The organism is Mycobacterium sp. NGS68, from assembly GCF_059812195.1.
This window is the reverse complement of the sequence record NZ_JCALCE010000032.1, coordinates 1-57671: the sequence shown is the minus strand read 5'-3', so window position 1 is coordinate 57671 and position 57671 is coordinate 1. Positions and strand designations below refer to the sequence as shown.

The following is a 57671-nucleotide window of genomic DNA, read 5'->3' as shown; positions in this document are numbered from 1 at the left end:
CACCCTTGCCGATGATGATGCCCTTCTGGCTGTCCCGCTCGACGAAGAGCACGGCGTGGACGTCGGTCAGGTCGTCGCGGCCCTCGCGCGGGCTGATCTCGTCGATCACCACCGCCAACGAGTGCGGCAGCTCGTCGCGCACGCCCTCCAAGGCGGCCTCCCGGATGAACTCGGCCATCAGCACCTCCTCCGGTTCGTCCGTCAGCTCCCCGTCGGGGTAGTAGGCCGGGCCGACGGGCAACGCCGCGGCCAGCACGTCAACGAGCACGTCGACCTGCGCGCCGGTCGCCGCCGACACCGGCACGATCTCCGCGCCGTCGCCAACCAGTTCGCTGACCGCGACCAGTTGCGCGGCCACCTTGTCCCTGGGCACCTTGTCGATCTTGGTGACGATCGCGACCAGGGTCGTCTTCGGCGCCGTCGACCGGATCTGGTCGACGATCCACCGGTCGCCGGGACCGATCGCTTCATCAGCCGGGATGCACAGCCCGATCACGTCGACCTCGGAGTAGGTGTCGCGGACCAGGTCGTTGAGCCGCTTGCCCAACAGGGTGCGCGGCCGGTGCAGGCCGGGCGTGTCGACGAGAATGATCTGGAAGGCCCCGCCGCGGTGCACGATTCCACGGATGGTGTGACGGGTGGTCTGCGGCCGTTTCGACGTGATCGCCACCTTGGTGCCGACCAGCGCGTTGGTCAGCGTCGACTTGCCGGTGTTCGGCCGGCCGACCAAACACACGAAGCCGGAACGGAATTCGCCCGCGCCCGTCACAACGGATTACCGGCCGGGTCGGTGATGATCACTGCCGCCGTCGGCGACAGCTCACGGACCGCGGCGATGCCGGGATCGTCCGCCGACCCGCCGACCAGCACCACGGCGCGCAGACTTCTGGCTCCGTTGGACGCGGCCGCGGCCACCGCGGCCTGCAGCCCCGTCAACCGCAGCGCCGACAGGTTCACCGGCGCGGCGGCATACGTGTGGCCGTCGCCGTCGCGCACCGCGGCGCCGCCGTCGGCCTCGGCGCGCGCCATCGCCGACCGCGCCAGCGCCACCAGTTCGGCGTCCCGCGCATCCAGCGGCTCAACCATCGTCTTCGCTCCCCTCGGTTTCGACCGGGCTCACCAGGACGGTGCCGACGCGTATCCGCCCCCGGTGGTCGGGGCCGCCCTCGGCGTGCAGTCGCAGGCCGTGGGAGACCACTTCGGCGCCGGGCAGCGGGACGCGGCCCAGTTCCAGGGCGAGCAGGCCACCGACAGTGTCGACGTCGAGGTCCTCGTCGAATTCCATGCCGTACAGGTCGCCGACGTCTTCGATCGATAGCCGCGCCGAAACCCGGAACCGGTTGTCGCCCAATTCCTCCACCGGGGCGGTCTCGGCCTCGTCGTACTCGTCGGCGATCTCGCCGACGATCTCCTCCAGCACGTCCTCGATACTCACCAGACCCGCGATCGCGCCGTATTCGTCGACCAGCAGCGCCATGTGGTTGCGGTCGCGCTGCATCTCCCGCAGCAGCGCGTCCAGCGGCTTGGAGTCCGGCACGAACACCGCCGGGCGCATCACCTGCGCCACCGTGGTGTCCCCGCCACCGTCGTCGGCCGAAAACATCTGCTGAACAAGGTCTTTAAGGTAGACGACGCCGACGATGTCGTCGACGTTCTCACCGATCACCGGGATGCGCGAGTGCCCGCTGCGCACCGCCAGCGAGGTCGCTTCGCCGACCGGCTTGTCGCTTTCAATCCAGATCATCTCGGTGCGCGGCACCATCACCTCGCGGGCGGGGGTGTCGCCGAGTTCGAAGACCGACTCGATCATCCGGCGCTCGTCGGCCGCGACCACGCCGCGCTGCTGGGCCAGGTCGACTACCTCGCGCAGCTCGATCTCCGACGCGAACGGACCGTTGCGCAGCCCAGGACCGGGGGTGAGCGCGTTGCCCACCACTACCAGCAGGCGCGTGATCGGCATCAGCAGCCACGAAAGCGCCTGCAGCGGAAGGGCGGTGGCCAACGAGATGGAGTACGCGTTCTGCCGGCCGAAAGTGCGCGGCCCCACTCCGATGACCACGAAGCTCACTATCACCATGGTGGCCGCGGCGCCGAACAATCCCCAGCCCAGGCCGAAGTTGTCGTAGAGAAACACCACCAGTAGCACGGTCGCGTTGATTTCGCAGGTGATCCGCAGCAGCACCACCAGGTTGATGTAGCGCGGCCGGTCGGCCATCACCTTGGCCAGCGCCACGGCACCGGGCCGCTTGTCGCGCACCAACTCCTGCACCCGGGCCAGCGAAACGGTGCTCATGGCGGCATCGATCGCCGCGAAAAGTCCGCTCACACAGATCAACGCGATCGCGCCGAGCAGCTGGTACAGACCGCTCAACTGTCGAAAAACCTTGACTTGTCCAGCAACCGGCGATCCCGCTCTTCCTGACGGTCCTGCTCGTACGCCTCGACCTGGGCGGCTACCCACTCCTCGAGCAGCCGGTCCTGCAGGGCGAACATCTCCTTCTCCTCGTCCCGCTCGCCGTGGTCGTAGCCGAGCAGGTGCAGCACGCCGTGGATCGTCAGCAGCGCCAACTCGTGGCCGAGGCTGTGCCCCGCCGCGAGCGCCTGTTCCGCGGCGAACTCCGGGCAGAGCACGATGTCGCCGAGCATGGCCGGACCCGGCTCCGGCGCGTCGGGACGCCCACCGGGCTCCAGCTCGTCCATCGGAAAGCTCATCACGTCCGTCGGCCCGGGCAGGTCCATCCAGCGCATGTGCAGGTCGGCCATCGCCGCGGTGTCCAGCAGCAGCATGGACAGCTCGGCGGCGGGGTTGACGTCCATCTTGGTGATGACGAACCGCGCGACGCTGACCAGCTCCGCCTCGGAGACGTCGATGCCCGACTCATTGGACACTTCGATGCTCATAAGATGTCGATGCTCATAAGATTGCCCATTATCGGCGACCGCGACCGCCCGACGCGCGTCGAGCCGCCCGATTCACGCCCGAGCCGGGGTCCTCGAATTTCGCGTAGGCGTCCACGATCTCCGAGACCAGCCGGTGGCGCACCACGTCCGTGCTGGTCAGCTCGGCGACATGGATGTCGTCGACGTTGTCCAGGATCTCGATCGCCGAACGCAGACCGGACCGGGCGCCGCCCGGCAGGTCGACCTGGGTCAGGTCACCGGTGACGACCATCTTCGACCCGAAGCCAAGACGGGTGAGGAACATCTTCATCTGCTCGGCAGTGGTGTTCTGCGCCTCGTCAAGGACGATGAAGGCCGAGTTAAGGCTGCGACCCCGCATATATGCCAGCGGCGCGACCTCAATCACCCCGGCGGACATGAGCTTTGGGATCAGCTCGGGGTCCATCATGTCGTACAGCGCGTCATACAGCGGGCGCAGGTACGGGTCGATCTTCTCGCTCAGTGTGCCCGGCAGAAAGCCAAGGCGCTCACCGGCTTCCACCGCCGGTCGGGTCAGGATGATGCGGGTCACCTGCTTGGTCTGCAGCGCGCTGACGGCCTTGGCCATCGCCAGATACGTCTTGCCGGTGCCGGCCGGGCCGACGCCGAAGACGATGGTGTTGACGTCGATGGCGTCGACGTAACGCTTCTGGTTGAGCGTCTTGGGCCGGATCGTCTTGCCGCGGCGCGACAGGATGTCCAGCGTCAGGACCTCGGCGGGCGACTCGTTGCCGGTGCCGACCAGCATGGCGACGCTGTGGCGCACCACCTCCGGGGTCAGCGGCTGACCGGCGGCGACGATGGCGACCAACTCGGTGACCGCCCGCTCGGCGACTGCGACGTCGGCGGCCTCGCCGGACAGGGTGACGGTGTTGCCGCGCACGTGCAGCTTGGCGGTCAGCGTGCGCTCCAGAGCGCGCAGGTTCTCGTCGGCCGAACCGAGTAGGCCCACGACGAGGTCGGGCGGAACATCGATGCTGCTGCGTACTTGAGCGTCGGCCCGCCGGGGTCCGGCCGCGTCAGGTGCGCTGGTCTCGCGGGGCGTCACGTGGTTACCAAGACGTTCGGGTGCCTGCTTTCTGGAGTTTCTGACCCGGGACTCTATGAGCCGCCAGTCTACCGCCGGTCAGGACGGCGCCCCAACGATTCGATTCCCGCGAGCAGCAGGTGCAGCCCACGCTGAAAGTCGCCCGCGGCGGTGGATCGCTGACTGGTCTGGGCCAGCGCGGCAATGTGCGGATGCTCGGCGCCGGCCAGTCCCCCGATCCGGGCCGCGACGGCGATCTGCCCCCGCTCGTCGCGGGCCAGTTCTACCTGCGCGCTACCCGTCACGAGGGCGAGCACCGCCCGGAACGCGGCCAGCAGATCCAGGTCGGCGAGCCCGGCCCGCTTTAGCGCCGCGATCAGCCGGTCTGCGGCCGGATAGCTCGATGCCGACACGGTACGACGGGTCAGCACCAGCGGCACGGCGTTGGGGTGCCGGCGCATCGTCTCCCACATCGCCGTTGCGATCGCGTGCACCTCGTCGCGCCAATCGTCCGTCGGCTCAGGCACTTTGACGTCGGCGATGACGGCGTCGGCGACGAGTTCCTCCAGTTCGCCACGGTCCTTGACGTAGTTGTACAGCGTCATCGGACCGGTGCCCAGCGCCCCGGCCAGCGAGCGCATGCTCAGCCCGCTCAGACCGTCGCGGTCGACGATCTGCAGCGCGGTCGCGGCGATGTCGGAAATCGTGAAGCGTGCCCGCACGGCGCTCCTCTGGACTCGGTTGACACGTACATCGTACGTAAGATACAACACGTACATCGTACGTATACCCGTTTGGAGGGATTTCATGGCCGACACCATCAGCACCACATTCCGCTCGCGCGGCACCCGTTGCGCCTCATGGCTGACCCGACCGCCGACGCCCGGCCCGCACCCGGTGGTCGTGCTCGCCCACGGGCTGGGCGCCAACCACACCATGTCGCTGGCGCGCTACGAGCAGCACTTCGCGGCGTCGGGCATCGCGACGCTGGCCTTCGACTACCGGCATCTGGGCGGCTCGGACGGCGAGCCGCGACAGCGGCTCAGCCTGCGGCGGCATCGTCAGGACATCGTTGCGGCGCTGGACTTCGTCCGCGAACTGCCGGGCGTCGACCCCGGCCGCGTCGCCCTGTGGGGCACCAGCCTCGGCGCCATGCACGCCCTGCTGGTGGCCGCCCGACGGCCCGATCTCGCCGCGGTGGTGGTGCAGTGCCCGATCGTCGACGGCCCGGCGACGCTGCGCCGGGTGGGCCTGCGGTCGACGCTGCGGGTCGGGCCGGCGATCCTCGAGGACGGCGTGCGAGCCACCCTCGGGCGCTCACGGCGGTACATCCCGATCGTCGGGCCGCCGGGCAGCCTGGCCGCCGTCACCGTGGCCGGCGCCCGGGAGGGCTGGAATTCCACCGTCGACCCGGGCGGGTCGTTCGACAACCGGATCGCCGCGGCGGGTGTCGCCGCCATCGCCTTCACCAGCGCCAAACGCGTTGCACGCCGGATCGCGGCACCCCTGCTGGTGTGCGTGTCACGGCGCGAAACGCTGATGGATCCCCGGCACGCGGAGGAGGTCGCCCGGCGCGCGCCCCGCGGGGTCGCCCGCCACTACGACGGCGACCACTTCGAGATCTACCACCCGCCGCTGGTCGCGGACCTGCTCGCCGACCAGACCGACTTCCTGCGGGAGCACCTTCGCGTCAGGACCACGCAAGATGCGTAACCTGCTGCACGACAACGATATCCGTTTCGTCGCATTCGCACGCGAGCTGTCCGGCGCCGACTGGTCGCGGCAAAGCCTGTGCACCGAGTGGAGCAACCATGAGGTGCTCGCCCACCTGGTCCTGGGCTATCGGGCGTCGCCCGCCGCGCTGGCGATCGGCATAGTCCGTCATCGCGGCTCGTTCGACCGCGCCAACACCGCCCTGGCCGCCGACGTCGCCCGCCGCCATGGCCCGGCGGAGTTGATCGACGAGTTCGCCGCGCTGGCGGCGCGGCCGCGCGGCGTCGGCCGAGTGTTTCCCCGCCGACTGCTGCTGGGCGATCACGTCGTGCATGAACTCGACATTGCCTTCGCGCTGGACCGCCCGCCCGCCGTCGGCGCCGACGCGCTGACCGCGGTGCTGAACACCCAGGTGCGGGTGCCGAATCCGTTCGTAGCGGCGGCCGCAACGGCGCGCGGGCTGAACCTGAACGCCACCGATGTGGAGTGGTCCCACGGCTCCGGCCCGCGGTTGGTGTCCGGCCGGGCCGCGCACCTGGCGTCGGTGCTGGCCGGACGGCCGTGGGCGCTGGATCGGCTCAGCGGCGAGGGCGTGGGTAACCTGCGGGCGCGCATCTCAGCGGCTTAGCGGACTATCGGCTCAGCCGGACTGTCCGGCCGCGCCGTGTCCGCCGGCGGCGCCGGAGATGCCGCTCCTGTTCGGATGATTTGGATCGAATCTGGCGCCCGAGCCATAGCGGCCACCGGCACCGGGCGCACCGCCGTCGCCGCCTTCTCCGCCTGTCGCGGCCGCTGGGCTGCCGCCCGTCGCACCCGCAGAGCCCAGCAACCCCGCTGATCCCCCGGCACCGCCGCCCGCGCCGGCGCCTCCGTCGCCACCCGTTCCACCCAGGCCGCCGTCGCCTCCGTTGCCACCATTGCCGCCGTAGCCGGTCGTGATCTGACCCGACGCGACTCCGCCGCTGCCGCCGATTCCGCCGAACCCGCCGAGTCCGCCGTCACCACCAACGCCTCCGACACCGCCGGCTCCGCCAAGACCGCCGGCGCCGCCATTCCCCACAAGCATCGCGCCCGCGCCGCCGTGACCGCCTAGACCACCGTCTCCGCCCGCGCCGGCGGCGCCGCCCACCCCGCCAAGACCACCGTTGCCCGCATCACCGCCATAACCGCCGAGCCCACCAAGCCCGCCGAAATAGGTGGCCATGCCGCCCACACCGCCGGCACCCGCCACACCGCCCGAACCGCCGGCACCACCGGCGCCACCGATGCCGCCTGCACCCCCAGCGCCGCCGTTTCCGAAGAGCAACCCGGCACTGCCGCCGAAACCACCGACACCACCGCTACCGCCGGCACCACCGGCACCGCCGGCTCCGCCACCGCCCGCGGCACCACCCGTTCCGCCCTGCCCGAAGTTGGCGATCGCCTGCCCGCCAGCACCACCGGCACCACCGGCACCACCGATCACTCCCGCTCCGCCGGCGCCGCCGGCACCGCCGGCACCGCCCGCGCCGCCGTCACCGATGAGGAGACCACCGTGGCCGCCGTTGCCTCCGACTCCCCCCGCGCCGCCCGCGCTGCCATTGGCGCCCGTATTGCCCGTACCGCCATGTCCGCCGGCACCGCCCTGCACGTTCCCGGTGAAGGCGATCGACGTGTTGGTCTGCGATGCAGCGCCGCCTTGGCCTCCGTCACCGCCCGCGCCGCCCAGGGCACCTCCGTCAGATCCCGTCCCGCCCGCACCTCCGACGGCATTTCCGTTGGCGGTGACGACGGCGGACCCGCCACTGCCACCGCCGCCGCCGTTGGCGCCGCTGCCGGCCGCACCTCCGTGGCCGCCCGCGCCACCGGTGGCTGTGCCGCCGGCCGACACCGCCGAGCCGCCGATGCCGCCGACGCCGCCGTTTTGGCCGGCCTTACCGTCCACCCCGATGAGGCCCGTGTTGCCGCTGGCATTGCCCGAGGCCTGATTCGACGTTCCAGGCGGCCCGGTGATCGCCGTCCCCGTCGGGGTCGGGTCGACGCCGTCAGCTCCCCCCAGTCCGTTGCCACCCCGGCCGCCGTCGCCGCCCGAGCCGAACCAGTTTGCGGCGCCGCCATTTCCGCCCTGTCCCGCCGCGCCACCACTGATGCCGGATACCGCGGCACCCCCCTGCCCTCCGTCACCACCGCTGCCGAAAAACGTTCCGCCACTACCGCCGTCGCCGCCGAGGGCACCGAAGCCGCCGGCGCCGCCGGTGCCGCCGGTGCCGAACAAACCTGCGGCTCCGCCGACCCCGCCCGCCGCACCGGTGCCGCCTGCCCCGCCCAGCCCACCGGCACCCAGCAAGCCGCCGCCGGCGCCGCCGGCCCCGCCGACACCGCCGGAACCGAAAAGGCCTGTGAGAGGATCGATTACGCCCGCTCCGCCCAGCCCGCCGGTGCCGCCTACGCCCCAGAGCAGGCCTGCGCGCCCGCCGGCCCCGCCCGCGGCACCGACCCCGCCGGTGCCGCCGAGGCCGCCGTTGCCGATCAGTCCCGCCGCGCCGCCCGCCCCACCCGTCTGCCCAGCGGAGCCGGAGCCCCCGCTTCCACCGTTGCCGTAAAGGATTCCGCCCGCCCCGCCCGCGGCGCCGCTGCCGGCTGATGCGTTGGCACCGTCGCCGATCAACGGACGTCCGAACAGCGCCTCGGTGGGCGCATTGATCACGCCCAGCACTTGCTGCGCTAGCGAGACATTGGCAGTTTCGGCACTCGCGTAGGCGGACGCACCCGCGCTGAGGGTCTGCACGAACTGATCGTGGAATGCCGCCGCCTGGGCGCTCAGCGCTTGATAGGCCTGCCCGTGGTTACCGAACAGGGCCGCTAACGCGACGGAAACCTCGTCCTTGGCCGCGGCGACCACGCCGGTAATGGAAGCGCTGGCGGCGGCATTGGCCTCGGCGAGCGTGGACCCGATGCCGGCCAGGTTCGCGGCTGCGTCCTCGACGAATTCTGGTACTGCGACCACCATCGACATTGGTTACCTCCGCGAAGCAGAACTGTAGGCGTGTCGTTGCCGGACTTTACGGCGGCCGAGACCTAAAGTTGATCCTTTTCTGCATCAAGGCGTTTGCACCGGCCACGAGTTATCCCCAAGGGAGGCGGCCACATTGGTGCAGCCACCGTTACGGGACACGCACGGAGTCGGTTGCGTCTATGACGTAAAACGCTGTGTAGCTGGGCTTTACGCTCGCCAGGTCAGACGGTGAAATTTCCACAGGCTGTGGAGACCGGTAGACCGTTGCGTGCAAACGTGTTTGGCTGACGATACAACTCACCACGACCGACACGCACCGATCTGGTTGCTCTGGCCGGCGGTCGGTGACTACCCGTCCGAACCATCCCAGCGCCGGGTCAGCACACCCAGCGCCCCCAACGCCACCGCGGCCGCCGTCGAGGTGCGCAACACGGTCGGGCCCAGGCGCACCGCGACGGCGCCCGCGTCGGTGAGCGCGGCGACCTCCTCGGGCGCGAGACCGCCTTCGGGGCCGACCAGCAGCATCAGCGAACCGGCTTGGCCCACGGCCACATCCGCCAGCCGGTCGGTCGCCGACTCGTGCAGGGCCAGCACCGCCGCGCCGCCGGCCACCTCGTCGCGAATGCGCCGCGTCAGCTCCGCGGTTGACAGCACGCCGTCGACGGGCGGGATGTGCGCGCGACGGGACTGGCGGGCCGCGGAGCGGGCGACCGCGCGCCAGCGACGCAGCCCCTTGTCGACGCGGGCACCCTCCCAGGTCGCGACACAGCGGGCCGCCTGCCAGGCCAGGAATGCGTCGGCGCCGGCCTCGGTGGCCAATTCGATCGCCAGCTCCGAACGCTCGGACTTGGGCAGGGCCTGCACCACCGTGACCGACGGCCGCACCGGCGGGACGTTCCAGCGCTCCAGCACCCGGGCCGCCAACCCGTCGCGCCCGGCCCGCTCCACCCTGCAGCGCGCCAGGTCGCCGGCACCGTCGCCAAGCACCACTTCCTCGCCGGGCCGGATCCTGCGCACGGTCGCGGCGTGAAACCCTTCGTCACCGGCGACGACGGCGAGCCCCCCGGTCTCGGGCAGCGCGTCGACATAAAAAAGCGTCGCGACCATGTGCGGCCCCGCAAGCCGGCGCTAGCGGCCGGTGAAGGTCTCGCGCAGCCGGCTGAACAATCCGCCGCCGCCGCCGTGGGTGGACCGCACCTCGGCCACGTCGCGGCTGCGGCGGTCCTTCAGCTGGCGCAGCAGGTCCGAGTCGTGGTGATCCAGCCGGGTGGGCACCACTACCTCGACGTGGACGTGCAGGTCGCCCCGGGTGCTGGAACGCAGCAGCGGCATCCCGTGGCCGCGCAGCGTGATGACCGAACCCGGCTGCGTGCCAGGCGGAATGGTGATCTCGCTCATGCCGTCCAGGATCGCGTCGACGGTGACCGTGACGCCCAGCGCCGCATCGACCATCGGTACCGAAACCGTGCAGTGCAGGTCGTCGCCGTCGCGGACAAAGATGTCGTGGGCCTGCTCGTGGACCTCGACGTACAGGTCGCCGGCCGGCCCTCCGCCGGGGCCGACCTCGCCCTGCGCGGCCAGCCGGACCCGCATGCCGTCGCCCACCCCGGCCGGGATCTTGACGCTGATCTCCCGGCGGGCCCGCACCCGGCCGTCGCCGACGCACTGGTGGCACGGGTCGGGGATCACGACGCCGACACCGCGGCAGGTGGGGCACGGTCGCGACGTCATGACCTGGCCGAGCAGCGAGCGCTGCACGGTCTGCACCTCACCGCGGCCACCGCAGGTGTCGCACGGTATCGGTGCGGAGTCGCCGTTGGTGCCCTTGCCCTGACACCGGTCACACAGCACCGCGGTGTCCACGGTGACCTGCTTGGTGACGCCGGTCGCGCATTCCTCGAGATCCAGCCGCATCCGCAGCAGCGAGTCCGAACCCGGCCGGACCCGGCCGATCGGACCCCGCGACGCCGAACCCCCGCCGAACCCGCCGCCGAAGAACGCCTCGAAGACGTCGCCCAGGCCGCCGAACCCGCCGAACCCGCCGGCCGACGCGCCGGCGCTCTCCAGCGGATCCCCGCCCAGGTCGACGACCCGGCGCTTCTCCGGGTCGCTCAGCACCTCGTAGGCGACGCTGATCTCCTTGAACTTGGCCTGGGCGGCCTCGTCCGGGTTGATGTCGGGATGCAGTTCGCGCGCCAGCTTGCGATAGGCGCGCTTGATGTCGGCATCGCTGGCGCTCCTGCTCACGCCGAGCAGCCCGTAGTAATCGCGTGCCACGCCTGTTTCTCCTATGCCTGTGCCGCGCTTACGCGGCCGTCCACAAAATCTGTAGCAGGTGCGCGGTCATCGGGCACCCAGAACTTCGCCAATATAGAGAGCAACCGCGGCGACGCTGGCGATAGTTCCCGGATAGTCCATCCGCGTGGGCCCCAGCACGCCCATGCCGCCGTAAACCGTATCCAGCGTCCCGTACGCCGTGGACACCATCGAGGTGCCCGCCATCTGCTCGACGGCCGTCTCGTGACCGATGCGGACTGTCACCTTGCCGGCCTCCTGTTGAGCCGCCAGCAGCCGCAGCACCACCACCTGTTCCTCGAGCGCCTCAAGGATGGACCGCAGGGAGCCGCCGAAGTCGGCGGCGTTGTGGGTGAGGTTCGCGGTGCCGCCCATCAGCAGGCGCTCCTCGGTGTGCTCGACCAGCGATTCCAGCAACACCGTCGCCGAGCGGCCGACGGCGTCACCCAGCCCGCCCGCGCCCCGGAGCTGCCCCGCGAGGTCCGCGACGGCGACCGACGCCGCCGAGAGCTTCTTGCCTTCCAACGCCTGGCCGAGCATCTCGCGCAGCTGGGAAAGCTGGTGGTCGTCGATGACGTCGCCGAGTTCGACGATGCGCTGATCCACCCGGCCCGACTCGGTGATGACCACCATCAGCAGCCGCGCGGGCGTCAGCGCGATCACTTCCAGGCGGCGCACCGTGGACGTCGACAGCGTCGGGTACTGGACGACGGCCACCTGGCGGGTCAGCTGCGCCAACAGCCGGACCGCGCGGCGCAGCACGTCGTCGAGGTCGACGCCGGACTCTAGAAAGCCCTGGATCGCGCGACGCTCGGCCGACGACAGCGGCTTGACGTCGTCGAGGCGGTCGACGAACTCGCGGTAGCCCTTCTCGGTGGGCACCCGCCCCGAGCTGGTGTGCGGCTGGGTGATGTAGCCCTCGGCCTCGAGTACGGCCATGTCGTTGCGGATGGTGGCGCTGGATACGCCCAGGTTGTGCTTCTCTACCAGCGACTTCGACCCGATCGGTTCCTTGGTGGCGACGAAGTCGGCGACGATGGCGCGCAGCACCTCAAAGCGGCGCTCGTCGGCGCTTCCCATCGACACACCTCCCCGGCACGGGCCCAGACCGGACCATTTTACGGTCTCGCAGGGACACGACCTCACCATCAGAGCGCGAGCAGACGCACAGGCCCCCATTAGACCGGCATTTCAGGGGATTTTGCGTCTGCTCGCGGGGGTGGTGGCTTTGCGGCTAGCCTGTCCAGCATGATTTCGGGCTGCAGCGACGCGCCGGAAACGGGTCGCGAATGATCTTCAAGGGCGTGCGGGACGGAAAGCCTTACCCCGAGCATGGACTGTCCTACCGGGACTGGGCGCGCATTCCGCCGCAGCAGATCCGACTGGACGAGTTGGTCACCACGACGACGGTGCTCGCGCTGGACCGGTTGCTCTCCGAGGACTCCACGTTCTACGGCGACCTGTTCCCGCACGCCGTGCGCTGGCGCGGCATCACCTATCTCGAGGACGGGCTGCATCGTGCGGTGCGCTCCGCGTTGCGGAACCGCACCGTGCTGCATGCGCGGGTGTTCGACATGGACATTCCGCTGGGCGAGCAGACGTAAATTCCCGGGCCGGTCACGTTTGGGTGCCGCGGGGTGTCGACTAGATAAGCATCCCGACATCCCGGAGGACACCATGCCCCGACTAGCCCCGGTCTCGGACCGCGACGCCGGCCTGAGCGCCAAGATCGCGTTCTTCTTCACCAGGCGCAAACTGGCGAAAATGGCCGGACTCAAATCCCTGGACGCTGCCGAAATGCTCGAGCCGCTGCGGATGTACGCCCACATCCCGCAGTTACTCAGCGCCTACGGGCGGCTGGAACAGGCCGAGTCGAAACTGAAGGTGCTGACTCCGCGGCACCGCGCGCTGGCCGAGCTGAAGGCGGCGACGACCGTGCGCTGCGAATACTGCATCGACCTCGGGTCGCAGATCGCCCGCACCTGGGGCATCAACGACGCGGAGCTGCTGGCCCTGTCCGACTATCGCGACGCCCAATGCTTCTCCGCGGTGGACAAACTGATCCTCGACTACGCCACCGCGCTCAGCCGGACACCGGTCGAGGTCGGCGACGAGCTGTTCGACGCGCTGCGCCGGCACTTCGACACCCCCGCGCTCGTCGGGCTCACCCACGTCATCACGCTGGGCAACCTGCGCGGCCGCTTCAACGTGGCGCTGGGCATCGGGTCGTCCGGCTTCTCCGACGGCCGGGTGTGCGCGCTGCCCGACCGCCGGGGCGGCGCATGACTCCCGACGGCACCCTGACGGCGCGTTTCGAGGCGCTGAGGCCGCAGCTGGGCGCCGTCGCCTACCGGATGCTGGGCTCGATCGACGACGCCGAGGACGCGGTGCAGGAGGCATGGCTGCGGCTGACCCGCAGCACCGGCCCGGGCGGCGAGCCCGACGGGATCGACAACCTGGACGCCTGGCTGACCACGGTCGTCGCCCGGATCTGCCTGAACACGCTGCGCGAGCGTCGCACCCGCAGCCCGGAACAGCTCCTCGCGCGCCTGCCGGACCCGATCGTCGACGTCGAGGGCGAGTTCAACCCCGAGCACCGCGCGATGCTCGCGGACGCGGTCGGTATGGCGCTGTTCGTGGTCCTGGACACGCTGTCGCCGACCGAGCGGCTGGCGTTCGTCCTGCACGACGTCTTCGCGGTCCCGTTCGACCGGATCGCGCCCATCGTCGACCGCTCGCCCGAGGCCACCCGCAAGCTGGCCAGCCGCGCCCGCCGCCGGATCCAACAGGCGGATCCGGTTCCCGACGGCGACCTCGCGGCCCAGCGCGAGGCCGTCGACGCGTTCTTCGCGGCCGGTCGCGCCGGCGACTTCGACCGGCTGGTCGCGGTGCTGGACCCCGACGTGGTGTTACGCGGCGACTTCGGGCCCCGGTCCGACGTCTTCCACGCCAGCGGGGCAGCCGAGGTGGCCGGGCTCGCGCGCAGTTACGCCGGACCGGACCGCGAGGTGCGCCCCGTGGTCGTCAACGGCACCGCCGGCGCGGTCATCCTCGTCGCGGGCCGCGCGACCGCCGTCATGGGCTTCGTGGTGCGCGACGGCCGGATCACCGCAGTCGACGTGCTGGCCGACACGGCGCGCCTGGCACGGGTCGGCCTGGACTAGCTGGCGCTAACTGGTTGCCGCCTGCAGCAGGGCAAGCGCCGAGTCGTGCTGCAGCACCCAGTTGCCGTTCACATCGATGAACATCAGGTGCTTGCCGACCGGCCCCGCGAGCTTCGGCCCGGTGATGGCGACGTCGGCCTGGGCCGCATTCGGACCGGCCGGGGCGATGTTCGTCACGGCGTACTGCTGGGGGAACTTCCCGTCCCGGAAGGCCTTCCGCAGGTCGTGGTCGGCCGTGTGGCCCTCGCCGGGGCTGATGCCGTTTTCGACCAGATTCTGCTTGGCCGTGTAGGACACACCGGGATCGGTGGCCTGGGTGCACAGCGCGGACAGCTGCTCAGGGCTTGGCAGTTGGCCCGGCGGCGGCGGGTCCTGCGGCAGCGGCGCGCCAAACCCCGCCAACTGCACCGGACTCGGGCTGGCCGTAACGCACGCGACGGACGTCACGCCGATGGCGGCGGCTCCGATCGCGCCCACGGCCGCTATCCCGGTGGCAACGTATTTCACGGTGGATTTGCTGGATTTCAAGGTCGGGTCCTCCCCTTTGCTAGGCGTGCAACATGGCGGACTATCTCCGCGCTGGTCACGGTTCCCACGTTGTAGCCGGTGTCAGTGTTCCCTGTGCGATCGCCGATTGTGTCTCAACCCGATCACGTTACCGTCAAGGTGGGCCTGGGTGAACCACCTGACCTGTGACTAGCCTGTGGGGCAGCCGCTCTGCATTCGAAAGACGAAAGGGGTCGAGGGTTGTCTGCCGACAGCTCCCCCGAACAAGCGACCTATCCCGACGACACGAGATTTGCATTTCGTCCCGGCGTCACCTGCTTGACCACGCCCGCGGGCGCCATACTGCTCAATCCACCGCGCAGCGAGAAGCTCACCCGGCTGACTCCGGCCCAGCGACAGGCGCTCAAGGCGCTGAATTTGGGCCCGGTGACCCTGTCGAAACTTGCCACGCCGTCCACCACGTCTCCCGGAGCGGAAACCCGAACGCTGATCAACCGGCTGGCCGCCGGTGGCTGGCTCACGGTCACGGTGCGCAGTGATTCGCCGGACGGACGGGATCAGTACACGATCCAGCCTTTCGGCCGCCCCCCGGCTCGTCCGGTATCGGCGGCGGGACCGGTTCATCTGTCGAAATTCGCCGTCCTCCACCGGGATTCGGAAGGCTTTGTGCTCGAAAATCCGCTGGCTTGGTGCGACGTCCGCATCCACGACCCAAGTCTGCTCGTCCTGCTCGACGGTTCCGGGCCGGACGGCGCCGCAGTGTCGCCGGCCGTCGCGGCACAGTTTCTTGGGGACCTGCGCTGGTGCGGAATGCTGGTTTGGCCCGACGAGTTCGACGGCTTCGAGAGCCGCAGCTGGAGCGCACCGGACCTGTGGTTTCACCGCCGCAGCACGCTCGGTGAGCGCACGGTCACATGGGAGCGTTTCGGTCCCACCAAGTGGGCCAAGCATCGATTTGCGCAACCACCCGCGCGGCGGCCGGACTATCCGGGTCAACCGATCGGCCTGCCCGTTCCCGACTTGGCGGCCAAACGCGCCGAAGACCCGACGCTGACGGCCGTGCTGGAGGACCGAGTTTCCACCAGGACGTTCGACGAAGCCCACCCGATCACCGTCGAACAGCTCGCCGAGTTGCTGTACCGCACGGCGCGGACCCGTCGGACCCAGCCGGTCGGCGAGGGTGAGGAACTGTTGTCGCGCCCCTACCCGTCCGGCGGCGGTGTCTACGAGCTCGAGCTCTACCCGGTGGTGCGCAACGTCGCGGGCCTGGAACCCGGCATGTACCACTATGACTCGTTCGACCACGCGTTGAGGCCAGTTGCAGCCGGGGATTCCCGGCCGGTGTCGCAGCTGATCAAGCCTGCCGCTGCGACGCTCACCGGAGGCGCGGAGCCGCAGGCGCTCGTCGTCATGGCCGCCCGCTGCGGCCGCATCATGTGGACGTACGAACAGATCGGCTACGCAACGATTCTCAAGGACGTCGGCGTGTTAATGCAGACCATCTACCTGGCCGCCACCGCGATGGGCCTGGGCGCCTGCGCACAGGGATTCAGCGACACCGCCGCGTTCGCGGCCGCCGCCGGAGTCGACGAACGGCAGGAATGCAGCGTCGGCAGCATCATCGTCGGCTCCCCCGCTCACTGATCATCCTTCGGCGAGCACCTCTTCGTCGGTCAGGGCGGCGATGTCGAGGTAGTGGCGCGCGATGACGGCCAGTCGTTCGGGCGTGCCGCGCCGGGCCTCCCGGCCTTGCAGGCGCTCCGCGAAGCCGGCCACGGTTCGGGTGGCGAACATATCGGAGACCAGCGCGTGGTCGACGTCCAGCCAGTCGCGCACCCGGGCGATGACTGTCGTGGCCAGCACGGAGTCGCCACCCAGCGCGAAGAAATCGTCGTGCACGCCGAGCGCGTCGACACCCAAGACCTCCGTGACGATGTCCACCAGGGCGGCCTCCACGTCGTTGCGCGGGGCGCCATCCCGGTGCGCCTCCGCGTCCGGCTCCAGCAGCGCGGACACCGCGCGCCGGTCCAGTTTGCCGTTGGCGGTCAACGGAATTTGCGGAAAAAACACGGTGCGGGTGGGGACCATGTAGGCGGGCAGCAGGTCCGCGACCGCCGCGGTGACGTCGCCGACCTCGGTCGGGTCGCCGGCGATGGCGGCCACCAGCTTGGGCGCGCTATCGCCGACGACGGCCGCGACGGCGTGGCGCACTCCGGGCACTGTGCGCAGCGCGCTCTCCACCTCACCCAGTTCGACCCGGTAGCCGCGGATCTGCACCTGGTGGTCGGTGCGGCCGAGGAATTCGATGGTCCCGTCGGGCCAGTACCGGGCCATGTCGCCGGTCCGGTACCAACGGATCCCGTCGTGCTCGACGAAGCGCTGCGCGGTGCGTTCGGGGTCGTTGCGGTAGCCCGCGGCGACATTCGCGCCGCCGACCCAGAATTCGCCGGGCACCCAGTCCAGGCAGTCGCGGCCCGACGGGGAAACTACCCGGCACCGCACGTTGCGCAACGGGACGCCGAACGGCACGGTCGCCCAGTGCGCCGGCGGCTCGCCGATCACCTCGCAGATGGTGTTGTGGATCGCCGTCTCGGTCGCGCCACCCAGACCGGAGAATCGGCAGCCCGGCACCTGCCTGGCCAGCCTGCGGGCCAGGTCGGCCCCCACCCAGTCGCCGCCCAGGGTGACCGCCCGCAGCGAGTTGCCCAGCCGATCACCGCCGAGTTCCAGCACCATATCGAGCATGCTCGGGACGCAGTTGAGAATCGAAACCCGATGGCGCCGAAGCAGTTCCACCCAGGTGGTGGGATTGGCCTTCTGCGCGGCGTCGACGGCGACCAGGCAGCCGCCGACGGAGAACATGCCGAAGATGTCGTACACCGAGGCGTCGAACTCCAGGGCGGACAGGGCCAGCACCCGATCGGCGCTGCCGACGTCGAACCAGTCATTGACGGCGTCGATCGTGTTCATCGCCGCACGGTGCGGCACGTCGACACCCTTGGGCAGGCCGGTCGAACCGGAGGTGAAGATCACGTAGGCGATCTCGTCGGTCTCGGAAAATTCCGGCTGCCGCAACGGCTCCGAGAACTCGCGGGCCGCGTCGATCGAAACGCACGTGATGCCGGGTCCCATGCCCGCGCCCTCAACGGTCAGAGCCGCCACGATGTCGGCGGTCTGCAGGATCTTGGCGCGCCGCCCGTCGGGCTGGTCGAACCCGATCGGCACGTAGGTGGCGCCGACGGCGAGCACCCCGAGCACTGCCAGGATCTGGTCGGGCCCCTTGGGCAGCTGAACGGCGACCGCGTCGCCGGCGCGAACGCCGTTGGCGTGCAACGCTCCCGCCACGGCCAGCGCGCGCTGCGCGAGGTCCCGGTAGCTCCACACCTCGGCGTCGCCGTTGTCGTATATCACGGCCGGCGCGTCCGGGTTGACTGCCGCGTGCTCGAAGAAGCCCTGATGCAGGCATCGTCCGCTGACCGGGCCGTCGGTGGCGTTGGTCGCGGCGCGGACCGTCGCCTGCGCGGCGGGCAGCCGCACCACCGCCTCGGCCGCCCAGCCCGCATCGCCCTGGGCGAGCCGATCGACGGCCCCGGTGAACCTGTCGAACATGGCCGCGATCACGCCCTGCGGGAACGCGGATTCGCGGACGTCCCAATTGACCAGCAAGCCGCCTCGCAACTCGGTGACCTGCGCGTCCAGCAACACCTGCGGGCCTTGCGAGATGATCCACACCGGGTCGCCGAAGGTCTCGACGACGTTGTCGGCGAACAGCTCCCCGAGATCCAGGGCGCTGGTGAACACCACCGGCGCCAGCACCGGCTCGCCCCGGTGTCTGCCCAGGTCGCGCAGCACCTCAAGTCCGGAATAGGCGGCGTGCGCGCCGCTTTCGTACATGTTGCGCTGTATCGCACGCGCTCGGTCGGTGACCGAGACGTTCTCGGTGACGTCGACCTCGAGCATGATCGAGGAGGTGAAGTCGCCGACGACACGATCGATGTCCGGATGCACCGGCTCGCGGTGAAACAACGGGACATTGAGCAGGAAGCTGCTTTGCGCGGACCAGCCGCCGATGGTGTCGGCGAAGACCGCCGCCAGCGCCATGGCCGGTGTGACCCCGCGCCGATGCGCCCCGGCGACCAACCGCTGCTTGGCTGCCGGTGGAAGCCAACGGTCGTAGCGGACCGTGCGGTGTGGCGTCCCGCGATCGCCCACCGGCACCGTCGGAAGCTCCGGTGCGCCCGGCATATCCGCCAACCTCTGCCGCCACCAGTCCCGGTCGCGCTCCCGTGCGTCGCTATCGACGTGACGCTCGGTCCGATAGCGCCGGTAGCTGTACCCGGGTGCCGGCAGCGCCGCCCCGCAATACAGCTCCACCAGGTCTGAGACCAGGACCCGGTAGCTCATCGCGTCGCCGGCGAGCATGTCGATGTCCAGGTGCAGCCGGCTGCGGGCGTCACCCGGTGGGTCGTCACGCAGGGTCAGCGTGACGTCGATGACCTGACCGTCTTCGATTGCCAAGCACTGGTGCGTTTTCCGGTCGCGCAGCTCGGTCAGCGCCGATTCGGTCGCCGCGGGATCCTGCCCGCGCAGGTCGACGAGGCTGAACACCGGCCTGCCCGGCGCCGGCATGGTCTGCTGCGTCCCGTCCGGCAGAAACCGGGTCCGCAGCATCGGATGCGCCGCGACCAGGCCCGACACCGCACCCTCCAGGCGACCGGGATCTATTTCGCCGCCGTCGAATTCGACATAGAGATGGGCCGCGACGCCACCCAGCTCCTGTTCGGCGGAGCGGCCTATCCAGTAGGCGTGCTGCATCGTGGCCAACGGGAAGGGGACCTCGTCGGCCTCCGGCTCCACGGCGACGGGCTCCGCCGCGCCCGGCATCCCGCCGACCTCACCGGCGCTGAGTAGGCCGTGCCAGGATTCGACGGTCGGACTTGCCGCGAGTTCGCCGAACGTGATGCTGGCCCCGCGCTTGCGCCAGCCCCCCGCCAGCGACATCATGCGGATCGAGTTCAGGCCTAACTGGATAAGGTCGTCGTCGTCGGCGAAATCGGTGGCCGGGCAGCCAAGTTGGGCAGCAACCGTTGCCCTGATCTCGTCCCTGCTGATCGCCAGATCGCCGTCGCCGGGCAACGGGCCCATTGTCGTTCCTTCCACACTCATCTACGTCAAAGCCGTTGCGAGCACGCTGATGCCACGCCGCCAGAAATCGGTCAGCCGCTCAATATCGGAGCCCTCGAACACGGCGTCGCTCCACAGCCAATTCGCGGTCAGTTGCGCACCTTCCGGCGTGCCCCGCACCGCCACGGCGATACACAGGGCAAACCGCAGCGGCAGGTCCGGCTCGGGATCCACGGGCAGCGCGTCGAGTTGGGCCCCACCGACCAACGACCAAGGCTGATCCGTCGCACCCGCGAGGTCCAGACGACCCAGATAGCTGAACGTGATCTGCGGGTCCGCGGCCTGTTGCAGTTCTGCCACCCCATCCACGTAACGCAGCAGTCCGTAATCCAGACCGTCATTCGGAATCGCCCGCAAGTGGCCGGCCACCGAATCGAAGAGGGCCCGGGCCGCCTCCGGGCCACGTTCGGCCCGCGCCAGGTCGACGGCCGACGCACCCGCCCCAAGCCGCACCGGGTATGCGGCGTTGAACCAGCCGACGGTGTTGGTGGTGTCGGTGTCCAATACGGCGTCGGCGCGACCGTGGCCTTCCATCGTGATGAGCGTGCCCGCCGCCGGGTCCTGCTCCCGGCTTCGCCGCCAACTCGCGACGGCCATGGTCAGCACAGTCAGCGCGAATTCGTTCATGCCGTCGGCTTTAGAGAGCCGCGCGAGGACGCGCTCGGTGACGTCTACGGGTGTGAGCACCTGGGTCACTTGCAACGTGGACCACCTGTCACAAGCGGGATCGGGGTATCGCCCACCAAGCGCGGGGTCGGGCCCGGCGACCTGCGCGGTCCAGTACTCGCGCTGGGCCTGCACTTCGGCGGTGGCGGCCCGCTGCCACATCAGCTCCGACCAGCGACGGTAGGAGGTGAACTCCGGCAACGTCTTTGGCGTCGCACCGGATTGCACCGCGCGCCACCCCTCGGTGATGTCACCCAGCATGATGTGCCAGGACACTACATCCACCGTCAAATGGTGTGCGGCGACAAGCAATTGGTCGCCACCCTGTCCGCCGGAGAGCCAGACGGCGCGTACCATCGCACCCGCGCGCGGGTCGATGTGATCATTCGCGGCCCGCGCGGCATCCGTTGTGGCCGAGTTCAAATCCGCGTCAGCCGTCAGCTGCACGCGGGACAGCACGTCGGCGGCGCGTACGGCGCCGGGTTCCCGGGTGACCAGCCGCGGGCCGCCCGGGGCGTCCACCAGAACAGATCGCAACATGTCGTGCCCGTCGAGCAGCAGCTGCAGCATCGACTCGATTGACGGACGGTCGATTTCGGCGGGCAGCCGAACCAGCATCATGTGGGTGAAGCGACGATAGCTGCCGTATTCGTAGAGCCACGAGGCGATCGGCAGGGGCAGGATTTCGCCGTAGTCCGAGACGTCCATGTCGGTGCCGGCCTCGGCCCTCGCGTCGATGGCGGCGGCCAGTTCGCGAATCGTCGGGGTCGTGATGACCATGCGCGGACTTACGGACAAACCGCGCCGACGCGCCTTGTGCACCAACGCGATCGCCACGATGCTGTCCAGGCCGAGGGCGAAGAAGTCGTCGTCGACGTGCGGCGTCACGCCATTGAACTGCTCGGCGAAGACCTCGCACAGCACCCGCTCGGTGTCGGTGGACGCCGACGCCGCCCCGTCCTTGGCGACCTGCGACAGCGCCTCACCGGCCAGCAAGTCCAGGGCGTGGCCATCCAGCTTGCCGTTGGCGTTGACGGGCAAACGCGGCAACACCACGATCCGGGCCGGAACCATATAGAGCGGCAGACGCGCGGACAGCGCGGTACGCAGCCGCACGGGGTCGCCATCCGAATCCGGTTGCCACACCACAAAACCCACCAGGCTGGTGCCACTCTCCCGGCGCAGCACCGACACCGCGGCGTCGTGCACCTCGGGCTGCCCGCGCAGGGCCGCCTCGATCTCACCGACCTCGACGCGGTAGCCCCGAATCTTGACCTGGGTGTCGTCGCGACCCAGGTAGGCATAACCTCCGTGCGGGAGACGACGCACCAGGTCACCCGTGCGGTACATGCGCTCCCCCGGCCGCAGCGGATCGGCGACGAACCGGCTCGCGGTCAACGCCGGTCGCGCGGCATAGCCACGCGTTAGTTGCGCACCGGACAGGTAAAGCTCACCCACGACGCCATGGGGTACCGGGCGCAGCGCGGAGTCCAGGACGTAGCCGAAGGTTCCCGCGTTCGCGGTGCCGATCGTCGGCGTCGCGTAGTCCTTGACCGGCGCTACCACCGCCTCGACGGTCATCTCGGTGGGTCCGTAGCAGTTGTAGACCGCGGTATCGGGCAGCGCCCGCAGGCGCTGCCACAGTGCGGTGTCGATCGCCTCGCCACCGAGCGCCAGCACAGGCAGCGGCCAGTCCAGCAGCCCCGCCCCGCCGAGCTGAACCAACATCGACGGCGTCGTGTCGATCATGTCGACGCGATGATCGGCAATGCCTTTCACCAACCGATCCGCGTCCCGCATCTCCTCCGCATCGAACAAGTGCAGAGCGTGACCGTCGAGCAAGCCCACCATCGGCTGCCAGGACGCGTCGAAGCTCAGGGACCAGGCGTGCGCGATCCGCAACGGGCGGCCGACCCGCGCGCGGGCGGACCGGTAGACGCGTTCGCGGTGATCGGCGAAATAACCGAGCACCGCGGCATTGGTGCCGACGACACCCTTAGGCTCACCGGTGGAGCCGGAGGTGAAGATGACATACGCCGCCTGCGCGGGATGACGGCAAACCTCCGGCGCGACGGCGGGACGCCGCGAAATCCGCTCGGCCACCGCGGAATCGTCGAGGAGCAGCGTGGGAACCCGGGCCGCGACCAGGTCCGCGCAGCCGGCCTCGGTGAGGGCGAGGGCCGGATTGGCCTGGCGGAAAATGGATTCGATGCGGGCGCCGGGCAGCGTGATATCGACCGGCACATATGCACCACCGGCGGCGAGCACGGCCAGGATCGCGACGATGGACCGTGTCGACCGCGGCAGGACCAGCGCGACGACGCTTTCCGGCCCGACACCGTGGGCGACAAGTTCTGCCGCCAATCGGCAGGCCTCGGCGTGCAATTCGGCGTAGCTGTAGCGCCGGCCGTCACCCGCGCTCAGCGCGTCGACGTCGGGCGTGGCCCGAACCTGCCGCTCGAACACTTCCCATACCGTCACGTCGTCCGCAGTCAGCGGACGCGCCGCGAGATCGTCCACCTCGGCACGTTCGGCTGTGGTGAGAACATCCAGCGCGTCGGGCGTCGCGTTGCCGATATCGGGCAGCTGGCGCAGCACGGCGACCAATCGCTCACCGATCGTCGCCGCCGGAAGGTGCGGCAGCGCTTCGCGAATCGCTTCGACGAGCACCACCAGCGCGTCGTCCTGCAGGTGCGCGACCACCGTCAGGGGATAGTGCGTCAGGCTCTCCATCTCCACCGGACGGAAGTGTGCGCCGTCCGGTGTGCTGATCGGACGGATGGCGTCACCGATCGGCGCGTTCTCGAAGACGAACATGGAGTCGAACATGGAGCCGCGGCCGCTTTCCCGCTGCAGTTCCGCCAGGCTCAGAAACCCGATGTCGCGCATCGTCGACGACTCGCGCTGCAGCCTGCCGCACTGCTCGACCACCGAGGCGACACTGCTCAGCTGGTGCACGACCGGCACGGCGTTGATGAACAAACCCACCATGGTGTCCACACCGGGCAGGTCCTCGGGACGGCCGGAGACGATGGTGCCGAAGACGACGTCGCGACGGTCGGTCAACCGGCCCAGTACGACGGCCCAGGCGAAAAGCACTGCGGTATTGAGCGTCAGCCCGTTGCGGCTGGCCCATTGGCGCAGCCGCGACGTATCGGCCGCGGGCAGCAGCAGTTTGGTTGTCTGCGGCACCGCGGTGCCGGCGGCGAACGTGCCATCGGCCACCATCAGCGGTTCGGAGACGCCCCGCAGATAGTCGGTCCACCTGGCGACCGCGGCGTCGCGGTCCTGCGCGGCGAGCCAGACGATGTAGTCGCGGTAGGGGCGCGGGACCGGTAGCCCGTCGACCGACCCGCCCGCCCGGTACACCGCGAGCATCTCGCCGAAGAACACCGCGAGCGCCCAGCCGTCCACCAGGATGTGGTGTGCGGTGAAGATCAACCGGCGCCGGGCCTCCCCGGGCACGGTGAGCAGCACGACCCGCAGCGCCGGCCCTCGGCTCAGGTCGAACGGACGACGCCGTTCCGAGCGCGCTATGGCGTCGAATTCCGTTGCTGCCGCCACCCGTTCAGACCAGGGCAGCTCGGCGTGGGCAGGCACGATCTGCACCGGCTTGGGCACGTCGCGGTCCCAGAACGCGGCACGCAGATTGGGGTGGCGGACCAGCATCGCCTGCGCGCTGCTCCGCAGCAACTCGACATCGACCGGTCCGTCGACGTCGACCACGAATTGCATGCTGTACAGGTCGACGCCGTCCTCGGCCATCCGATACAGCGCAAACAGCCCTTCCTGCAGCGGACTGAGGGCGAGAACGTCCTCGATCTGTGACGGCGCCTTGGTCACGACTGCTCGTGCCACGATGCGGTCAGGTCGGCCAGCGCGTCCGGGCTCAGACCCGACGCGCTCATCGGCGTGTATTCCTGCGCCGGCGCCGAATCCGCCTCGGCCGCAGGCTGCTCCGCCGCGGCTGCCACGGCCACGGCGAGTTCGGCGATGGTCATGTGCTCGAACACCATCGGCGGGGTCAACGCCAGTCCCCGCTCATTTGCCTGCGCGGCCCATTTGATGGAAATGATGCTGTCGCCACCGAGCGCGAAGAAATTGTCCTCGCGATCCACGTCGGTGATGTCGAGCAATTCCTCCAGTATCCCGATGAGTAGGCGTTCGGTTTCCCGGGTTTCCGGGGAGTCCGCGGCAACCGCACGCGGTTGCGCCACTCGCGGAGTCGGCGCAGCAAGCAGCTTCTCCAGGTCCGCCGGGGCCAGCAGCGCCAGCGTGGACACGGGCGCGTCCAGGTTCGTTGCGAACGCCTCGAGCATGCGGTCCAGGGCCTCGCCGATGAGCGCAACGGTTTCGGATTCGTAGAGATCGGCATTCGCGATGATCAGCACGTCGAGTTCCCCGTCCGGCGTCACGGTCATGCCCAGGCTCAAATCGAGTAGCGCGACATCAAACTCCAACTGCACCGGAAGGACGGTGGTTTCTCCGGTTTCGGTGAGATCACGCGATGCCAGGGCCCAGTCCTCACCGCGGAAGTTGAGAACGTTCTGGAACAGCGGGTTTCGGGATAGCGAACGCGGCGGATTGAGCGCCTCGACCAGGCGTTCGATGGGCAGTTCCTGGTGGGAAAACGCGTCGAGCACGACATCGCGGCTGTGCGCGATGACGGTGCGCAGGGTCGGATCGCCGGACAAGTCGTTGCGCAGCACCACCACATTGGCGAACAAGCCGACCAGGTTCTGGCTGGCCGGGTCGATGCGGGATGCGACCGGGCTTCCGATTGGAATGTCGTTGCCACCACCGAGTTTGTGCAGCAGTACCGCGAAAACCGCTTGGTAGAGCATGAACTCGGTAACGCCGTTCTGCTCGGCAAGTTGCGTCAGGTCCCCGCGGCGCGCCGCGGACACGGTGAAGGCCAGTACCTTGCCTTGCTTGCCGAGTACCGCCGGCCGGGCATGGTCCGCGGCCACCGAGATCTCGTCCGGCAATCCGGCCAGCGCCGCACGCCAGTAAGCCAGCTGCGCCTGCGCCCAGTCGCTGTCGAGTGCCTTTTGTTGCCAGAGGGCATAATCCACGAAACCCATTGGCAAATCCGGCCACTGCGGTGCCCTTGCCTGCGCCCGAGCGCGGTAGGCGGTGACGAGGTCCTCGAAAAAGATGCGGGCCGACGCGTGGTCGCTGACGATGTGATGGACCAGAACCAGCAGCACATGGGAATCGGGGGCCAACTCCAACAAGGTAACCCCGATCAGCGGACCCGATTCGGGAGTGAAAGCCTGTCGGCGCAAGTCGGTGACCGTCTCGTCGAACCGCCCTGGGGTAACCTGCACCACCGGCAGCTCCACCGACAGTGCCGGCTGCACGAACTGATACGGAACGCCCTCGTGCTCGCCGAAATTCGTGCGCAGGGCCTCGTGACGAGCCACCACGTCATTCACTGCCGCGGTGAGTGCCGCAATGTCCAGCGGACCGGCGAAGCGCAGTCCAAACGGCAAGTTGAAGCCGGCGCGAGCGCCTTCCAACCGGTATTGGAACCACATCGCGAGCTGCGAGTAGGACAGCGGGATCCGTTCCGGGCGAACGGCGACGACGAGTGCGGGGCGGCCGGAACCGGAACTGGAGATCGCGTCGTCGAAAAGCTGGAACTCGTCGCCGAATTCGCCGTCGGGGTCATCCAGCTCGTTGAGGTCGATGTCGAATTCGGTGCTGAAATGCTCGACCAGCCGGGCCGCCAGCCCGGCCGGAGTCGGCGTGTCGAACACCGCGCGGACCGTCAGCTCCACACCGAACTCGGCGCGGATCTGCGCCACCAGCCGCGCCGCCAACAGTGAATGGCCGCCCAGCCCGAAGAACGAGTCCTCGGCTCCGATGCGCTCCCATCCGAACAGCCGGGCGAAGATCGAGCACATGCGGCGCTCGGTGGCCGTCGTCGGCTCCCGGTAGCGGCGGACCGCGACCCGGGTCGGCGCGGGAAGCGCCCGCTTGTCCAGCTTGCCGCTCACGGTGAGCGGGATCTCGGGAATCACCGCAAATGCGGTGGGAACCATGTATTCGGGCAGTACCGACGCGGTATGGGTGCGTATCTCATCCAGATCCAGATCGCCCAAAGAACTTGGCAGGTCGGAGTCCTCGTCAGCCACCGGCACCAGGTAGGCGGCCAGCATGGGCCCGCCCTCGGTGTCCTCGGTGACAACCAGGCAGTGCCGCACCGCCGGATGCGTCGCGATCACCGACTCGACCTCACCGAGTTCGATGCGGTAGCCGCGAATCTTGACCTGCTCGTCGGCGCGCCCGACGAACTCCAGCTCGCCGGAGATGTTGCGGCGAACCAGGTCTCCCGATCGATACAGCCGCATGCCCGGGTTGAACGGGTCGGCGACGAAGCGCTGCGCGGTGAGCCCGGGCCGCCGCAGGTACCCGCGCGCCAACTGCACGCCGCCGAGGTACAGCTCACCGATCACCTCGGCGGGTACCGGCTGCAGCTCCTCGTCGAGCACGTAGGCGTAGACGTTGCGGTTGGGCACGCCGATCGGCACCACGCGCGCGCCGTGCGAGCCCTCGACGTCCATGTGCGTCGAACACACGACGGCCTCGGTCGGCCCGTAGTGATTGCGCAGCCGGGCGTCGAAGTAGCCGGCGAACTTGTCGGCGACCTCACCCGCGAGCGCTTCGCCGCCCACCGGCACGAGACGCAGCTGGCGCCACTCGCTGACCTGCGGCATCAGCAACAGGGTGCTCAGCATGGAGGGCACCATGTGCAGCACGGTGACGCCATGGCGGCTGATCAGATCGGCGACGTAGGCAATGTCCCCCCAAGAGTCCGGCTTGGGCACCACAAGCCGCGCGCCGAGCGACAGCGTGACGAAGATGTCGAGCAGCGACGCGTCAAAGCTCACCGACGAGGACTGCAGCAGCCGGTCCTCGGCGGTCATGCTCCACTCGGCGACGAAGCCCTGCACGTGCTCGGCGATCGCGCGGTGCGATACGGCCACACCCTTGGGCTGGCCGGTGGAGCCCGACGTGTAGATGACGTAGGCCAGGTTTTCAGGACGCAACGGCCGGACGCGGTCGCCGTCGGTCACCGGCGCGTCCGAGAGCTGCGCTGCGGCGGCTTGCGCCGCGGCGAACTCGTGCGGACCGATCACCGTCTGCGGACGTGAGTCGGTGACCAGGTATTCGATGCGGTCCTCGGGATAGGCGGGATCGATCGGCAGGTACGCCGCGCCCGCCTTGAGCACGGCGAGCATCGCGACGATGAACTCGATCGATGTCGTCATCCGCAGGCCGATGATGTCTTCGGGCCCGAAACCCTGGCCGATCAGCCAGCGCGCCAAGCGATTCGCGCTACGATGCAGTTCGTCGTAGGTCAGTTCGGCCTCGTCGGAAACCAGTGCGGCCGCGTTCCCACGTTCAGCCGCCGCGGCCTCGAGCACCGCGACCACCGTGGTGGCCGGCTCGACGACGAGTTCGCCGCGCGACTGCGCCAGCACGGCATCGCGCTCACCGTCGCCGAGCATGTCCAGGCTCGTCAGGCGCCGTTCGGGCCGAGTGAGCGCGTTCTCCAACAGCCGCACATAGTGCGCCAACATCTGTTCGACCAGAGCGGAACCCAGCACGTCGGTCTGGTACTCGAACTCGATGAGCACCTGCGCGTCGAGCACCACCGCGAGGGCAAGCGGCAGGTGCGCGGTCACCGCGCCCAGGTCGAGTTGCCGCACGCTCACGCCGTCCAGCGCGAAGCCGCCGGCGCTCTTGCGCATGGAGAAACCCAGCCGGACAAGCTGGTCCATGCCGTCGTGGCCCATCCGCTCCGGGTTCGCCTCGCGCACCACCCGATCGATGCCTACCGACTGGTGGGCGAAACCGTTGAGGCAGGTTTCGCGCACCGCGCCGACGAACGAAGCGAAGGTATCGTCGGGCCGCGCGACCATCCGCAGCAACAACGTGTTGCCGAAATACCCGATCGCGCCCTCCGCCGCCGCCCTGCGGTCGGTCACCGGCACCGAGATCAGGAAATCGGATGCGCCGGTGTAGCGGCGCACCAGCACCCCGTACGCCGCCAGCAGCACCATGAACGGCGTCGCCGAGTGCTCGCGGGCAAAGTCTTCGATCCGCCTGAAGAGCTCGGCGGGCAGCGCCTGGGTGCGGCGTTCCGCGCTCCTGGACGGGTGCGCGGCCGCCACACCGGGCAGCTCCAGCGGTTCGGGCGACGGGCGCAACGCGTCAGCCCAATAGCCGACGTCAGCCATGGTGGGTTCCGCCGGGGCACGATCGAGCACCTCGACCGAGACATACTGCGGCGCTTCATCCTTCGTGCTGTCCGATCGCCGGCCGTTGTAGGCGTCGCTCAGGTCGCGCGCGAGCACCGCCCACGAGTCGTCGTCCCAGCTGATGTGGTGCACCACCAGCAGCAGCACGCATTCGTCCGGACCGGTGCGGACAAGGGTGATCCGCAGCGGCAATTCGTCCATGAGGTTGAACGTCCGACCGAACTCCTCGCGCGCCAGCGCCTCGACCCGACGCTCCCGCTCGTCCTGCGGCAGATCGGTCAGAACATGCCCTTGCCAAGCGATCTCGACATCATCGGAAAAAACCTGGTACGGGTCGCCCTCGCTGTCCACCCCGTATCCGGTGCGCAGGATGGAGTGGCGCGCGGCGACTTTCTCGAACGCCGCGCGCAGCCTGGACTCGTCCAGGGCACCCGTCAGCCGGTACGCGACACAGATGTTCATCGTGGAGTCGGTGGGATCCATCGACTGCAAGAACCACATCCGGCGCTGGCCGGTCGACAACGGATACCGCTCTCCGGCGCGCGCCCGCGGCCGATCTGACCCCCCAGCCGCTAAACCACTTTCGGCGATCCGTCTGCGCAGCAGCTCGCGACGACGTTCCTCCAGGCTCTTGGCATCGTCTGCCATCGCTCGTCTCACTCCTGACATTCGGTTCGGCGGAACTAACCCTGGTTGTTCAGATAGCCACCGCTCACAAAGAACTCATCCCCACCGCGCTCGACCCCGTCCGCGCCGCGGACGCGCGTGATGACCAGTCCGCGGTTTTCGCCGCGATGCGCATCGGGCCCGCACACCACAGCGCCACCGCCCTCCTGCGCGATCACCCGGCCGGGCGTGCCGCCGTACCGCGCCCCGGAGACACGCGCGCCCAGCACCTCGATCCGCGCGCCGCGGTAGCAGCTGAACGCGCGCGGATATGGATCGGAGAGGGCGCGCACGAACCGCTCGAGATCCTCGGCCGGCCAGTTCCAGTCGATCAAACTGTCGCGCGCCGAACGCTTGTGGAAGTACGTCCGCTCGGATTTGTCCTGCGGTCGCCAGACTGCGGTCCCGGATTCCAACGCGCTCAATGCATCCCGCAGCGCCCCCGGGATCAGGTCCATGGCGCGCAGCACCAGCTCGGTGCCGGTGTCGGCGGGTCCGACGGGCAGCGCATGCTGAATCAGAATGTCCCCGGTGTCCAGGCCGTCGTCCATCCGGTGCACCGTCAGACCGAACTCCGTCGCGCCGCTGATCAACGCCCACAGCACCGGGGAGAATCCGGTGAACTTCGGCAGCAGCGAATCGTGCAGGTTCAGGGTGCCGTGCGGCGGCAGGTCGTACAGTTCCGGCGGCATCCAGGTGTACCAACTGTTGACGACGATGACGTCGGGCTGGGCCCGCCTGACCAGGTCGATGGTCTCGGCGTCCACCCGTTCGGTGACACGCACCGGGATGCCCTGGCCGCGGGCGAGGTCCTCGACCGACTCCGAAAAGATCGCCTTGTAGGAGTCTTCGCTGGCCGGATGGGTGACCGTGAGGACGACGTCGTGATCGAGCTCAAGCAACGCCTGCAGGGTCCTGAAACCCCAGGTCTGGAAGCCGAACGACACCACCCGCATCCCGCGAACCCCTCTAACTCTGCGCAACCCGGCCGGGCTAAAATTGCAAAGCCGCACGCCGAGTCCCACGACCGATAACCAGTCCAGCAGATTATGTTAGCCTTCGCTAAGTTATGTCGCTCTTGCGGCTGTCGAGACGACTCCGTGAGGTGAGCGCCCGACACCCGCGCCACCGCAGCAACGCATTGAGTTGCGACTCGTCCTCGGGACGTTTCTCGCTGCGCCGGCTCCGCCCGGACCAAGACCTCGACCTGGTGCATTCCTGGATGAATGACTCCGAGGTGGCCCGCTTCTGGAACATGGCGTGGCCCCGAGACGAGGTAGCGTCGTATCTCCGTCGACAGGTCCTCAGCGCGCATTCCACGCCATACGTGGGCGCGCTGGACGGCGTCCCGATGAGCTACTGGGAGCTCTACCGCGCCGATCTCGACCCGCTCGCCCGCCACTACTCCGCGCGCGAGCACGACCTCGGGATCCACCTGCTGCTGGGTCCGGCCGAAAGCCGCGGGCGGGGCCTGGCCGTCGAACTACTGCGGGCGGTGTCGACCTGGCAGCTGAGCCAGAACCCGCGCGCCAGCCGAGTGGTCGCCGAGCCCGACGTCGAGAACATCCGGTCGATTCGGGCGTTCGAGCGTGCCGGATTCCGGCGTACCACCGATCTCGACCTGCCGAACAAGCGGGCCACCCTCATGGTCCGTGATCGCGAGCCACTCCACACGCGCGAAGTGGCGGAACCACGCCCTTAACGTAGAGGTCAACGGGTTCAGACGTGGAATTACCGCATCGGCAGTTTATGTTAGCCTTCGCTAAGTTGCGCGGCTGCCGAGGCCGTCGCCGCGACAGGTACACGAGAGGTTGTAGCGCATGCCGCGGACACTGGGGTGGATCAGACAATTCCACAAACCGGAGTCGCCCGAAGGCCTTCCGCTGCTGGTTTTCCCGCATGCCGGGTCGGGCGCATCGGCCTACCGCGAGTTTTCGAAGGTGCTGAGCGCGCAGTTCAATGTGATCGTCTTCCAGTACCCGGGCCGCCAGGACCGCGCGGCGGAGGCGCTGCTGGAGTCGCTCCCCGAGATCGCCGCGGGGGCATTCGACGAATTCGCGAAGTCGGATCGCAATGGTGGCCTGCCGATCGTCATGTTCGGCCACAGCATGGGAGCGTTGGTCGCCTTCGAGTTCGTCCGGCTCGCCGAGGCCGACGGACTCGATGTGCGCTTGCTCAATGTCTCGGCCGCGGTTGCGCCGAGCAACGCGGCGGCCAAACCGTCGCATCCCAAGACTGACGAGGAGATCCTTGATCATCTCGCGGCGCTTGAGGGCACCGATTCGGGCGTGATCGCCAACCGCGACCTCATGCGCCTGGCGCTGCCCGTCATCAAGGCCGACTACCGCGCGTTCGACGCCTATACCTGCGCCGACGACGTCAAGGTGGCGGCGCCCATTCACGCGATGGGCGGCGATCAGGACCCCTACATCACGCTGGGCGACCTGTACGGCTGGGGCAAACACACGGACAACGCCAAGGTGACGATGTTCGACGGCGGGCATTTCTATCTGAACTCGCATGTCGACGCGGTCGCGAAGTTGTTGGCAACCAGCGTGCAATGCGAGCAAACCGGGTGAGCCACAACGGATCTGCCGTCACGGCCGCAAGCGACCCGATAGTCATCACCGGGATGGCCGTCGAGGCGCCGGGCGGCATCGACACTCCCGGTGCGCTCTGGTCCGCGCTCGCCGAATCCAGGGAATTGCTCGGTCCGTTTCCCCGCGATCGGGGCTGGACCGTGGACGATCTCCTGTCGACGTCGCGGGTAGCGGACGGTTGGCGGCAGGTCTGCGATTCCGGCGGATTCCTGGACGGCGCAGCGGCATTCGACGCTCCATTCTTCGGGCTCACGCAGCACGAGGCGATGGTGATGCACCCGCAGCAGCGGGTCGCGATGCGGGTGGCGTGGAAGGCATTGGAGAACGCGGGAATCAATCCGGGCGCACTCGAGGGTGCGGAGGTCGGTTGTTTCGTCGGAATGTCGATGACCGAATACGGCCTACGCACCACGACGGTCGACGACTACACGGGATTTCGGACCGTCGGCATGGGACAGCTGGGGGGTGCCGGCCGGATCTCGCACTGCCTCGGGCTGGTCGGCCCTTCGATATCCGTGGATTCGGCGTGCGCGTCGTCGCTGACCGCGGTGCAGCTGGCCGCCAACGCGGTGCACATGGACGAATGCGACTGGGCGCTCGCCGGTGCGGCGTGTGTGCTCGGCGAGCCCACCGGATTTTACGAATTCTCCCGCCTCAACGCCATCTCCGCGGATGGGCATTGCCGCGCATATTCCGACGATGCCACCGGGACAGTCTGGGGCGAAGGCGCGGGAATGGTTGTCGTCGAACGTGAATCGCGCGCGCGACAGCTGGGACACCGGATCTATGGCCGCATAGTGGCCATCCGCACCAACCACAACGGCAAGGGCAAGCCGATCCTGGTGCCCCGCACGCGAGCCCAGGCGCAGCTGGTGACCAAGACCCTCGACGCGGCGGGCATCGACCCGGCCGACGTCGGAATGATCGAAGGGCACGGCACCGCCACCCTGGCCGGTGACCCACAGGAATTGATCGCCCTGCACAAAACCTACGGTGCGGCGGGCTCCGAGGCGCTGCTGGGCTCGATCAAGTCGAATGTCGGCCACGCCCAGGCCGCGTCGGGAATGCTCGGGCTGATCAAGCTGCTGCTCGCGGGCCAACACGGCCACATCCCGCCAACCCTGTTCGCCGACAACCCAACCAAGACGGTGGACTGGGACCAGAGCGGTCTGCGGCTGGCCACCAAGCTGCACCCGTGGGAGCCGAAAGACGGTGTCCGTTACGGCGCCGCATCGTCATTCGGCGCGGGCGGCGCCAATGCCCACGCAATCATCGCCATGCCCGCTAGCTCCGGGGAGTTCGAACGAGGCAGACAGTGAAGCCCCTTACCTATCGTCTTCCGGACGGCACCATTCCCGTGCTGGTATCGGCCGACACCCCCGAGCTGCTGCGGGCCGAGGCGATGGCCCTGTTGTCCTATCTCACCAACCATCCCGACGCGGAGCCGCAGGCGATGGCCGACATGCTGTTTCGCACGCGCATCGCCCGCCGGCACCGGGCCCTGGCCATGGTGGCCGACCGCAACGGTTTGTTCGACGCGCTGCGGGCGATTCTCGACGGCGACGACCATCCCGCGCTCGTCCGGACCAACGCGGCCGCCACGGCCCGGCGGCCGGCGTATATCTTCCCCGGGCAGGGCGCTCAACGGCCCGGGATGGGCAGGCTCTTCTATGATTCGGTCCCGGCGTTTCGCGCCGAAGCGGACCGCTGCGCCCAGGCCTTCGCGAGCCGGCTCGGCGAGTCGCCGCTGGATTACCTTCTCGACGAACACCTTTCGGCCGAAGACAACGCACGCACCGTCCAACCCGCGCTTTTCACCCAGATGGCCGGGCTGGCCGCGATGTGGCGGTCATTCGGGGTCCTGCCGGAGATCACCATCGGGCATAGCCAGGGCGAGATCGCCGCGGCCTACGTGTCGGGGATGGTCACCCTCGCGGACGCCGTCAGCGTCATCGACGTGCGCGCACGCGCCGCCGACGAGTTCGAATCCGGTGACTACGCGATGGCTGTCGTCGCCGCCGACCGCGACACGTGCGAGGACCTGCTGGCGCGTTGCTCGGGTTGGGCGCAGCTGTCCGTGATCAACTCGCCGAGCATGGCGGCGATCTCCGGCGACCGCGACACCGTCCAGGACATCGTCGAAACACTCACCGAGCGCGGCATATTCGCGCGGGTTATCCGCGTCCGTTATCCCGCGCATACCAGCCTGATGAACACGCTGGCCGAGAAGATGCGCGCGGCCACGCAGGGCGAGGTGCAGAATGCGAAATTCCTCGATGCCGAAATCGGTTGCCTCGGCGCCACCCTCGGCGGACCCCTGACGCGCGACCTCTCACCCGAGCAGTACTGGTTCTGGAACCTGCGCAACACCGTTCGCTTCGACAAGGCGATCGCCGCGGCGCTACCGCTCGGCATCGACACCTTCGTCGAACTGGCCGACCACCCCAACCTGTTGTTGGCAACCCAGGAGAATCTCGCCGCTTTGCAGGGCGAAGGCGGACGCGCCGGTCTTGTCGTGGGCACCTCCAACCGCGCGGCAACCGACCTCGGCGAGTTCACCCGCAATCTCGCGCAGTTGGCCGTTCACGACCTGAATTACCGGTGGGAGTGCCTGGGCACCGACCCTGAGGGCCCCGCGCCCATGCCGTTGCTGGACTTCCCGAACACTCAATTGAACGAGATCCGCCTCTGGCAGCCGTATCTCCCAGCCGCGCCGCACGCGGTTGCCACAGTGGAACCGGCGCCCCGAGCCGCCGCCGAAACGACGCCGGCGCGACGTTTCGTCGAGGAATGGGAACGGCTTTCGCAGCGCTCGCTCACACCGCCGCGCGCCATCGGCATCGTCGATCACACCGGAGCCTGCGCGGAGGTGGCCGCCGCGCTGTGCGCGGCTGCCGCAAGCCTCGGTGCCACGGCCAGCGTCTGCGACAACGCGAGCCTTCCAAGCGATCTCGATACCCTGGCGATACTCCTGCCCCCATCGCCCGAACTGGACGACTACGCCGCCGCCGCCGAGGTCGTGACATTCTTCTCCGGCCGGACGTGGTGGCCGGGACTCAGCGGCGCGATCACCGATTGCTGGCTGGTGACGGTGGGCGGCGAGGCGGTGGTGGCCGACGACGGGCCACCGGATCCGGTGCATGCGGCGGCAAGCGCGGGCTTCCGCAGCATCGGCGCCGAGCACCCGGGCGTCGGCTTCAAGCACCTCGATCTGCCTGGCGGAGCCTCGGCAACCGACGCCGCGAACGGGATCCTCGCCGCGCTGCACACCGAGAAAGAGCCGGAACTGGCGCTGCGCAACGGCGGCCTGTACGCCAAGCGGATAGCGGAGGGCGAACCGGTTCCCGCCGTCGACGGTGCCCCGCCCCACCATGTGCTCATCATCGGCGGCACTGGCAACCTGGGGCTCGAGTTCTGTGATCACTACGCGCGGCGCGGTGCGGGCCGAATCACGTTGGTGAGCAGGTCGGGCGAGACCCCCGCCGGGGTCGCCGACCGGCTGCGGCAAATCCGGTCGGCCGCCAAGTCCGACGTCCGCGTCGTGCGCTGCGATGTGGGCGACCATGCCGCGGTGGCGCGGCTGGCCGGTGACCACCACGACGCGCCGGCCGACCTGATCGTCCATGCCGCGATGGACTATTCGGCCGTCGAGCTGGACGACATCACCGCCGATATGGTCGAACGCGCGCTGCGGGCCAAGGTTGTCGGCACCGCGCGGGTGCTCGCCGCGTATCCCCGGACCGACGACTGCCGCGTCGTGCTCTGCTCCTCGGCAAGCGCGACGATCGGCGGGCGCGGCCAGATCGTCTATGCCGCGGCGAATCGGATGCTCGATGCCATGGCGCACCGGCTCCGCGCCGATGGCCTGGACTGTGTTTCCGTGCAGTGGGGCCAGTGGACTGTCCTCGACCTCGATGCGGCCGGCATGGCGCGCCTCACCGCGATCGGCGTCATTCCCATGACGCCCACCGATGCTCTCGCCGTGGGGACGAAGGCGTTTCACGACAATGCCATCATCGTGGCCTACGATTTCGATCGCGCGCGTCCCGTGCTGGAGGCCCTTGGCTACGGCCCACTGATTTCGCGGCTGACGTCGGCGCCCCCCGCCGAGATCGACTGCCCTGCAACGGATCAGGACGTGCCGGGACGACTGCTGGCGCTGCTGGCCACGGCTCTCGGTGTGGAGCGCGCCGAGGACATCGATACGTCGGTGCCGATGGTTGGGCTCGGCCTGGACTCGTTGCAGGCCCTCGAACTGCGCCGCCGCGTCCAGATCGAGTTCAATCACGACCTGGAAGTCTCGGACCTGTTGGGCGGTGCGACCATTGCGGATGTCTTAGCGAAGCTCGGCGGCTAGCGCTGCGCGGCGCTACGGCACTTCATCGTCGTCTTCGCTTGGTGCGGTGAGGTTTTCGGGGTGGTGGAACGTGTTGGTGCGGGGTTGGCCGTGGTCGAGGTGGGCTGGGGGTAGCCATTCGGTGTCGCCGTTGGTGTTCTTTCTGGTGGTCCAGCCTTTTTCGGCGAGGCGGTTGTCGGGGCCGCAGGCCAGGGTGAGGTCGGTGATGTCGGTGCGGTGGGTGGTGGTCCAGCCGCTGACGTGGTGGACCTGGCCGTGGTAGGCCGGGGCATCGCAACCGGGCTTGGTGCAGCCGCGTTCCTTGGCGAAGAGCATCAGCCGCTGGGCGGGGGTCGCGAAGCGTTTGGCGTGGTAGAGCGCCAGCGGTGTGGCGCCGTCGAAGATGGCCAGGTAGTGGTGCGCATTTGGCGCCCAGCGGATGATGTCGGATATCGGGACCAGGGTGCCCCCGGCGGTCAGTGCCTTGCCGGTGGCGTTCTCTAGGTCGTGCAGGGTGGTGGTGACGATGATCGACACCGGCAACCCGTTGTGGCTGCCCAGCACGCCGGCGGCGAACAGGGCGCGCAGCCCGAACAGCATGCCGTCGTGATTGCGCTGGGCCTGGCTGCGGCTGTCGCGTTGGGCGGCGTCTTGGTCGGGGTCGGTGGCGGGGTTGTTGTCGGCGGGGTTGCACGCTCCTGGGGCCGCCAGCTTCGCTTGCATCGCTTCCAGGGCGGCGCGCAGTTCGGGGGTGATCAGGCCGCTGATCGGCGACATTCCGTCGCACTGCTGCTTGCCCAGGGTGATGCCGCGTTTGCGGGCGCGTTCGGCGTCGCTGTAGTCCCCGTCGGGGTGCAGCCAGTCCATGATCCGGCGGGCGTATTTGGCGACCTCGTCGGGACGGAACTGGGTGGCTTTGCCGGCCAGATCGGCCTCGATGGCCGAGCGGGTTGCCGCGTCGATGTCGGGGGGCAGGTGGGTGAGGGTTTCGCGGATCACCTGGACATGGCCGTCGCCGAGGCGGCCGTCGCGTTGGGCGGCCGCGGTGGCTTCCAGTCGTGGTGCCAACCGTTGGCCCGTCAACGCCCGGCGCTCGCCGAGATCCGCGGCCTCGGCGACCCGGCGTGAGGCGTCGGCTTTGGTGATGCGCAGTCGATCCGCGATCGCCGCGCGCAGTGTCCCGCCCAGCTCGTCCTCCCCGGCTTGCGCGGCGAGCTGGTTGATCACCGCGTGCTGCGGGGCGCTCAACCGCCGCGCGACGATCTCCACACGCTCCAGGGCCCGCATCAACTCCGGGGTGGTGAACACGTCGAAAGTCAGCTCACACAGCCGGTCTACCTCAGCATCGAGTGCGGCGAAGACCTCCACAATCTCCTCACGCGAACTCGCTGACATGCCCCAAAGTCTAGGGAGACCCACCGACAAGAATGCCTACCCTGTGACCACTGAAACCAGTGTGGCCCAAGGGATTAGCGTTTCGCTATGCCGCGACCCTCCGTGACGATATCGGCCACCTCGGCCAGTGCCGCGGTGGAGGAAATCTATTCGCCAGCCATCGCCTCGCGCAGGCTCAAGGGGCGCATGTCGGTCCAGGCACCCTCCACGTAGGCAAGGCAATTCGCGCGGCTGTCCGCGCCGAAGACCGCGCGCCAGCCGTCGGGCACCGCGGCGAACGACGGCCACAGGCTGTGTTGCTGTTCCTCGTTAGTCAGGACGTAGAAACGAGCGGTATCGTCATCAAACGGATTGGTACTCACCGGTTCTTCCCACAGGCTTGGCGTCGGTTACCCCGAGATGGGCGGCCAAGACCCGGTCGGACATCAGTCCCAGGCAGCTCAGGTTCGGGAACCCGGGGCCTTCGTTCAGGCCGGAGAGGTTGGGCAGGATCAACTTCGGGGTGATCGAGGCGACGGACAGGTCGTGGTCGATGGACTCCTCGAGTCGCTCGCCCGTCAGTGGCCCGCCCAGCGCCACCTCCAGCGCATCCAGGGCGGTCGGGCTCAGCAGTGGCATGAACCACAGTGCGTCCGCGCCCGATCCGTCGATGACGAGGTCGAAACGGTGCAACGTCTCCAGCGGTTCACCGCTGCGGTCGTTGCGCAGCGTGATCCAGATGGTGGCGTCCCGATCGGCCACGCGAACCACACGCCCGCGCAGATGCTTGATCCGCTCGTCGGCCAGCAGCGAATCCTGAACCCGCGCGGAGAAGACACCGCGGTCGGTGCGAGCGATGCAGTCGCGTCGTTCGCCCAGCGAGAGGCTGCGCCAGCCCGTGGGATCGGAAAACAGGGAGTTCTCGAAGAAGCCCTCACCGCGAGTGAACAGCGTTGCCTGCGGCGAGATCGCCGTGATCGACGAAACCCGGTGGTGGAAAAGCTCGTTCAGCATCGACGCAGCGGTCTCGCCGCCGCCGATGACCGCGACGTGCTCGGCGACGATCCGATCGCGGCCGGCGGCGCGTTCCCAGAACTGGGCGATCGACAGCACGCGCGGGTCACCGGTTCGGATGCACCGCTCGGCCTGACCCGGGCCGGTGATCATCACCGTATCGGCGGACAGCCGCGACTCGGTCGTCTGCAATTCCCACTGCGACCCGTCGACCAAAATCTGAACCACTTCGCCGCGAACGACTTTCAGGCCCGCGACCTCGGCGGCCCAGCGCAGGTACTTCGACCAGGTGTCGTGGGTGGGTGACGGCCTGCCGCGGTCGATCCAGCCGACGAACTGGTCCGTCGCGATCAGATACGACTGCCAACTGAACCGCATCATCTGCTCGTCGATTTCGGCGTTGCGACCGGGCACCAACGACGACCGGTAGGGAAATCCGACGTCCTTTTCCGGGCTGGTACCCAAGCGTTGCCGGCCGTCCGTCCAACCGCCCCCGGCGCGCCAGTTGGCCGCAACACCGGAACGCTCGACGGCGACCACGTCGGCCACCTCGACGCCCATTTCACGCAGCACCGCCGCCTTCGCGGCGACCGCCACCGCCTTAGCGCCGGCTCCGACGATTGCGAGCGTGCCGCTCATCGTGCATCGGCCCCACTCACAACCCCCACCTCCGTCAGCAAAATTAGCTCAGGCTGCCCTAACTTTTGTGTACGCTACCCTATAGCCCGGAGGCGGGACACTCCTGCCCCGAGGGAGTCCTGAGTTGTCAGTTACCCCTGACGGATTCGTGCCATTCCCACCCCGGCGCGCGTCCGCATACCGGGCGGCTGGCTACTGGACCGGCCGCACCGTCGACTCCCTGTTGCGAGACGCGGCCACGGCATGGCCCGACCGGGTGGCCGTAGTGGATCCCCACGCCAGGCATACGTACTCTGAGCTGGACAAACTCGTCGACCGAGCCGCCGCCGGGTTCGCGGCGCTGGGGATCGCGCCCACCGACCGGGTGCTGCTGCAGCTGCCCAATTCGTGCCGATTCGCCGTTGCGCTGTTCGGCCTGCTGCGCGCGGGAGCCATCCCGGTGATGTGCCTGGCCGGGCATCGTCTTGCCGAGCTGAGCCACTTTGCGCAGGTCAGCGGAGCCGTCGGGCTGGTCATCGCCGGGCAGGCCGGCGGCTTCGACTACCGCGCGATGGCCGAGCAGCTGGTCGCGTCGCACCCGCACGTCCGCCATGTCGTCGTCAGCGACGCGGGGGGCGATGCCGGCGCGTTCACATCGTGGTCGGACCTCCCGGACGGCACCACCCCGCGAATCGCCGCCGACCCCGCGTTGCCCGCGTTGCTGCTGGTGTCCGGTGGTACCACCGGCGCCCCGAAGCTGATCCCCCGAACGCATGACGACTATGTCTACAACGCCACCGCCAGCGCCGAGCTGTGTCGGCTGACGCATGATGACGTGTACCTGGTCACGCTGCCGGCCGCGCACAACTTCCCGCTGGCGTGCCCCGGCATCCTGGGCGCGATGAGTGTGGGCGCGACAACCGTTTTCAGCACCGACCCCAGCCCGGAGGCCGCGTTCGCCACCATCGATCGGCACGGTGTCACCGTCACCGCGCTGGTGCCCGCGCTGGCCAAAATCTGGGCGCAGGCCTGCGATTGGGAGCCGATAACGCCAAAGTCGCTGCGGCTCTTGCAAGTAGGCGGCTCCAAGCTTGACCCCGACGATGCCCGGCAGATACGCACCGCGCTGACCCCCGGCCTGCAACAGGTCTTCGGGATGGCCGAGGGGCTGCTCAACTACACGCGGCTCGACGATCCGCCGGAACGGCTCGAGCACACCCAGGGCCGACCGCTGTGCCCGGCCGACGAGCTGCGCATCGTGGACGCGACGGGCGAGCCGGTCACGCCGGGCGCAGAGGGCGAGCTTCTGGTCCGCGGGCCGTACACGTTCAACGGTTACTTTCGCGCCGGACGCGACAACGCACGCTGCTTCGATCCCGACGGGTTCTATCGCAGCGGTGACCTGGTGCGCCTGCGCGACGACGGCTACGTGGTGGTCACCGGACGGGTCAAAGACGTGATCTGCCGCAGTGGTGAAACCATCTCCGCCCAGGACCTCGAAGAACAGCTGCTGAGCCACGCGGCGATCTGGTCCGCGGCGGCGGTTCCGCTACCCGACCCCGCGCTGGGAGAAAAGATCTGCGCCGCAGTGGTTTTCGCCGGCCCACAGCTCACGCTCGCGGAGTTGAACGCCTATCTGGACGACCGCGGCGTCGCGACGCATGCCCGGCCCGACATGCTGGTAGCCCTGCCGTCGCTGCCCACGACGGCGGTCGGCAAGATCGACAAGAAGGCGATCGCGACTCAGCTCAGCGGGCGGTCGCAGTAAGGTTCGCAGGTGAGTCGATTCAGGATCGGAGTCGTCGCACTAGTCGCGCTGATTCTGCTCGCCGGCGGATGGGCGCTGCTGCGCACGAAATCACCTCCGCCGCCGACACCGTCGGACAGTGTGGCGACCTGTCCCCTCGCCAGCCTGCCGCCCGAGGTCGGCAACACGGTGCGCGCCATCCACGCAGGCGGCCCGTTCCCGTTTCCGCGCGACGACGGTGCGGTTTTCGGTAACCGCGAGCGCCACCTACCCGACCGGAAGCGCGGGTACTACCACGAGTACACAGTGTTGACGCCGGGGGCGCGGGATCGATCGACGAGGCGCATCGTCACCGGCGGAACTCCGCTGACCGATCCGGCTCAGTACTTCTACACCGGAAACCACTACGACTCTTTCTGTCTGGTCTCCGACGCGGGAAGGCAACCATGACGCCGCAGCCAAATCCAGAGGCGCCCGTGATCTTTCGGCTCGACGGCCGAAAGATCAAGTCGGCCAAGGACTTCTATCGAGAGATAGGGCGATCCGTCAACGGGCCCGGGGGCTACTTCGGGCGGAATCTCGATGCGCTGGCCGATTGCCTGCGGGGCGGATTCGGCACTCCGCAGGACCGACCGTACCGGTTCGAATGGCAACACAGCGCCTTCTCGCGTCGCTACCTGAGCGACGCACGGCCGGGGCAACTCCCGTTTTTCGATTCGGTACGCGAGGTCTTTGACGACGCCGGAGTCACGCTGAATCTCCGGTGACCGTCCGAAACTACCCGAAACGCCCCGAAACCTGCCATTGACTAATGTCACCATTTGGTATTGACTCCGTCCCATGAACGACGTCGTTCCGACCCGCGGGTCACTGAGGTCCCGCGGCGCGGCGGCGGTCTGCGCCCTGACGGTGCGACCGGTCACCGGCCTGGTGCCGCCGGAACGCGCCTGGGGCATGTGGCTGTCACGCCAACTCATCGCGCGGATCATGGGCACGTTCGGGCCCTCGCTGACGGGCACCCGCGTCGAACACGTCGACGCCACGCTGCCGGACGGACGCCGCGTGAAGGGCGAATGGGTTTACGGCCCACGCACGCCGACGAGCCCAACCCGGCGCTCGTCAACCGAAGCGGGTGCCATCTACTACGTGCACGGCAGCGGCTTCGCCATGTGCTCGCCGCGCACCCACCGCCGATTGACGTCGTGGCTGTCGTCGTTGACCGGGCTCCCGGTGTTCTGCGTCGATTACCGCCTCGCGCCGCGCTACCGCTTCCCCACCGCCGCCGATGACGTGCAAGCCGGCTGGGATTTCCTTGTCGAGACGTGCGGCCTGACACCGGAACAGATTGTGATCGGCGGAGATTCGGCGGGCGGCCACCTGGCGGTCGACCTGTTGCTGCAACCCGCGATGGCCGCGAAACCCCCCGCCGCGCTGGTGCTGCTGTCGCCGCTGATCGACTTGACGTTCGCGCTGTCGCTCGCTCGCGAACGGATACGGCCCGACCCCGCGATCCGGGTTGCGATGGCCGCCCGCCTGGTCAGTCTGTATCACGCCGGCGTCGATCCCACTCACCACCGGCTGACACTCGACGTGGCCGGCAGCGCGGCGCTTCCGCCTACCCTGATCCAGGCGGGCGGGGCAGAGATGCTGCAGGAGGATTCCCGGCAACTCGCCGCCGACATCCGCGCCGCCGGCGGGCGATGTGAGCTGCAGGTGTGGCCCCAGCAGGTGCATGTCTTCCAGGCGCTGCCACGGATGACGCCCGAGGCCGCCAAGGCCATGGCCTACGTCGCGCGGTTCATCACGCATGCGTTGCAGGATTCGCGCACCTACGCCGAGGAGGCGGGCTGATCATGTTCGGGCCACTGGACAGGCTGTTGCGCAAGTCGGACACCACGAGCCACGGCGCCTTGGCGGTGGTGACCGGCGCCGGCAGCGGGATCGGCGCGGCGTTCGCCGTCGAACTCGGCCACCGCGGCGGTTCGGTGGTGTGCAGCGACATCGACGAAGCCGCGGCGCAGAACACCGCCGACGCGATCGTCGCGCAGGGGGCGAAGGCGACCGCAATCCGCTGCGACGTATCGCAATTCGACGACGTCGCCGCCCTCGCCGAGCAGTCACAGGCGTGGTTCGGCGCGCCGCCCACCCTGGTGATCAACAACGCCGGCGTCGGGGCCGGCGGCGCGGCGATCGGCGAAGTGCCGCTGGACGATTGGCTGTGGACGCTGGGCATCAACCTGTGGGGACCCATTCACGGCTGCCACGTGTTCACCCCGATATTGCGCGAAGCCGGCCCGTCCCATGCTCCGCGCGGCATCATCAACGTGGCCTCCGCGGCGGCGTTCGGCGCGGCGCCCGGGATGGCCGCCTACAACGTCAGCAAGGCCGGTGTGCTCTCGCTGTCGGAGACCTTGGCGGCCGAATTGTCCGGCACCGCAGTGCGGGTCACCGTGCTGTGCCCGACCTTCGTCAAGACCAACATCGTGGCCTCGGGCCGGATCGGCGAGCAGTCCGGTGAACTGGCCACCAAACTCATGCGCTGGACCGGCTTTTCGGCGCAGAAGGTGGCCCGGATATGCCTGGACACCCACGATCGCGGCGAGCTCTACTGCATGCCGCAATTCGACGCGAAGATCGGTTGGAACATCAAACGTCTGGCCCCGCAGTCATATACGCGCGCGGCCGGCCTCATCTCCCGAGCCGGATTGTCCTAACGTAAGGAGCTCACCGTGGCAATCGAAATGGAAGCCATGCTCGCTAAGATCAAGGATCGGCAGTGGGCCCTCGCCGATATCGACTGGGAAGCTCCGGGCGCCGAGACCATCCGGCCCGAATTCCGCCCGAAGCTCAAGGCCTTCATGGCCGACCTGTGCTGGATCGAAAACATCGGCGCCCGCGGCTTCGCGGCGCTGGCCAAGAAGGCGCCCAACTCGACCATCGCCGAGATCTACCGGTATTTCCACGCCGAGGAACAGCGCCACGCCAACGCGGAGTTGGCGCTGATGAAGCGCTGGGGCATGCTCGAGGACGGCGAAGTCCCCACGCCGAACGTCAACATCCGGTTGGCCATCGAATGGCTGGACGCCTACTCCGACGACATGCCGTTGTCCGTGCTGGGCACGGTGATCCCGATGCTGGAGGTGGCGCTGGACGGCGCGCTGCTCAAGTTCCTGCTGGACACGGTGGAAGATCCGGTCTGCCACCAGGTGTTCGAGAAGATCAACAACGACGAATCACGGCACATCGCCGTCGATTTCGAAGTGCTGGAGATGATCGGCCACGCCACCGCGCGCCGCCTGGCCATCGAGTTCGTCGGCACCGTCGCGACTCCCGGCCTGATCATCGGCGCCCTCATGTATGTCCCGCTGCTCAACCGCATCCGCAACGAGATGGCCGGCATGGGCATGGAGGCCGAGCGTCTCTTCAACGCGGTCAACCGGTTCCGGCAGCTCGGCGAGCGCGGCAGGCGCACCCCGCGGGTGCCCGCCTACAAGGTGCTGAAGCGGCACGCCGGCTGGGTGGTCAATCCGCGGCACCCCTACCAGCTGCTGGCCAATTCCATGGTGTGGCTGTCGGATTTCTATCCGAAACCCATGCTGCGGCCGATGCCGAGCTGGTCGCGGGAACTCACCCACGAACCGGCGGCCTGATCATGGCGCAAGATCGCGTCTACGCGACGCTGATCATCGGGGCGGGCTTCTCCGGGCTCGGGGCGGCGATCCGGTTGGCCGAAGCCGGTGTGACCGACGTCGTCATCCTGGAGCGCTCCGACCGGGTGGGCGGAACGTGGCGCGACACCCGGTATCCGGGCGCCAGCTGCGACGTGCCGTCGCTGCTGTACTCGTACTCGTTCGTGAAAAACCCGAAGTGGTCACGGACCTACTCCCCCGCCCCGGAGATCTACGCTCACATCGAGGAGATGGCGACGCGCTTCGAGATCCGCCGCCACATCCGGTTCAATCACGAGGTCAAGGGGCTGGCGTTCGATGAAGCGGCTGGCGTCTGGACCGCAACGACCAAGAATCGCAAACGTTTTCGCGCCCGCACCGTCGTGCTGGCCTCCGGCCCGTTGTCGGACGCCAGTTTCCCCGACATGCGCGGCCTGGACAGCTACCAGGGACACAAGATCCACAGCGCCCGCTGGGATCACGACTACGACTTCACCGGCAAGCGGGTCGCCGTCATCGGCACCGGCGCCAGCGCGATCCAGATCATCCCCGAACTGGTGAAGCAGGCCGGCTTCGTCAAGGTATTCCAGCGCACCCCGGGCTGGGTGCTGCCGCGGCTGGACGTCGCCACCCCGCCCGCGGTGCAGGCGGTGTTCGCGAAAGTCCCCGCCACCCAACAGCTTGCCCGGCAACTGCTGTTCTGGGGCCACGAGGCCACCGCGACCGCGATGGTGTGGAACACGCCGCTGACTTCGCTCGTGGCCCGACTGGGCCAGGCCCACATTCGCGCGCAGGTCAAGGATCCCTGGCTGCGCCGGCAGCTCACCCCGGACTTCGCGCCGGGCTGCAAGCGCATGCTGATATCCAGCGACTATTACCCCGCGCTGCAACGCGACAACTGCAAGCTCATCGACTGGCCGATCGCGACGCTGAGCCCGGTCGGCATTCGCACCAGCGACGGCATCGAGCACCACCTCGACTGCATCGTGTTCGCCACCGGCTACGACGTCCACCTCACCGGCCCGCCATTCGAGGTCACCGGGCTGGGCGGCCGGTCGCTGGCCGACGACTGGGCGGGCGGCGGGCAGGCCTACAAGAGCATCAACGCACACGGATACCCGAACCTGTTCTTCATGACCGGTCCAAACTCCGGTCCCGGCCACAACTCGCTGCTGGTCTACATCGAAGGCCAACTCGACTACGCGGTGCGCGGCATCACCACGATCCTGAACGAGGATCTGCGCTATCTCGATGTGCGCGAAGAGGTCCAGCGCCGCCACAACGAACGCATCCAGCGCAGGCTCACCAAGACGACCTGGATGTCCGGTTGCCGCTCTTGGTATCTCACCAAGGACGGGTTCAACGGCTCTATGTACCCCGGCACCGCGACCCAGTATCTTCGGCAGATGCGTGATTTCCGCCCTTCGGACTATGCAGCGGTCGCCAACGCGGCCCGTACCCTGGCGACGTCGTCAGCCTGACGCGTCGCCCTGATATGGCACCCGACCGACCCGCGCGGCCCGAGCCCGGCACGATCGCCAGCGTGTTGCACAACGTGCGACGCGCGCCCAGGCGTGTGCAACGGCAGTCACGCGAGCTGCGCGAGTTCGTCGAGACCACGGTGTCACAGCTTTTCGACGCCGCGGTCCGCCATCCGCACGACATCGATGCGTCCGGTGAGTACCGGATCGACGACCTGGCCCGACTGGCCGGCACCACCACCCGCAACATCCGGGTCTACCGCGACCGCGGGTTGCTGCCGCCGCCGTTGCGCGTCGGCCGCGTCGCGCTGTTCAACGACACGCATCTGACCCGGCTTCGGCTGATCACCTCGATGCTGGACCGCGGCTACACCATCGCCCATGTCCGGGAGATGCTCAGCGCGTGGGAAGAGGGCAGGAACCTCGGCGACATCCTCGGCCTGGAGACGGCAATCGCGGGCACCTGGACCACCGAGACGCCGCAGACGATGTCGGTTTTCGAAGCCCGGCGACTCGTCGACGATGCACCCGCCTTCGAACGGCTGCTGGCGCTGCAGATCATCCGCGTCGACGACGAGCAGGCGACGATCACCCGGCCCAAGCTCGTCGAGGCCTTCAACGAGATCCGTGGCTACGGCATCGGCACCGACAAGCTCATCGACCTATACGAACAGACACTGCCCAAGATCGACGAGATCAGCGACATGCTGGTGCGCGCCGGCGCGGAGCACGTCATCGACCGCATCAAACCGGGCGCGCCGCTGCCTGCCGATTCCGAAATCGCCGAGCTGATCACCATGCTGGTCCGATTCCGCACCCAGGCCGTCGCGACCGTCACCGCCACGCTGGCGTCCTCGATCGAATCGACCATCGAGTCTTTGGTCAGCCGCGTTCTCGCCGACCACCTGCAGCAATCGGCCGACGCGGAAACCGGGCTCAATGCCCGCTAAGCGTCAGGGTCCCTTCGGTTTTCAGCACCCTACGGGCGGTGATCTTCTCGGTCCGGCGGGCCTCGCGTTCCAGATAGCGCTGCTTTGACTCGTCGAATTTGTTTGAGGCCTCCTCGAGTTCCTTGATCAGCAGGCCCAGATCGTCACGCATTCGGGCGGCCTCCCCGGTGAAGTCTTCGCGTTCGAAGATGCGCCACTTCTTCAGTACCGGCATGACCACTTCGTCGAGGTGGATCCGCGGGTCGTAGACGCCGCCGACGGCGATGATCACAGCCTTGCGCCGGAACTCGGGCACCGTGAAGCCGGGCATCTTGAAGTTGCGCAGAATCCGATGCAGTGACCTCATCGCCTGGTTGGGCGCGATCTCCAGGCCGGCCTCACTGACGTCGCGGTAGAAGATCATGTGCAGGTTCTCGTCCGCCGACACCCTGGCGAGCAGCCGGTCGGCGATCGACTCGTTGCAGGCTTTTCCGGTGTTGCGGTGCGACACGCGGGTCGCCAACTCTTGAAACGACACGTACATGACCGAGTCGAACACGCTCTCAGCAAACAGGTCGCCCTGCTGGTTCTGGCCCGGACTGAAGCCCCTCGTCATTTGCTCCAACCGCAGCTTCTCCAGTTCGACCGGGTCGACCGACCGCGTGACCACCAGGTAGTCGCGCAGGGCGATGCTGTGCCGGTTCTCCTCTGCGGTCCACCGGTTGACCCACTGCCCCCACGGGCCGTCCATGCTGAAGTTCATCGCGATCTCGCGGTGGTACGAGGGCAAATTGTCCTCGGTCAGCAGATTCTGCACCATCGCGACCTGCGCCACGTCGGAGAGCCGGCTCTGCCCGGGCTCCCAGTCCTCACCGCCGAGGGTGTAGTAGTTCTTGCCGTCCGACCAGGGGATGTAGTCGTGCGGGCTCCACTCTTTGAACATCGAGAGGTGGCGGTTGAGCAGTCGCTCCACGACGGGCTCGAGTTCACGCAGTAACTGCATATTGCTCAGGTTGTTGGACACCGACTCTCCCAGCTATGTGTATCGACCAGTAACAGTCAATGTATATGTGTCGTGCGGTTACATCAAGTCGACACGCCCGACGCCGGGCCGACCAGGCCGAGATCACCGTCGTAGCGCGGATACAGCAACCGGCCCCGACCGCTGACGGGATCGGTGAAGAACAGCAGGCGCGGACCGTGTTCGCGCGCCCGCTCCACCGCGGCCTCCTCGGCGAGTTCCGGCGCCGGACGGGGATTCACGATCAGCGGCACCGGCGGGCCGCAGGGCGCCGGCGCGTTCTTGTCGGACCAGCCCGGCGGATACACCTGGCGCTGGCGTGCCAGCCGCAATCCGGACGGTCCCGCCCGGTACACCACCGCGTCCTCGCCCGTTTCGGCGTCGACGAACAGGTGCGCGTCATAGTCCATCGCATCCATCACCCGCACCGCCTCCATCGGGGTGATGCGCTGCGGCACAACCGTTTTACGACGGACCAGGTCGGCATCGCCGGATATGGACCGCATCCGGCGGGTCAGATCCGGCCAGGGCCGGGGGCGCCAGCGCCCGCCCAGGCTCCCGAGGTGACGATCCAGCCTGGCCAGCGCCGGCAGCGTGTCGTCGATGCCCGCCGTGACGGCCTGGACGCGGGCGGGCGCGTCATGCACCGTCAGGTTCACCTGCAACACCATCGGCCCGCCGCCGCACCTACCGGTCTTCAGCCGCACCCGGGCGCCGCCGGCGACGTCGTGATCGGCCAGCACCCGGCCTACGGCACGCCCTATCCCCTCGGCGGTGACGGCTGGCACGCGGCCGCTGGAAAGCACTAAGACGTCGGGGAATTCCCGCGCCGATCGACACTGAAGTGCATGCACGATCGAAGCCTCGCCGCTCGCGGCGGCATCCACTAGGGACTAAAGGCCCCTCTACTGGCGCGCGACGAGATACGGCGCCAGCGTAGAGAGCTTTTCGCAGGTCTCCTCGAATTCCCGCTCAGGCTGCGAGGCTTCGATGATGCCGGCGCCCGCCCGCAGCCAGGTTCTGCCGTCGCTCTCGTAGACGGCCCGCAGCGTCAGCGCGGCATCCAGGGCGCCGTCGGCCGAAATGGACACGACCGCACCCGAATACATGCCGCGCGGCCCCTGGTCGAGGCGCAGGATGGCTTCGACGCCGGCGGCTTTCGGGATGCCCGACGCGGTGACCGCCGGGAAGAGCGCCTCCAGCGCATCCATTCGGTCGTTGGCCGGGTCCAGGCGCGCACTGACCGTGGAGCCGAGATGCTGGACGCTCCCCCGCTCGCGCACCGTCATGAAGTCCGTGACGGCCGCGGTGCCCGGCTCGGCGACCTCGGCGATCTCCTGTAGCGAGCTGCGCACCGAGATCGCGTGCTCGACAATCTCTTTGGAATTCGACTCCAGCTCGTCGCGGGCCTCGCGGTCACGCACCAGACCACGACCGAGCGCGCGGGTACCGGCCAACGGCTCGGTGACGACCTCGCCGTCGTTGTGCACGGCCGTGACCAACTCCGGGCTGTAGCCGACGGCACGAACTCCACCCAGCCGCAACAAGAACGACCGCACCGGGGTGTTGTGGCGTCGGCCCAGCCGGTAGGTCGACGGGAAGTCGAGCGCGAACGGCACCTCGACGGACCGGGACAGGATCACCTTGTGGTAACCGCCGGCCGCGATCTCGCGGACCGCCGCGGCCACGCGATCGCGATAGCGGGACGGGTCGGCCGATATGTCGAGCGCACGTGGGGGCCGTACGTCGCGCACGCCGCGACGCAATACCCGGCGCACGGTCTCGCACACGTGATCGTCGGCGCCGAACAGCTGAACCGCTTGCCGCGACACCACGATTCGGGTGCGGGGCCAGAAGATCCGGGCCAGCGGTGTTTGTGGCGCCAGTCGCTCCTGCAGGCCGTACCGGTAGACGCCGAATTCGAAGGTTATCCAGCCGAACACCTGGTCGGTCTCCAGCAGCAGCCGATCCACCGTCTCGGCCAGAACGGCTCCCGGCCGGCCCGACCACTGCTGGCGCTGGGTGACGCCGTCGCGAATGACGCGCACTTCGTCGCTGTCCAACTCGACCATGGCCTGCACACCGATGGCCAGCACCCATTCGCCGTCGCTCTCGTAGAGCAGGTATTCCTCGCCGGCACGCTCCGGCAGCACTGCCGCCAGTTCGGCCGCCAGGTCGGCCGGGTCGATATGGCCGGGCCATTGCAGCGGCTGCGACTCGATGCCTATAGAACTAGCCCCCACGCTGACCTCGGTCACAGCTAGTAAATGTAGCCTAACCTATGAAATTTCGCGCGGTCCGGTTGGCGCGTCAGCCGCTGACCTGCGCCGACCCCGCGGATCCCGCCGACACCGCACCCGCGGATGCCGTCGCCGGCGACTTGGCGCAATGCCGCGGCAAATGGCCGGTCGCGCGGCGCGGGCGCGGTCGCCGCCGGCGCCGGCGTTGACCGCAAAAATGGGCCGATTCGGCGTGTCGGCGAACATTTTTAACGCATTTTTAACCGGCCTCGGCAGGGGTCCCTCCAGCTACCACCCGCGCTTACTCCCAGCAACCCATTGATCCGTCGGCCAAGCACGTGCTGCCCAGCGGAATCCCGAACGATCCCGAGCGCCCGGCGGTCGGCGTTGCCGCGCTCACGATCGACCGAAAGGCTGGCGTACTTATGGTTTCGCGGGTCCTCGCACCGGGGCGACCACCGGCCCGCACCCGCCACCGGCGTGCCGCCCGGCAAGACAACGCAAGTCGCACGTCCGTGTCCGGCGGGCGCCGACTTCCGCCGCCAAGTAAACGGCAAACCACTCGCAAACTGTGCGTTGCGCAACCAAAAGAGGGGCGCCGAGCGCGCCCGTTCCAATGCACATTTACCTGTCAATTTGCTGAGTGGCGGATTTGAATAGGCAGGGCTAAGTTTCCAGATTTGTCTGGATATTCATGGTCGCTCCGCGGACTCACGGTGCTTCTCGGTACCTCCATGACCACCGCACCGCACCGACGAGGGGAGGCAGGTAATGCTGCAAGAGTTCTGGCACAACTTCACCCACAACCTGTTCAAACCGCTTCTGCTGTTCTTCTACTTCGGCTTCCTCATCCCGATCCTCAGGGTGAGATTCGAATTCCCGTACGTGATCTACCAGGGCCTCACCATGTACCTGCTGCTGGCCATCGGCTGGCACGGCGGCGAGGAGCTGGCGAAGGTCAAACCGGCCGACATCGACAACATCGCCGGTTTCGTGGCGCTGGGCTTCATCTTGAATTTCATGATCGGCGGCCTGGCCTACTTCCTGCTGAACCGCCTGAAATCCATGCGCCGGGTCGATAGGGCCACGGTCGCCGGCTATTACGGGTCCGACTCGGCGGGTACCTTTGCCACCTGCGTCGCCGTCCTGACCAGCGTCGGCATCGCGTTCAACGCGTACATGCCGGTGATGTTGGCGGTCATGGAGATTCCCGGCTGCCTGGTGGCCCTGTACCTGGTCGCGCGGCTGCGTCACCGCGGGATGGACGAGGCGGGCTACATGCCCGACGAGGCGGGCTACACCCCACCGGCCAAGGTGGCGTTCGGGCCGGGTACCGCGACGCGGCCCGCGCGCGGCCAGTCGCTCGATACCCAGAACGATCGAGGGGTCGAACAGGAACTGGAGCTGTCGCTGGAGAAGTCCGAGCACCCGGAGTGGGAGCCGGACCCGGTCGGCACCGGCAAGTCGCCCCGACTGCTCAACCGTGAGCTGCTGCAGGAGGTGTTCCTGAATCCCGGGCTGGTGCTGCTGCTCGGTGGCATCATCATCGGCCTGATCAGTGGGTTGCAGGGCGAAAAGGTCATTCACGACGACGACAACTTCTTCGTGCTGGCGTTCCAGGGCGTGCTGTGCCTGTTCCTGCTGGAGATGGGCATGACGGCGTCGCGGAAGCTGAAGGACCTGCGGGCGGCGGGCTTCGGTTTCATCGCGTTCGGCCTGCTGGTGCCCAATCTGTTCGCGTCGATGGGGATCATCGCGGCGCACACCTACGCCTATGCCACGGCCACTGCGCTGAAGCCGGGGACCTACGTGCTGTTCGCCGTGCTGTGCGGTGCGGCGTCGTATATCGCCGTCCCGGCGGTCCAGCGGTTGGCGATCCCCGAGGCCAGCCCGACACTTCCGCTGGCGGCGTCGCTGGGTCTGACGTTCTCCTACAACGTCACGATCGGAATCCCGCTGTACATCGAGATCTCCCGAATGGTGGGGCACTGGTTCCCGACCGGCTGACGCCGGCTACCCCAGCAGCGTGCGCACCACCGCATCGGCCAGGAGCCGTCCGCGCGGCGTGAGGACCAGCCGGTCCTCCTCGGCGACCAACAACCCGTCCGCGACGACGGCCGCGGCGCGCTCGCGTTCGTCGTCGCCGAGCCGGGCCAGCGGCAACCCCTGGCGCAGCCTGGTCCGCAGCATCACGTCCTCGGTGTGCAGCAGGTCGGCCCCGAGCTGCTCGAAGCCCGCGACCGGCAACGTCGCGCCGGCCAGCATCTCCGCGTAACTGTTGGGGTGCTTGGTGTTCCACCACCGCGTCGCGCCGACGAAGCCGTGCGCGCCCGGTCCCGCGCCCCACCACTGCCCGCCGTCCCAGTAGCCGAGGTTGTGGCGGCACTCACCGCCGGGGCGGGCCCAGTTGGAGACCTCGTACCAGGCGAATCCGGCCGCGGACAGCCGCGCGTCGACCAGCTCGTAGCGGTGCGCCAGCACGTCGTCGTCGGGAGCGGCCAGCTCACCGCTGCGGACCCGGCGCGCCAGCGCGGTGCCCGGCTCGACGAGCAGCGAGTACGCCGACACGTGGTCGACGCCCGTCTCGACCGCCGTGTCGACCGAGCGCAGCAGGTCGTCGTCCGACTCCCCCGGCGTGCCGTAGATCAGGTCCAGGTTGACGTGCTCGAAGCCGGCGGCCAGCGCCTCGCGGGCCGCGGCGGCCGACCGGTTCGGCGTGTGCACCCGGTCCAGCACCCCCAGCACGTGCGGCACGACCGATTGCATGCCCAGCGACACCCGCGTGTAGCCGGCCGCCCGGATCGCGTCGAAAAACTCGGGCCAGGTCGATTCCGGATTGGCTTCGGTGGTGATCTCGGCATCCGGGGCCAGCGCGAAGTGCTCGCGCACCATGTCGAACAGCGTCGTCAGGCGCTCGCCGCCCAGCAGCGACGGCGTGCCGCCGCCGACGAACACGGTGTCCACCGCCGGGGCGTCCAGCCGTGCGGACGCCAGCTCGAGCTCCGCCCGCAGCGCCTGCAGCCAGGCATCCGGGTTGACCCCACCCAGCTCGGCCGGGGTGTAGGTGTTGAAATCGCAATATCCGCAGCGGGTTATGCAGAACGGGACGTGCACGTACACGCCAAACGGAGCCCCGGGGCTCCGCTGCAAGCCTGGCAGCTCGGCGGGCGCCTGGCGAAGGGTCATGCCACATGATCCCACGACAGGCCGCACCACGATTCACAGCGGATTCTCGGCTTTGTTTACCTAATCAACCAAAGTTACCGGCGTAGTTTTAATCACCGTGAGCGGAAATTTGACCTGGTTGTACGGTCGGCCAAGATCCATGGCAGAATGGCAGCCGTGACCGTCGCCCGCCCCAGCCTGCGCATCGCCTTGGTGGCTCGGCGGCATATCGACCTCAAGCGCGTTTGCAGCTGTTGCTGTCTCCCTTGACGTCGTAGACCCAGCCCACCTGTACGACCAGCTGGCCGCCGGATCTGCGCCTCCCAATCAGAACCGGTGAGGTGCGCCGTCACGCCCGCGAATGTTCGCGAAGGAGAACACCCGCATGACCACAGCCCGTCCCGCTAAGACCCGCGACGAGGGCCAGTGGGCGCTGGGAAGCCGCGACCCGCTCAACCCCAACGAGGAGATGAAGCAGGCCGGCGCGCCGCTCGAGGTGCGGGACCGCATCCTCAACGACTACGCGAAGAACGGCTTCGACAGCATCGAGAAATCCGACCTGCGGGGGCGTTTCCGCTGGTGGGGCCTCTACACCCAGCGCGAACAGGGGTACGACGGCAGCTGGACCGGCGACGAGAACACCGACAAGCTCGAGGCCAAGTACTTCATGATGCGCGTGCGCTGCGACGGCGGCGCGATCTCCGCGGCGGCGCTGCGCACGCTGGGCCAGATCTCCGTCGAGTTCGCCCGCGACACCGCGGACATCTCCGACCGCCAGAACGTGCAGTACCACTGGATCGAAGTGGAGAACGTCCCCGAAATCTGGCGACGCCTCGACGAGGTAGGGCTGCAGACCGCCGAGGCGTGCGGCGACTGCCCGCGTGTGGTGCTGGGCTCGCCGCTGGCCGGCGAGTCGCTCGACGAGGTCCTCGACCCCACCTGGGCGATCGACGAGATCGTCCGCCGCTACATCGGCCAACCCGATTTCGCCGACCTGCCGCGCAAGTACAAGACCGCCATCTCCGGTCTGCAGGACGTCGTTCACGAGGTCAACGACATCGCGTTCATCGGCGTCAACCACCCCGAGCACGGGCCGGGCCTGGACCTGTGGGTCGGCGGCGGCCTGTCCACCAATCCGATGCTGGCCCAGCGGCTCGGCGTCTGGGTTCCGCTGGACGAGGTGCCCGAGGTGTGGGCCGCGGTGACGTCGATCTTCCGCGACTACGGCTATCGGCGGCTGCGCGCCAAGGCGCGGCTGAAGTTCCTGGTCAAGGACTGGGGCGTAGAAAAATTCCGCGAAGTTCTGGAAACCGAGTACCTCAAGCGCCCGCTGATCGACGGGCCGGCCCCCGAGCCGGTCAAGCATCCGATCGATCACGTCGGCGTGCAGCGGCTGAAGAACGGGCTCAACGCCATCGGCGTCTCCCCGATCGCCGGGCGGGTGTCCGGCACCATCCTGTTGGCGGTCGCCGACCTGGCCGAGCGGGCGGGCTCGGACCGCATTCGGTTCACCCCGTATCAGAAGCTGGTCATCCTCGACATCCCCGACGACAAGCTCGAGGAGACGATCGCTGGGCTGGAGAAGCTGGGACTGCCATCGCGGCCGTCGCATTGGCGCCGCAATCTCATGGCGTGCAGCGGGATCGAGTTCTGCAAGTTGTCGTTCGCCGAGACTCGGGTCCGGGCACAGGATCTGGTGCCCGAGCTGGAGCGCAGGCTCGATGACATCAACGCCGCGCTAGACGTGCCGATCACCGTCAACATCAACGGCTGCCCGAACTCGTGTGCTCGAATTCAGGTGGCCGACATCGGCTTCAAGGGCCAGATGGTCGACGACGGCGACGGCGGCTCGGTCGAGGGTTTCCAGGTGCATCTGGGCGGCAGCCTGGGCCTGGACAGCGGCTTCGGCCGAAAGCTGCGGCAGCACAAGGTCACCAGCGCCGAGCTGGGCGACTACATCGACCGGGTGACCCGGAACTTCGTCAAGCACCGCGACGAAGGTGAGCGCTTCGCGCAGTGGGCGATTCGGGCCGAGGAGGACGACTTGCGATGAGCGAAGCGACCAGGCTGACCGAAGATGAACTGCGCGAGCTGGCGTCTCGCGGCGCGGCCGAGCTCGACGGCGCCGACGCTACGGAGCTGCTGCGCTGGACCGAGGCGAACTTCGGCGGGATCAACGGCCCCCGCGGCTGGGCCACCTGCAATTACGTGGTGGCGTCGAACATGCAGGACGCCGTGCTGGTCGATATGGCCGCCAAGGTGCGACCGGGCGTGCCGGTGATGTTCCTGGACACCGGCTACCACTTCGTGGAGACCATCGGCACCCGCGATGCGATCGAATCCGTCTACGACATCAGGGTTGTCAACGTCACTCCCGAGCACACGGTGGCCGAGCAGGACAACCTGCTGGGCAAGGACCTGTTCACCAGCGACCCCGGCGAGTGCTGCCGGCTGCGCAAGGTCGCCCCGCTCGGCAAGGCGCTGCGCGGCTACTCGGCGTGGGTGACGGGCATCCGCCGGGTGGAGGCCCCGACCCGCGCCAATGCGCCGCTGATCGGCTTCGACGAGGCGTTCAAGCTGGTGAAGATCAACCCGCTGGCCGCCTGGACCGATCAGGACATGCAGAACTACATCGATCGGCACGACGTGCTGGTCAATCCGCTTGTCTACGAAGGCTATCCGTCAATCGGCTGCGCCCCCTGCACGGCCAAGCCCGTCGAGGGCGCCGATCCGCGCAGCGGACGCTGGCAGGGGATGGCGAAGACCGAATGCGGGCTGCACGCCTCGTGACCCCTACCCTCGTGCTGACCGCGCACGGAAGTGCGGACCCACGGTCGGCGGCCAATGCGCACGCCGTCGCGGACCGGGTCGCGCGGCTGCGTCCCGGCCTCGACGTCCGGCTGGCGTTCCTCGATCACAGCTCGCCAAGCCTGGTCGACGTGCTCACCGCGGTCGACGGCCAGGCGGTGGTCAGCCCGCTGCTGTTGGCGAACGCCTACCACGCGCGCGTGGACATCCCCCGCCAGATCGCCGGCTGCGGCGCGGCCGTCGGCGTCCGGCAGGCCGCCGTCCTGGGCGAGGACGACCGCCTGGTCGCGGTGCTGCACCAGCGGGTGGCCGAGCTGGGCGTGTCCTGGTCTGACGAACGGGTGGGGGTGCTCGTGGTGGCGATCGGCACGTCCGATCCCGCGGTGAACGCGCGCACCGCGCGGGTGGCGCCGAAGCTGCTGAGGGGCACGGGCTGGGCCGGTGCGGCGACAGCGTTCGCCACCCGACCGGAGCGTTCGCTGGCTGACGGCCTGGGCCGACTGCGCCGCCAGGGCGCGCGCCGCGTGGTCATCGCGCCATGGTTCCTGGCGCCCGGGCGGCTGCCTGACCGGGTGCAGCGGTTCGCCGACACGGCCGGCATCACCATGGCCACGGCGCTGGGCGCTCACGAACTGGTGGCGGATACGGTGCTGGACCGCTTCGACGAAGCCCTGGCGGAGCGCGTCGCCGCCTGACGCGCGGTCACGCGGACGTCAGCGTCGCCTCGTCCTCGTCCGCGCCGTTGGTCGCTTCCCCGGGAATCGTGGGCACCCGGGTGGCCCGCACGTAGACGGTGTCGCCTTCCGTCAGCGCCAGCGCCTCGGCGTCACCGCGGGTGATCTGCGCGGTGAACGGCGTCCCGGTCGCGGCGCTGGTCAATTCGACCCGCACCTCGAAGCCGAGCGCCACCACCCGGTCGACGGTCGCGCGCACCACCCCGATCGAGTCCGCGGAGCCGTCCCCGCCCGCGATCGCCATGTCGGGCCGGCGGCCCACCCGAATGTCGTGGGGACGCACCAGCGCGCCGTTCAGCGAGGACACGGCACCCAGGAATGACATCACGAACGCGCTGGCCGGGGTGTCGTAGACGTCGGTCGGGGAGCCGACCTGCTCGATGCGGCCCTTGTTGAGCACCGCGATGCGGTCCGCGACGTCGAGCGCCTCGGCCTGGTCGTGGGTGACCAGCACCGTGGTGACATGGACCTCGTCGTGCAGGCGGCGCAGCCAACTGCGCAGGTCCTCG

Annotated in this window: 46 protein-coding genes (1 of these 46 running past the window's edge); 23 read left to right on the top strand and 23 right to left on the bottom strand. The window is 68.5% G+C overall.

Going from position 1 to position 57671, the window contains the following annotated elements; translation table 11 throughout:
- The 6 genes from era to AC5Y5V_RS25575 all read right to left on the bottom strand — a co-directional run.
- Positions 1-769, bottom strand: partial view of a GTPase Era gene (gene era / locus AC5Y5V_RS25600; protein WP_499940753.1) — the 5' portion only. 143 nt of this gene lie to the left of the window's left edge; only the first 769 of its 912 coding nucleotides appear in the window; the start codon lies at positions 767-769; its stop codon lies beyond the left edge, outside the window.
- Positions 766-1086 carry a cytidine deaminase-like protein gene (locus tag AC5Y5V_RS25595; RefSeq protein ID WP_499940752.1) on the bottom strand — a complete coding sequence of 107 codons (321 nt, stop codon included), beginning with the start codon at positions 1084-1086 and terminating at the stop codon, positions 766-768. The genes era and AC5Y5V_RS25595 overlap by 4 nt, the downstream gene beginning before the upstream one ends.
- Entirely contained in the window at positions 1079-2371 is a 1293-nt protein-coding gene (locus AC5Y5V_RS25590) for a hemolysin family protein (RefSeq protein WP_499940751.1), read from the bottom strand. The genes AC5Y5V_RS25595 and AC5Y5V_RS25590 overlap by 8 nt, the downstream gene beginning before the upstream one ends.
- On the bottom strand, positions 2368-2901 hold the full coding sequence (ybeY, locus tag AC5Y5V_RS25585) for an rRNA maturation RNase YbeY (protein WP_499940750.1): 534 nt from the start codon (positions 2899-2901) through the stop codon (positions 2368-2370). Before ybeY ends, AC5Y5V_RS25590 begins: the two co-directional genes overlap by 4 nt.
- Before the next feature lie 28 nt (positions 2902-2929).
- Positions 2930-3988, bottom strand: coding sequence for a PhoH family protein (locus AC5Y5V_RS25580; RefSeq protein ID WP_499940749.1), 1059 nt, complete (start codon positions 3986-3988; stop codon positions 2930-2932).
- Between the two features lie 68 nt (positions 3989-4056).
- Positions 4057-4689 (bottom strand): TetR/AcrR family transcriptional regulator C-terminal domain-containing protein, encoded by a 633-nt coding sequence (locus AC5Y5V_RS25575; protein WP_499940748.1) that lies wholly within the window; start codon positions 4687-4689, stop codon positions 4057-4059.
- Positions 4690-4774: 85 nt separating this feature from the next.
- Between AC5Y5V_RS25575 and AC5Y5V_RS25570 the strand changes: the two genes are divergently transcribed.
- Positions 4775-5680, top strand: a complete 906-nt coding sequence (locus tag AC5Y5V_RS25570) for an alpha/beta hydrolase (RefSeq protein ID WP_499940747.1) — start codon at positions 4775-4777, stop codon at positions 5678-5680.
- Positions 5673-6308 (top strand): maleylpyruvate isomerase family mycothiol-dependent enzyme, encoded by a 636-nt coding sequence (locus tag AC5Y5V_RS25565; protein ID WP_499940746.1) that lies wholly within the window; start codon positions 5673-5675, stop codon positions 6306-6308. The genes AC5Y5V_RS25570 and AC5Y5V_RS25565 overlap by 8 nt, the downstream gene beginning before the upstream one ends.
- 12 nt (positions 6309-6320) lie before the next feature.
- On the opposite strand, the gene AC5Y5V_RS25560 is transcribed toward AC5Y5V_RS25565, so the two are convergent.
- From AC5Y5V_RS25560 to hrcA, 4 genes are all read right to left on the bottom strand, one after another.
- Positions 6321-8675: a PE family protein gene (locus AC5Y5V_RS25560; RefSeq protein ID WP_499940745.1), complete on the bottom strand. Its 2355-nt coding sequence runs from the start codon at positions 8673-8675 to the stop codon at positions 6321-6323.
- A gap of 348 nt (positions 8676-9023) precedes the next feature.
- Positions 9024-9782, bottom strand: a complete 759-nt coding sequence (locus AC5Y5V_RS25555) for a 16S rRNA (uracil(1498)-N(3))-methyltransferase (RefSeq protein WP_499940744.1) — start codon at positions 9780-9782, stop codon at positions 9024-9026.
- Between the two features lie 21 nt (positions 9783-9803).
- Positions 9804-10952, bottom strand: a complete 1149-nt coding sequence (gene dnaJ / locus AC5Y5V_RS25550) for a molecular chaperone DnaJ (protein WP_499940743.1) — start codon at positions 10950-10952, stop codon at positions 9804-9806.
- 66 nt (positions 10953-11018) lie between these two features.
- Positions 11019-12050, bottom strand: a complete 1032-nt coding sequence (gene hrcA, locus AC5Y5V_RS25545) for a heat-inducible transcriptional repressor HrcA (RefSeq protein ID WP_499940742.1) — start codon at positions 12048-12050, stop codon at positions 11019-11021.
- Positions 12051-12259: 209 nt separating this feature from the next.
- Between hrcA and AC5Y5V_RS25540 the strand changes: the two genes are divergently transcribed.
- The 3 genes from AC5Y5V_RS25540 to AC5Y5V_RS25530 all read left to right on the top strand — a co-directional run bounded on the left by AC5Y5V_RS25540 (position 12260) and on the right by AC5Y5V_RS25530 (position 14134).
- The gene (locus AC5Y5V_RS25540) at positions 12260-12574 is read left to right on the top strand and encodes a type II toxin-antitoxin system VapB family antitoxin (protein ID WP_499940741.1); all 315 of its coding nucleotides are present in this window, start codon (positions 12260-12262) and stop codon (positions 12572-12574) included.
- A 73-nt stretch (positions 12575-12647) separates the two neighbouring features.
- Positions 12648-13256 carry a carboxymuconolactone decarboxylase family protein gene (locus AC5Y5V_RS25535; protein WP_499940740.1) on the top strand — a complete coding sequence of 203 codons (609 nt, stop codon included), beginning with the start codon at positions 12648-12650 and terminating at the stop codon, positions 13254-13256.
- Positions 13253-14134 carry a sigma-70 family RNA polymerase sigma factor gene (locus AC5Y5V_RS25530; protein WP_499940739.1) on the top strand — a complete coding sequence of 294 codons (882 nt, stop codon included), beginning with the start codon at positions 13253-13255 and terminating at the stop codon, positions 14132-14134. Before AC5Y5V_RS25535 ends, AC5Y5V_RS25530 begins: the two co-directional genes overlap by 4 nt.
- Positions 14135-14140: 6 nt before the next feature.
- Here AC5Y5V_RS25530 and AC5Y5V_RS25525 read toward each other — a convergent pair whose 3' ends face one another.
- Positions 14141-14662, bottom strand: coding sequence for an MTB12 family secreted protein (locus AC5Y5V_RS25525; RefSeq protein WP_499940738.1), 522 nt, complete (start codon positions 14660-14662; stop codon positions 14141-14143).
- A gap of 219 nt (positions 14663-14881) precedes the next feature.
- On the opposite strand from AC5Y5V_RS25525, the gene AC5Y5V_RS25520 reads away from it, so the two are divergent.
- A complete protein-coding gene (locus tag AC5Y5V_RS25520; RefSeq protein ID WP_499940737.1) occupies positions 14882-16285 on the top strand; it encodes a SagB family peptide dehydrogenase in 1404 nt (467 codons plus the stop codon).
- Here the strand turns inward: AC5Y5V_RS25520 and AC5Y5V_RS25515 are convergent, their stop codons facing one another.
- From AC5Y5V_RS25515 to AC5Y5V_RS25500, 4 genes are read right to left on the bottom strand one after another with little or no spacing between them, the layout of a single operon-like run.
- Positions 16286-19786 carry a non-ribosomal peptide synthetase gene (locus AC5Y5V_RS25515; RefSeq protein WP_499940736.1) on the bottom strand — a complete coding sequence of 1167 codons (3501 nt, stop codon included), beginning with the start codon at positions 19784-19786 and terminating at the stop codon, positions 16286-16288.
- 21 nt (positions 19787-19807) lie between these two features.
- Positions 19808-24334 carry an amino acid adenylation domain-containing protein gene (locus AC5Y5V_RS25510; RefSeq protein ID WP_499940735.1) on the bottom strand — a complete coding sequence of 1509 codons (4527 nt, stop codon included), beginning with the start codon at positions 24332-24334 and terminating at the stop codon, positions 19808-19810.
- Positions 24331-29409: an amino acid adenylation domain-containing protein gene (locus AC5Y5V_RS25505; RefSeq protein ID WP_499940734.1), complete on the bottom strand. Its 5079-nt coding sequence runs from the start codon at positions 29407-29409 to the stop codon at positions 24331-24333. Before AC5Y5V_RS25505 ends, AC5Y5V_RS25510 begins: the two co-directional genes overlap by 4 nt.
- 35 nt (positions 29410-29444) lie before the next feature.
- The gene (locus tag AC5Y5V_RS25500; protein WP_499940733.1) at positions 29445-30383 is read right to left on the bottom strand and encodes a methionyl-tRNA formyltransferase; all 939 of its coding nucleotides are present in this window, start codon (positions 30381-30383) and stop codon (positions 29445-29447) included.
- Positions 30384-30532: 149 nt separating this feature from the next.
- Here AC5Y5V_RS25500 and AC5Y5V_RS25495 point away from each other — a divergent pair, with 149 nt between their 5' ends.
- The 4 genes from AC5Y5V_RS25495 to nbtC all read left to right on the top strand — a co-directional run bounded on the left by AC5Y5V_RS25495 (position 30533) and on the right by nbtC (position 36384).
- Entirely contained in the window at positions 30533-31129 is a 597-nt protein-coding gene (locus AC5Y5V_RS25495) for a GNAT family N-acetyltransferase (protein ID WP_499940732.1), read from the top strand.
- Between the two features lie 118 nt (positions 31130-31247).
- Complete coding sequence (locus AC5Y5V_RS25490; RefSeq protein WP_499940731.1) at positions 31248-32006, top strand: thioesterase II family protein; 759 nt, start codon at positions 31248-31250, stop codon at positions 32004-32006.
- A complete protein-coding gene (locus AC5Y5V_RS25485; protein WP_499940730.1) occupies positions 31988-33346 on the top strand; it encodes a beta-ketoacyl [acyl carrier protein] synthase domain-containing protein in 1359 nt (452 codons plus the stop codon). Before AC5Y5V_RS25490 ends, AC5Y5V_RS25485 begins: the two co-directional genes overlap by 19 nt.
- A complete protein-coding gene (nbtC, locus tag AC5Y5V_RS25480; RefSeq protein ID WP_499940729.1) occupies positions 33343-36384 on the top strand; it encodes a nocobactin polyketide synthase NbtC in 3042 nt (1013 codons plus the stop codon). Before AC5Y5V_RS25485 ends, nbtC begins: the two co-directional genes overlap by 4 nt.
- A 12-nt stretch (positions 36385-36396) precedes the next feature.
- On the opposite strand, the gene AC5Y5V_RS25475 is transcribed toward nbtC, so the two are convergent.
- From AC5Y5V_RS25475 to mbtG, 3 genes are all read right to left on the bottom strand, one after another.
- Positions 36397-37758, bottom strand: a complete 1362-nt coding sequence (locus AC5Y5V_RS25475; RefSeq protein ID WP_499940728.1) for an HNH endonuclease signature motif containing protein — start codon at positions 37756-37758, stop codon at positions 36397-36399.
- A 146-nt stretch (positions 37759-37904) separates the two neighbouring features.
- A complete protein-coding gene (locus AC5Y5V_RS25470; protein WP_499940727.1) occupies positions 37905-38120 on the bottom strand; it encodes an MbtH family protein in 216 nt (71 codons plus the stop codon).
- The gene (gene mbtG, locus AC5Y5V_RS25465) at positions 38101-39390 is read right to left on the bottom strand and encodes an NADPH-dependent L-lysine N(6)-monooxygenase MbtG (RefSeq protein ID WP_499940726.1); all 1290 of its coding nucleotides are present in this window, start codon (positions 39388-39390) and stop codon (positions 38101-38103) included. Before mbtG ends, AC5Y5V_RS25470 begins: the two co-directional genes overlap by 20 nt.
- A gap of 103 nt (positions 39391-39493) precedes the next feature.
- On the opposite strand from mbtG, the gene AC5Y5V_RS25460 reads away from it, so the two are divergent.
- From AC5Y5V_RS25460 to AC5Y5V_RS25425, 8 genes are all read left to right on the top strand, one after another.
- Positions 39494-41137, top strand: a complete 1644-nt coding sequence (locus AC5Y5V_RS25460; protein WP_499940764.1) for a (2,3-dihydroxybenzoyl)adenylate synthase — start codon at positions 39494-39496, stop codon at positions 41135-41137.
- 9 nt (positions 41138-41146) lie between these two features.
- Positions 41147-41566, top strand: a complete 420-nt coding sequence (locus AC5Y5V_RS25455) for a guanyl-specific ribonuclease (protein ID WP_499940725.1) — start codon at positions 41147-41149, stop codon at positions 41564-41566.
- Positions 41563-41883 carry a barstar family protein gene (locus tag AC5Y5V_RS25450; RefSeq protein ID WP_499940724.1) on the top strand — a complete coding sequence of 107 codons (321 nt, stop codon included), beginning with the start codon at positions 41563-41565 and terminating at the stop codon, positions 41881-41883. The genes AC5Y5V_RS25455 and AC5Y5V_RS25450 overlap by 4 nt, the downstream gene beginning before the upstream one ends.
- Positions 41884-41956: 73 nt before the next feature.
- Complete coding sequence (locus AC5Y5V_RS25445) at positions 41957-42967, top strand: alpha/beta hydrolase (protein WP_499940723.1); 1011 nt, start codon at positions 41957-41959, stop codon at positions 42965-42967.
- Between the two features lie 2 nt (positions 42968-42969).
- On the top strand, positions 42970-43830 hold the full coding sequence (locus tag AC5Y5V_RS25440; RefSeq protein WP_499940722.1) for an SDR family NAD(P)-dependent oxidoreductase: 861 nt from the start codon (positions 42970-42972) through the stop codon (positions 43828-43830).
- A gap of 15 nt (positions 43831-43845) precedes the next feature.
- The gene (locus AC5Y5V_RS25435) at positions 43846-44766 is read left to right on the top strand and encodes a ferritin-like domain-containing protein (protein WP_499940721.1); all 921 of its coding nucleotides are present in this window, start codon (positions 43846-43848) and stop codon (positions 44764-44766) included.
- Positions 44763-46265, top strand: a complete 1503-nt coding sequence (locus AC5Y5V_RS25430) for a flavin-containing monooxygenase (protein WP_499940763.1) — start codon at positions 44763-44765, stop codon at positions 46263-46265. Before AC5Y5V_RS25435 ends, AC5Y5V_RS25430 begins: the two co-directional genes overlap by 4 nt.
- Before the next feature lie 14 nt (positions 46266-46279).
- Positions 46280-47215 carry a MerR family transcriptional regulator gene (locus AC5Y5V_RS25425; protein WP_499940720.1) on the top strand — a complete coding sequence of 312 codons (936 nt, stop codon included), beginning with the start codon at positions 46280-46282 and terminating at the stop codon, positions 47213-47215.
- On the opposite strand, the gene AC5Y5V_RS25420 is transcribed toward AC5Y5V_RS25425, so the two are convergent.
- From AC5Y5V_RS25420 to AC5Y5V_RS25410, 3 genes are all read right to left on the bottom strand, one after another.
- Positions 47202-48197: an acyl-ACP desaturase gene (locus AC5Y5V_RS25420; RefSeq protein ID WP_499940762.1), complete on the bottom strand. Its 996-nt coding sequence runs from the start codon at positions 48195-48197 to the stop codon at positions 47202-47204. The two genes, AC5Y5V_RS25425 and AC5Y5V_RS25420, sit on opposite strands and share 14 nt — an antisense overlap.
- An 83-nt stretch (positions 48198-48280) precedes the next feature.
- Positions 48281-49003, bottom strand: coding sequence for a sigma 54 modulation/S30EA ribosomal C-terminal domain-containing protein (locus AC5Y5V_RS25415; protein WP_499940719.1), 723 nt, complete (start codon positions 49001-49003; stop codon positions 48281-48283).
- Positions 49004-49120: 117 nt separating this feature from the next.
- Positions 49121-50458: a salicylate synthase gene (locus tag AC5Y5V_RS25410; protein WP_499940761.1), complete on the bottom strand. Its 1338-nt coding sequence runs from the start codon at positions 50456-50458 to the stop codon at positions 49121-49123.
- 768 nt (positions 50459-51226) lie between these two features.
- On the opposite strand from AC5Y5V_RS25410, the gene AC5Y5V_RS25405 reads away from it, so the two are divergent.
- Positions 51227-52462, top strand: coding sequence for a sodium-dependent bicarbonate transport family permease (locus AC5Y5V_RS25405; RefSeq protein ID WP_499940718.1), 1236 nt, complete (start codon positions 51227-51229; stop codon positions 52460-52462).
- A 6-nt stretch (positions 52463-52468) separates the two neighbouring features.
- On the opposite strand, the gene hemW is transcribed toward AC5Y5V_RS25405, so the two are convergent.
- The gene (gene hemW, locus AC5Y5V_RS25400; protein WP_499940717.1) at positions 52469-53641 is read right to left on the bottom strand and encodes a radical SAM family heme chaperone HemW; all 1173 of its coding nucleotides are present in this window, start codon (positions 53639-53641) and stop codon (positions 52469-52471) included.
- A gap of 147 nt (positions 53642-53788) precedes the next feature.
- Here hemW and AC5Y5V_RS25395 point away from each other — a divergent pair, with 147 nt between their 5' ends.
- From AC5Y5V_RS25395 to AC5Y5V_RS25380, 4 genes are all read left to right on the top strand, one after another.
- Positions 53789-53890 carry an Ms4527A family Cys-rich leader peptide gene (locus AC5Y5V_RS25395; RefSeq protein ID WP_499940716.1) on the top strand — a complete coding sequence of 34 codons (102 nt, stop codon included), beginning with the start codon at positions 53789-53791 and terminating at the stop codon, positions 53888-53890.
- Between the two features lie 115 nt (positions 53891-54005).
- Positions 54006-55673, top strand: a complete 1668-nt coding sequence (locus AC5Y5V_RS25390; protein WP_499940715.1) for a nitrite/sulfite reductase — start codon at positions 54006-54008, stop codon at positions 55671-55673.
- Positions 55670-56410, top strand: a complete 741-nt coding sequence (locus AC5Y5V_RS25385; RefSeq protein WP_499940714.1) for a phosphoadenylyl-sulfate reductase — start codon at positions 55670-55672, stop codon at positions 56408-56410. The genes AC5Y5V_RS25390 and AC5Y5V_RS25385 overlap by 4 nt, the downstream gene beginning before the upstream one ends.
- Positions 56389-57123, top strand: a complete 735-nt coding sequence (locus AC5Y5V_RS25380) for a sirohydrochlorin chelatase (protein WP_499940713.1) — start codon at positions 56389-56391, stop codon at positions 57121-57123. Before AC5Y5V_RS25385 ends, AC5Y5V_RS25380 begins: the two co-directional genes overlap by 22 nt.
- 7 nt (positions 57124-57130) lie before the next feature.
- On the opposite strand, the gene AC5Y5V_RS25375 is transcribed toward AC5Y5V_RS25380, so the two are convergent.
- Positions 57131-57671 (bottom strand): TOBE-like domain-containing protein (locus AC5Y5V_RS25375; protein WP_499940712.1); only part of this gene is annotated, 541 nt, incomplete at its 5' end.

What these genes read in the sequence shown, in the direction of transcription:
- AC5Y5V_RS25380 (WP_499940713.1), top strand. Translation starts at nt 56,389, where the DNA reads ATGCGGGCTGCACGCCTCGTGACCCCTACCCTCGTGCTGACCGCGCAC.
- AC5Y5V_RS25390 (WP_499940715.1), top strand. Translation starts at nt 54,006, where the DNA reads ATGACCACAGCCCGTCCCGCTAAGACCCGCGACGAGGGCCAGTGGGCG.
- AC5Y5V_RS25405 (WP_499940718.1), top strand. Translation starts at nt 51,227, where the DNA reads ATGCTGCAAGAGTTCTGGCACAACTTCACCCACAACCTGTTCAAACCG.
- hrcA (WP_499940742.1), bottom strand. Translation starts at nt 12,050, where the DNA reads ATGGGAAGCGCCGACGAGCGCCGCTTTGAGGTGCTGCGCGCCATCGTC.
- AC5Y5V_RS25420 (WP_499940762.1), bottom strand. Translation starts at nt 48,197, where the DNA reads ATGCAGTTACTGCGTGAACTCGAGCCCGTCGTGGAGCGACTGCTCAAC.
- AC5Y5V_RS25440 (WP_499940722.1), top strand. Translation starts at nt 42,970, where the DNA reads ATGTTCGGGCCACTGGACAGGCTGTTGCGCAAGTCGGACACCACGAGC.
- AC5Y5V_RS25570 (WP_499940747.1), top strand. Translation starts at nt 4,775, where the DNA reads ATGGCCGACACCATCAGCACCACATTCCGCTCGCGCGGCACCCGTTGC.
- AC5Y5V_RS25560 (WP_499940745.1), bottom strand. Translation starts at nt 8,675, where the DNA reads ATGTCGATGGTGGTCGCAGTACCAGAATTCGTCGAGGACGCAGCCGCG.
- hemW (WP_499940717.1), bottom strand. Translation starts at nt 53,641, where the DNA reads ATGACCCTTCGCCAGGCGCCCGCCGAGCTGCCAGGCTTGCAGCGGAGC.
- AC5Y5V_RS25385 (WP_499940714.1), top strand. Translation starts at nt 55,670, where the DNA reads ATGAGCGAAGCGACCAGGCTGACCGAAGATGAACTGCGCGAGCTGGCG.
- AC5Y5V_RS25540 (WP_499940741.1), top strand. Translation starts at nt 12,260, where the DNA reads ATGATCTTCAAGGGCGTGCGGGACGGAAAGCCTTACCCCGAGCATGGA.
- AC5Y5V_RS25395 (WP_499940716.1), top strand. Translation starts at nt 53,789, where the DNA reads ATGGCAGCCGTGACCGTCGCCCGCCCCAGCCTGCGCATCGCCTTGGTG.
- AC5Y5V_RS25450 (WP_499940724.1), top strand. Translation starts at nt 41,563, where the DNA reads ATGACGCCGCAGCCAAATCCAGAGGCGCCCGTGATCTTTCGGCTCGAC.
- AC5Y5V_RS25515 (WP_499940736.1), bottom strand. Translation starts at nt 19,786, where the DNA reads ATGGGCCCGTTGCCCGGCGACGGCGATCTGGCGATCAGCAGGGACGAG.
- ybeY (WP_499940750.1), bottom strand. Translation starts at nt 2,901, where the DNA reads ATGAGCATCGAAGTGTCCAATGAGTCGGGCATCGACGTCTCCGAGGCG.
- AC5Y5V_RS25505 (WP_499940734.1), bottom strand. Translation starts at nt 29,409, where the DNA reads ATGGCAGACGATGCCAAGAGCCTGGAGGAACGTCGTCGCGAGCTGCTG.
- AC5Y5V_RS25530 (WP_499940739.1), top strand. Translation starts at nt 13,253, where the DNA reads ATGACTCCCGACGGCACCCTGACGGCGCGTTTCGAGGCGCTGAGGCCG.
- AC5Y5V_RS25500 (WP_499940733.1), bottom strand. Translation starts at nt 30,383, where the DNA reads ATGCGGGTGGTGTCGTTCGGCTTCCAGACCTGGGGTTTCAGGACCCTG.
- AC5Y5V_RS25565 (WP_499940746.1), top strand. Translation starts at nt 5,673, where the DNA reads ATGCGTAACCTGCTGCACGACAACGATATCCGTTTCGTCGCATTCGCA.
- AC5Y5V_RS25475 (WP_499940728.1), bottom strand. Translation starts at nt 37,758, where the DNA reads ATGTCAGCGAGTTCGCGTGAGGAGATTGTGGAGGTCTTCGCCGCACTC.
- AC5Y5V_RS25485 (WP_499940730.1), top strand. Translation starts at nt 31,988, where the DNA reads ATGCGAGCAAACCGGGTGAGCCACAACGGATCTGCCGTCACGGCCGCA.
- AC5Y5V_RS25490 (WP_499940731.1), top strand. Translation starts at nt 31,248, where the DNA reads ATGCCGCGGACACTGGGGTGGATCAGACAATTCCACAAACCGGAGTCG.
- AC5Y5V_RS25425 (WP_499940720.1), top strand. Translation starts at nt 46,280, where the DNA reads ATGGCACCCGACCGACCCGCGCGGCCCGAGCCCGGCACGATCGCCAGC.
- mbtG (WP_499940726.1), bottom strand. Translation starts at nt 39,390, where the DNA reads ATGAGCGGCACGCTCGCAATCGTCGGAGCCGGCGCTAAGGCGGTGGCG.
- AC5Y5V_RS25535 (WP_499940740.1), top strand. Translation starts at nt 12,648, where the DNA reads ATGCCCCGACTAGCCCCGGTCTCGGACCGCGACGCCGGCCTGAGCGCC.
- AC5Y5V_RS25555 (WP_499940744.1), bottom strand. Translation starts at nt 9,782, where the DNA reads ATGGTCGCGACGCTTTTTTATGTCGACGCGCTGCCCGAGACCGGGGGG.
- AC5Y5V_RS25595 (WP_499940752.1), bottom strand. Translation starts at nt 1,086, where the DNA reads ATGGTTGAGCCGCTGGATGCGCGGGACGCCGAACTGGTGGCGCTGGCG.
- AC5Y5V_RS25445 (WP_499940723.1), top strand. Translation starts at nt 41,957, where the DNA reads ATGAACGACGTCGTTCCGACCCGCGGGTCACTGAGGTCCCGCGGCGCG.